Raw genomic sequence first — 55,945 nt, 5'->3', positions numbered from 1 at the left:
CCGGGACAGGAGGGCCGAAATGAAACGATCCGAGATCAACGAGATCCTGCGCGAGGGGGCTGCGTTTATCGCACAGCACGGATTCGTCCTGCCGCCGTTTGCGTTCTGGTCCCCGCAGGAGTTTGCGGCGCACCGCCCGGCCATCGGCCCGCTGCTGGAGGCGCGGCTGGGATGGGACATCACCGATTACGGACAGGGGCGATTTGCCGATCTGGGCCTGTTCCTGTTCACCGTGCGCAACGGGCGGCAGGCCGACCTGAAGGCGGGCGGCGGGATGTGTTATGCGGAAAAGATCATGATCTCGCGCCAGAACCAGATCAGTCCGATGCACCGGCACTACCTGAAGGCCGAGGATATCATCAATCGCGGCGGCGCGACGCTCGCGATCGAGCTCTTCGGCGCGGCGGAGGATGGCAGCTTTGACGCAAACGCGGGCGGCGTCGTGTATTGCGACGGCGTGCGGCGCGCGTTTTCGGCGGGCGAAGTGCTGCACCTGGCCCCCGGAGAAAGCGTGACCCTGATGCCGGGTGACTGGCACGCGTTCTGGGGCGAGGGGGGCGACGTTTTGATCGGCGAGGTGTCGACCGTGAACGATGATGAGACCGACAACTGGTTCCGCGATCCGATCGGCCGCTTCCCGGAGATCGAGGAAGACGAGGCGCCCCTGCACCTGCTGGCGCCAGACTATGCACGGATCGCCTAGCGCGTGCGGTTGGACAAGCAGGTCGACGGGTCAGTGCACGCGCCTTGCTTCGTGCCTGGCCAGAAACCTGCTGGGCAACCCGGAAAAATAGGATAGAGGCTGCAGCGCAAGCCAACGGAGAAGTCGGGACATGTTCAAACGCGCAAAAGCGTCCATTGCGAAACTCAAACAGTCCATGGCGCGACAGGAAGAGCATCTTGCCGCCCAAACTGACGCCCTGCACCGGATTGCCGCCCATCTTGGCGACCCGGCGCTTGGCCCGGGGGGGCATCGCGCAGGCGTACCGGACGATTTTGATCCAGCCATGTATCTTGCGCTGAATAGGGATGTCGCCGCCGCGAAGGTCGATGCGACACACCATTTTCTGAATGTCGGCGAGAACGAAAACCGCCATTACCGCCCGAATTACATGCAGGACGGGTTGATCACGATCCACAACACCAGTTTTCAAGACGACCCGGCCTTTCAGGATGCCTATGCGCGGGGTGTGAAAGCGACTGGCGGGCAAGACTACAATTGGCACTGGCGCGTGCATGTCGGGCTTTGGGCGGCCCGCTGTGCGGTCAAGTTGCCCGGTGATTTCGTCGAGTGTGGCGTGAACAAGGGGTTCTTGAGTTCCTCGATCATGCACGATTTGAAGTGGAACGACCTGGACAGGACGTTCTGGCTGCTCGACACCTTTGCCGGTATCGACACAACCGGGGTCAGTTCAGAGAAGAATGACCCCGGTGCCGAGGATCGAAATCGCAAACACTTTGAAAGCGGCCTGTATACGGACGATGTTAGCGCCGTTCGCGAGAATTTTGCGGAATGGAAGAATGTCCAGATCGTCGTTGGCGCTGTTCCGGGCACACTCGACAAGATTACGAGCGAACAGATCGCCTTTGCCAGTATTGATATGAACACAGCGCCTCCGGAGATTGCGGCGATGGAGTTTCTATGGTCGCGTCTGGTCCCGGGGGCGATGGTCGTTCTGGATGACTTCAACTATCGCGGCTACGAGGCTCAGCACGTCGCGATGACAGATTTCGCCAAGGCGCGGAATACATCCGTTTTGTCGCTTCCGACGGGACAAGGTTTGCTCGTGCGTCCGCCGAATGACTGATCCAGCGCGCGCGGAGGCTGCTACGTGCAGTGGTGGTGCTGCGCGGGATCAGGTTACGGCTTTGCGGCGCCTGTAGGCCGGATCGTCCCAGAGACGGTTCGCGATGATGTGCGCGAAGGCTTCGATGGCGGTGTCAATATCGGCTTGGGTGTTGTAGAGCGGCGCGATGCCGAACCGCAGGATGTCCGGGGCGCGGAAATCGCCGATCACGCCCTGGCTGATCAGGGCCTGTACCAGTGCGTAGCCGTCGGGATGCGTGAATGAAATCTGGCTGCCGCGCGCCTCCGGGGCCCGTGGTGTGAGGCGTCTCAGGTCGGGACAGGCGCGCTGGAACCCCGCGGCCAGGCGGTCCGCCAGCGCGCAGGCCCGCGCGTGGAGGTCGCTGATATCCACAGTGTCGAACACGTCCAACGCAGCCTCCAGCGCGGCCATTTGCAGGACCGGCGGCGTTCCGACGCGGAACCGCGCAACGCCGGGCGCCGGCGCAAAGGCCGGGTCGAACGCGAACGGGGCAGCGTGCCCGAGCCACCCGGCAAGAACTGGTGCAATGTCACCCGAGACATCCGGTCGGGCGTAGAGGAATGCAGGCGCGCCGGGCCCGCCATTGAGGTACTTGTACGTGCAGCCTGCCGCGAACTCTGCACCGCACGCGGTCAGATCGACCGGCACGGCCCCGGTCGAGTGCGCAAGGTCCCATATCACGACCGCGCCCGCATCGTGAGCGGCGCGGGTCAGACGGGCCATATCGTGACGGCGGCCAGTGCGATAATCCACCTCCGTCAACATCAGCACGGCGACATGCGGGCCGAGCGCGGCCTCAACGTCCTGTGGGGCCACCGTGCACAGGGAATGGGGCTGACCCAGCGTGCTGATCAGCCCCTGCGCCACGTAAAGGTCAGATGGAAAGTTCCCCGTATCCGACAGGATCATGTGTCTGTCAGGGCGTAGGCTCAGGGCTGCGGCAAGGCATTGGAACATGCGGATCGACAGCGTTTCGCCCACGACGACGCTGCCCGTGGCCGCACCGATCAGTGGCGCGATCCGGTCGCCGAGACGGGCGGGCTGGTCCATCCATCCGACCTCGTTCCAACCGCCGATCAGCTGCGTGCCCCACTCGTCGGTCACTGTGCGTGCGACGCGGTCACGGGCGGCCTTCGGCAACGGTCCGAGCGAATTGCCGTCCAGATACGTCACCCCGTCGGGCAGATCGAAAAGCGCACGTGTCCTGGTCATGTCCGATGCATCGCGCAGCACGGGGCGGGACGCAAGCGCCTCAGGTCGGGGCGAGCCGCCATTCGGTGCATGCGACCGGAAAGACCCCGCGCCTCGTGGATGTACCGATCAGGCCCGCGGTCCTTGCGCGGTCGAGACAGACGTCTTGAAGGACTTGAAGATCGGTATTGAGCGTGCTGGCGATGACCCGGTGGGTCTGGCCCGCGCGTGTCTTGATCTGCAGGGTCCGCGCGCCGTGGCTGGCGCGCTCGAACCGCAACACCGCGATATCGACCCACGGCAGGAAAACCGGACGCTTGGCAAGGCTGAGAGGCGGGCGGTCCAGCAAGCGGATGCCGCGATCCTCGATCGATAGGGCGGGGCCGGGGTTACGCAGGCGCGCGACCATCCACCCCAAGCCAGCGGCCATGAAAACGCCGAAGATCACCGTCATGGCGAACAGGAAAAGCGCCATAGGCGGCAAGGGGTCTTTGCCGCCCGCGTCGAGCCCGAATACGAAGGTCAGCGCGGCGCCGGCCAGCAGGATCAGGACGACCGGAATGCAGGCAAGCGTCAGCCAGAACAGGTATCTGCGGTCGGGATATATGGTTAACGGGGCCATCATACGCGTCCTCGGTTGGCAGCTTGCCGGGCGAATATGGCGACACGATGGCCGGGCGCGCGATTGAACTGGACATTACATTCAAAAAGAGGAATGTATTGATCAGGAGGAGACATCCATGCGTATTTCCCTTGCGGCACTGATGCTTGCTGCGGTTCCGGCCCTGGCCAGCGAAGACATCCCCGACCAGTACCCCCAAAGTCCGCTTTACTCAAAACCGGTGGAGGTGATCCCGCATGTCTGGTCCGCCATAGGGGCCACCGCGCCGCCGACCTATGAGAATGCAGGTCACAACAACAATCTGAGCTTTCTGGTGACCGGGGCGGGTGTTGTCGTGATCAACGGGGGGGCTTCGGCGCAACTGGCCGAGGCACTCCATGCCGAGATCAAGACCGTGACCGACCAGCCGGTGGTACTGGTGATCAATGAAAACGGGCAGGGCCACGCGATGCTTGGTAATTCGTACTGGGTGGATCAGGGGGTGGAGATTCTGGCTCATGTAGATGCGGCGGCGGAGTTCGCGGAGTATGGCCCGCAGATCCTGGAGGTGATGCGTCGGTATAACCGGGACCGTGCCGAAGGAACGCGGTTGGTCGCCCCCACCCGCACGTTCGAGGAGCGGGAGGTGATCGAACTGGGCGAAATGCGCATCGAGGTGCTGTATCTGGGCCCGGCACACAGCCCGGGCGACACGCAGGTCTGGCTGCCCGAGCAGCAACTGGTGATCGCAGGAGACATGGCGTTTCACGAGCGTATGCCGCCGATCTTCGGCGATACGGTGACCGCCGATTGGGTGGAGACCTGGGAGACCGCATTCGAACCCCTGGGGGCGGTCTACGTGATCCCCGGGCATGGGCATCCGACAAACATGGCGCAGGTGCGGCGCTATACGCATGATTACCTCGTTTACCTGCGCGGCCAGATACGCGCTCATATCGACGCGGGCGGGGATCTGACCGAGGCCTATTACGTGGACCAGAGCCCATACGCGCATCTCGACACGTTCGAGGAATTGGCCACGAAAAACGCGGGCCGGGTCTATGAGGAGATGGAGTGGGAGTGACCCCGAGGCGGTTTTGCCCGGTTTCAGACCGCGAAGACCCATCTTGGCAGGCATGGCAACTGCGCGCATCTTGACGCAGGTACCGCACGGCGCGACGGGGCAGGTGGGGTGCGCGCGACAGTCCTTGCGCTACCGCCGGAGGTCCGGCAGGACTGCGCGGACCCAAGAAGGAGACCGCGAATGCCAAACCCGCGCGGAGGGCTTAGCCTGTTTCAGATGATCGACCTGCCGCCGGTCTGGTTGTTGGCGTTTCTGGGGCTGGGCAAGGCGCAGGCGACGTATTTCGCGATGGGGCCGCTTCCGGGCGGTGTCATTGGGCTGCTGGCTGCGGTCCTGATCGGGGGCGGAGTGATCCTGATCCTGCTTGCGGTCATGGAATTTCGCAGGAATTCCACAACGATAGTGCCGCATCGGGAGGCAGAAGCCTTGATCGTTTCGGGCATTTTCAAGAGGACGAGAAACCCGATCTACCTTGCCGATCTGATGCTTCTGGCCGGGTTTTTGATCCATTGGGGTGCGTGGTTGTCGCTGGCCCTCGTGCCGATCCTGATGTGGGTTCTTGAGCGCCGGTTCATCATTCCCGAGGAAAACCGCCTGCGCCGCAAGTTCCGCGCGGCCTACGCAAAGTACGAACAAAAGACAAGGCGGTGGGTATAGCGACAGAAGTCGCGGTATACGAGCGTATGCAATTTATGCAATGAAAGCTATGCGTTACGCGCAGGGGTGGCATCTTCACCGGTGGCGCTAACACCCGGTTGCGGCAGGCTAAATCCGTCTGTTAAGAGGCGCGGTGAAGGTTAAAGGCCCGCCTGGGCTGACTAGGGGAAAGGACAGCATGTGAAGATCGGGTCACCGAAGGAAGTATTTTCTGGCGAGAACCGGGTCGCGATGACGCCCGAGTCTGCGGTTCAGTTACAGAAGCTTGGCTATGAGTGCGTTATCGAGACCGGGGCCGGCGCGGCTGCCGGGTTTTCGGATGCGGCGTACCAGGAAAAGGGAGTTGAAGTCGTCAAGACGGCAGCGGCCCTGTTCAAGGCGGCGGATATCGTTGCAAAGGTGCGCCCGCCAAGCGAGGCGGAAGCCAAGCGCCTGCGCAGGGGGCAACTGCTGATCAGCTTCTTCTATCCTGCCGCCAACGAGGCGCTGATGGAATTGGCCCGCGACAAGGGCGCCAGCGTGATCGCGATGGACATGGTGCCGCGGATTTCCCGCGCGCAGAAGATGGACGCGCTGAGCTCGATGGCCAATATCGCGGGTTATCGCGCCGTGATCGAGGCGGGCAACAACTTCGGCCGGTTCTTCACCGGTCAGGTGACGGCCGCTGGCAAGGTACCGCCCGCCAAGGTTCTGGTTGTGGGCGCCGGTGTGGCTGGTCTGGCCGCGATCGGGACCTCGACCTCGCTCGGGGCGATCACCTACGCCTTCGACGTGCGCCCGGAAGTGGCCGAACAGGTCGAATCCATGGGTGCCGAGTTCGTCTTCCTCGACTTCGAAGAAGAGCAGCAGGACGGCGCGGCAACCGGGGGCTATGCGGCTGTATCCTCGCCGGAATTTGCGGCGGCCCAGTTGGCCAAGTTCCGCGAGCTGGCTCCCGACATGGACATCGTGATCACCACGGCGCTGATCCCGAACCGCGAAGCGCCGGAGCTTTGGACCAAGGATATGGTCGAAAGCATGAAGCCGGGCTCGGTCATCGTCGACCTCGCGGCTGAGCGGGGCGGCAACTGCAAGCTGACGGTGAAGGACGAGAAGATCGTCACCGACAATGGTGTCACGATCATCGGCTACACGGACTTCCCCAGCCGTATGGCGGCCCAGTCCTCGACGCTTTATTCGACCAACATTCGTCACATGATGACAGACCTGACCCCTGAAAAGGACGGTGTGGTCAATCACAACATGGAAGACGACGTGATCCGCGGGGCGACCATCACCCATGCGGGTGAGATCACCTTCCCGCCGCCGCCGCCAAAGGTGGCTGCGATCGCGGCGCAGAAGAAAGAGCCGATCAAGGAGAAGACCCCCGAAGAGATCCGCGCCGAGGAGGTTGCGGCCTTCAAGGCGCAGACCAAGCAGCAGGTCACACTGCTGGCGATCGGTGCGGCGCTGGTGCTGGGGGTCGGCCTGATTGCGCCGGCCAGCTTCATGCAGCACTTCATCGTGTTCGTGCTGTCGGTGTTCATCGGGTTCCAGGTCATCTGGGGTGTGGCGCACAGTCTGCACACGCCGCTGATGGCGGTGACCAATGCGATCTCGTCGATCATCATCCTGGGCGCGCTGATCCAGATCGGGTCGAGTTCGCTTCTGATCACGTTGCTGGCCGCGGCGGGTATCTTCATGGCGTCGATCAACATCTTCGGCGGCTTCCTCGTGACACGGCGCATGCTCGCCATGTTCCAGAAATCCTAAAGGGGACAGCGAGTTATGGAATTCGGATTTACGATTGCGGCCTATGCGGTTGCAGCAGTTCTGTTCATCCTGTCACTTGGCGGACTGAGCGGACAGGAAAGCGCGAAACGCGCGGTATGGTACGGCATCGTCGGTATGGCCATCGCCGTTCTGGCGACGCTGATCGGCCCCGGGAAGGGGCTTGCGGTTGCGTCCATCGTTCTGATCGCCCTCGGGGCAGCGGTGGGTTACCAACTGGCCACCAAGGTCCAGATGACCCAGATGCCGGAGCTTGTGGCGATCATGCACAGCCTCGTCGGTCTGGCGGCAGTGTTCGTGGGTTTCAACGCAGACCTGATGATCAACCAGATGGCCGCGCTCTACGAGGCGAACGGCCAGGTGCTGGGCGCTGTGGGCCCCGATGGCTACACCGCCATCGGCCTGCCGAAAGAAATCACCGACGGTCTGTCGTCCTTTGGTCAGCTGATCGCCAAGAAATCCGGTGTTGAGATCGGCATCCTGCGGGTCGAACTGGTGCTGGGTATCTGGATCGGGGCTGTGACGTTCACGGGTTCGGTCATCGCGTATGGCAAGCTCGCGGGCAAGGTCGACACCGGGGCCAAGCAGCTTCCGGGTGGGCATATGCTCAACGCGGCGGCGGCGGCGGGCTCGGTCCTGCTGATGATCGCCTACATGAGCGGCGCAGGCAGCTGGACGCTGGTGCTGCTGACGCTTCTGGCATTGTTCATCGGCTATCACCTGATCATGGGCATCGGTGGTGCGGACATGCCTGTCGTTGTCTCGATGCTCAACAGCTACTCGGGCTGGGCGGCGGCGGCGATCGGTTTCAGCCTCGGCAACGATCTGCTGATCGTGGTCGGCGCACTGGTCGGCTCGTCCGGCGCGATCCTGTCCTACATCATGTGCAAGGCGATGAACCGTGCGTTCGTCAGCGTGATCCTTGGCGGCTTCGGCGGCGCATCGGGGCCACAAATGGCGGTCGAGGGCGAGCAGGTGGCGATCGATGCCGACGGCGTCGCATCCGCGCTTAACGAGGCCGATAGCGTCATCATCATTCCGGGCTACGGCATGGCCGTGGCGCAGGCCCAGCAGGCCGTGTCGGAACTGGTGCGCAAGCTGCGTGCCAAGGGCAAGAATGTCCGGTTCGCGATCCATCCGGTTGCCGGGCGCCTGCCTGGCCACATGAACGTGCTGCTGGCAGAGGCCAAGGTGCCGTATGACATCGTGATGGAGATGGACGAGATCAACGAGGACTTCCCGGACACTGACGTGGCCATCGTGATCGGCTCGAACGACATCGTGAACCCCGCCGCGCAAGAGGACCCGAACTCCCCCATTGCGGGGATGCCGGTCCTGGAATGCTGGAAAGCCAAGCAGGTCTTTGTCTCCAAGCGCGGGCAGGGCACGGGGTACTCGGGCATCGAGAACCCGCTTTTCTACAAGGAAAACACCCGCATGTTCTATGGGGACGCAAAAGCAAGCCTCGACGCGCTGCTCCCGAAAATCGACTGATCTGCAGCATATGACATTCAAGAGCCCCGCCTCACCGGCGGGGCTTTTTTTGATGTGTGGCAGTTCGGCACTGGCGCGCGCGCGGGTTCTCGACTATTTTGATCGGGAAATGGAGTCGCGCGCATGACGCTTGTTGCCTTGCATCGGGATCAGGATCTCTCCGAGGTTCGCGGAGGCCCGCGGGAAGTGGCCGGCTATGCTGGCACGCCTGAGCAACTGGGCGTGCTGCGTACCGCGCTGCGTCGGACGCGCGCGGCCTCGGCCATACTTGTCAATGCGCAGGTCATGTCCGACCTCAGCGGGGTGCCGGCGCTGGATGCGCTGTGTATCCGGCTCGGGATGCTTCTGGGACGACCGCTGCGCAGTTTTTCCGCGGGTACCCTCGTTGCGAGTTTCGATGAGGCGTGGTTGCTGAGCCTGTTTGACGCTGCCGCGCGTGATGACGCGATGAGCTACGGATTTCTCTTGAGAACCCGACTAAAACGCTCGGATGCGTCCGAAGTGCACTTTCTGGTTTGCCGGGCGCAATCTGCCCTAGACACGTCGAGTGTAACGCCTAGTCTCTAAGGCCACAGCAAGCCAACGCCAGCTGTCCAACCTTACAATTCAGACAGGAGACGGCGATGACACAACCCGCAGCCGACCTTTCATCCGACGCGCAATCCGCGATCGCTCAGGCGCTGACGCAATCCGTGGCGGAGACCGCGGTGACAACCATGCTTGCGCAAAATTTTCACTGGAACGTCAAGGGCATGGCCTTTGCGCCGCTGCATGAGCTGTTCCAGCAGATTTACGAAGACCATTTTCAGGCTCAGGACGATCTGTCCGAGAGGGTCAAGGCGCTTGGCGCACATGCCGAAGGGCGCCTGGCGGAGATGCTGAAGATGTCCAAGATCGGGGAAAGCGACGGGCATCTGTCGGCAACCGATATGATCAAGGCGATGTTGGCCGCCCAACAGACGCTGGCAGCCACTGTGGCGGGCGCAGGTGCGCTGGCCGCCGAGCACGGCGACACGCTGACAGAGGATCTGTGCATCGCGCGGGGGCAAACCCACGAGAAATTCGCGTGGTTCCTGCAAGCGCATCTGGACTGACGCGCCGCCGCCCGGGGCTTACATCGCGGGCGGTTGCACCCCCTTCTTCTTGCACTTTCTCGCATAGGCCAAGGGCCAGGCGGTGAACTTGCCCATACGGTGCTGCTGCGCGATCAGCAACTCGACAAAAGCCTGCAACTGCGCAGGCTTTTTCGCTTTCTTCATGAGGGATTTTTGCGGTTTGGTCATGGAACACGCAATGCAGTGCCCCTCACGCTTGAATTTGCAGACCCCGATACACGGGGACGGAAGTTTTTTGGCCATGGCTATTTTGTCAGGATCAGCTTGTTGTTGCGGGTGATCTTCAATGTGTAGGTCTGGGTATCCAGAACCAGCAGGGCCTTGCCGTCCGGATCGACCAGGGACCGCGCGTCATACGCCGGGGTGGTCGGCGTGCAGGGGGGCGCAGTTGGCGCGGGCGTGGGCTTGGGTCGAACCGTCATACGCGATTACTGACAAAAACAATCGGAAATAGCAAGCGCTGTCTTGTTGCCCTTGCGGAATTCCACCTGAAAGCTAAGGTTTGCGCGGACCCGGAGATAACCTGGGCGTTTGGGAGGAAAACATGATCAAGACACTAGCACTCGGTGCGGTATTGGCCGCATCGGTTTCCGGGGCAGCCGTTGCGCAGGAGAAAATGCGCATTTCTTTGCAGCTGCCGTTGACGAGCCATCTGGGCGAAAACCTTGTCCTGTTCGAAAAAGAGGTTGAAGAGCGCACTGGCGGCGCGATTGACGTGGAAATCTACGACAGCGCAACGCTCTATCGCGACAAGGAAGTGCCGCAGGCCGTCGGCTCCGGCGCGATCGAGGCGGGCGTCGCCTCATTGACGCGTTACGTGGGCGATGCGCCCGCGGTGGACGTGTTCTACATGCCGTTCCTGTTCAATACCGAGGAAAAGATCCGCGCCGCCGTCGCCGAAGGCAGCCCCGTTCGGACCGCTCTGGAAGAAGAGGTCGCCAAGACAGGGGGACAGATCCTCTACTGGCAAGCCTATGGTGGCGCGATCATGCTGTCGAAGGGCGACCCGATCCGCACCCCCGCGGATCTGGAGGGAAAGAAGGTTCGCGTGTTCGGCAAGACGCTCGGGGATTTTGTGACGGCCGCTGGCGGCGCGCCAACGCTGATTTCCGGATCTGAGCAATACCTCGCCTACCAGCGTGGTACGGTGGATGTGGGCATGACCGGTGTGTCCGGGGTCAAATCCCGCAAACTCTGGGAGGTGATGGATACGATCACTGTCACCAACCATGCCTCGATCGAATTCGTGGTGGTGGTGAACTCCGACTGGTGGGCCGGACTGGACGCCGAAACCCAAGGCCATATCGAGGCCGCCGCGAAAGTCGCACAGGATGATGTCCGCGACCGTATGGCCCAGATCGAAGCGGATGCCTATGCCGCCGCCGAAGAAAACGGCATGACCGTCGTCCAGCTGTACGAAGCGGATCTGGATGCGTGGAAAGCCGTCGCACAGCCGGTCTACGACTCCTACGTCGAGGCAGCAGGCGAAGTGGGTCAGCGCATTCTCGACGCGGTCGGCGACGACTGATCGACGGCAGGCGCGCGCGGCGTGATCCGCGCGCGCTTGTAAGACGGCAGGGCTGCGCGGAACCCCCGCGAGAGGCCACGAGGGGACATCTATGAACGCGATTACAACGCTGTCGCGCTACGCGGGCGTGCTTGCGGCTGTGCTGATGGCTGTGACCGGCGCAATGCTGACCTACGAGGTCATCGCGCGATATTTCTTCATAAAACCAACGATCTGGGCGGCAGAGTTGAGTCAGCTTTGCCTGATCTGGGGGTGCATGCTGGCGATGCCGTATGTGCTGAGCTTGCAGCGTCACATCACGGTGAATGCCGTGACTGCCCTGCTGCCGAAGGGCGCGCAGCGGGTTTGCGCGGCGCTTGCCCTGGTGTTGGTGATCCTCTTCAGCGTCATCGTCGCTTATTGGGGTTGGACGATCTTCTGGGACAGTTTCGAGCGCGGGCGCACCACCGGGTCCATCCTGAACCTGCCTATCGCGATCACCGAGTTTGCCATCCCGTTCGGGTTCGGGCTGCTTGCATTGCAGGCCGGCGTGGAGCTGGCCCGCTTGCGTGACCCGGAGGCCAGCTTCGGCGGGGCGACCCACGAATGAGTGTGTTCCTGATCCTCGGACTTCTGTTCGGTCTGCTTTTGCTGGGTGTGCCGGTGGCCTTCGCGCTCGGCGGGCTCGGTCTGATCATGCTTTACATGGGGGATTTTTCGCCCCTCATGGCGCCGCAGGCCATCCTGTCCACGCTGGACGGGTTCATCCTGCTGGCCGTGCCCTTGTTTCTGTTGATGTCCAACGTTCTGCTGAAGGGGGGCGTCGGGCGTGACCTGTTCAGCGCGGTGCAAGCCTGGGTCGGGCATTGGCCCGGGGGGCTGGCGGTGGCAACGATCCTGAGTTGCGCCCTGTTCGCGGCCATTTCCGGTAGTTCGGTCGCGACGGCGGCGACGATCGGGACCGTGGCGATCCCCGAAATGATCAACCGAGGATACGAGAAAAAATTCGTCTACGGCCTGCTGGCCGCCGGGGGCACCTTGGGCATCCTGATCCCGCCGTCGATCCCGATGATCGTCTACGGCTTCGTGACCGAGCAATCGGTGATCCAGCTGTTCCTGGCCGGGATCGGCCCGGGTCTGGTGCTGGTCACGTTGTTTGTCATCTTCGCCATGCTGCACGCGCGGTTCTGGGGCGGGTTCGAGCCTGTCGCACGGGCCAGCTGGGCAGAGCGGCGCACGGCGTCCTACCGCGCGCTGCCCTCGGTTGCGCTGGCGATGCTGGTAATCGTCGGGCTCTATTCAGGTGTCTTCACCCCGACCGAGGCAGCCGCCATCGGTTTTGCCGCGGCGTTGGCGATCACGACGCTTTGGCTGCGTACGCTCACCTGGACGGGCTTTCGCGAGGCGGTCATGGAATCGGCGATCACCACGGTCGCGATCCTGCTGATCGTTGCGGGGGCCAAGGTGTTCGGCAAGGCAATCGCCCTGTATCGCATCCCTCAGGACATCTCCGCCTTTATCGCGCAGACCATCGACGGGCCGTTGATGTTCATCCTCGTGGTGTCCTGCATCCTGCTGGTGATGGGGCTGGTGTTCGAGGCGCTCTCGATGATCCTGATCATGACGCCCGTGTTGCTTCCGGCGGCGATGGGGCTGGGCTTCGATCCGATCTGGTTCGGCATCTACATGGTGATCATGGTGGAGTGCGCGTTGATCACACCGCCTGTGGGGTTGAACCTCTACGTCATCCAGTCTGTCGCGCGCTCCACCCTCGGGGAGGTGGCGCGCGGTGTCTGGCCCTTCCTCTTGCTGATGATTGTCACAGTCGGGGTTCTTTACACGATCCCGGACCTGGCCCTGTATATCCCGTTCAAATGGTGACCCCATGACTGCCGCTGCCCGCCTCAAGAGCCTGCTGGAGCAGGACCGCTGCCACGTGATGCCGTGCTGTTTCGACGCGCTTTCAGCCAAGCTGATCGCACAAGAAGGGTATGACCTGACCTTCATGTCCGGCTTTGCCGCCTCCGCCAGTCGGATCGGCGCGCCCGATCTGGGCTTGATGAGTTATGGCGAGGTGGTGGATCAGGCTGCCAATATCACTGAAACCCTGTCGATCCCGCTGATCGGAGACGGTGATACAGGCTATGGCAACGCGATGAACGTCCGCCGGACTGTCCATGGGTTCGCACGTGCCGGCTGTGCGGCGGTGATGATCGAGGATCAACTGGCCCCCAAACGCTGCGGCCACACGCCCGGCAAGGCCGTTGTCCACCAGCAGGAGGCGTTCGACCGCATCCGCGCCGCCGTCGATGCGCGCACCGAGATCCGTGCAGCAGGCGGCGATATCCTGATCCTCGCGCGGACGGATGCCCGGCATGAACACGGGCTGACGGAGGCGATCGACCGGGCCGCGCATTTCGCAGTTCTCGGGGCCGACATCCTGTTTGTCGAAGCCCCCAAGACCGAAGCAGAGATGCGTACGGTGTGTGACAACCTGCCGGGCCCGAAGATGGCCAACATCGTGGAGGGCGGAGAGACGCCAGACCTGCCCAACGCCGAGTTGCACGATATCGGGTTTTCGATTGCCGCCTATCCGCTGTCGCTGATGGCGGCGGCGATGCAGGCCATGGTCACGTCGCTGCGCGGGATGCGCGCAGACCAGCGGCCCGGTCAGATGGATTTCGCCGAACTGCGCCGCCGCATCGGTTTTGACACATATTATGAGGTGTCGTCGGGGTATACGTCGTCCCATCGAAGTTGAAGCGGCGCGCGCGGTTGTGCGGCGCGGTATGGAATATAACTCGATTTCGCTTACAAAACCGCTATTTAGACCAGTAGCATAGACCAAGGACACAGTGGTGAACGACGCTTCTCAACGCATGAACGCGGCCGAGCTGGCCTATCGGACGATCCGTGCGCGCATCGTGTCGGGAGAGCTCGCCGAAGGGGAGCGGCTGACGGAAAAGCGTCTGTCCAAGGATCTGAGCCTGAGCCGCACGCCGATCCGCGAGGCCATCGGACGGCTTGTTCTTGAAGGTTTAGTCGAGCGTCAGAGCGGATACACGACCAAGGTGGCCAGCTTCCCCGAGGATGAGGTGGAGCAGATTTTCGAGCTGCGGCGTCTGCTTGAGGCCTATTCCGCCCGTCGCGCGGCGCTGAACGCCTCCAACGAGGATATCGCCATGCTGCGCGATATTCACGCCACGATGCGCGCGCACACGCCGCCGCGCACGGAGGAAGAGTATCAGGTTCTGACAGAGGCGAACGAGCAATTCCACCGGGTCATCCTGCAGGCCGCAGGTGCGCCGCGTCTGACGGCGCTGATGACGTTGGCTTTCGATGTCGGGATGGTGGTGCGGACATACAGGATATTCTCCGACAAGGATCTGCAACGCAGCTTGCAACACCACGCCGAGCTGATCGATGCCCTTGAAGCACACGCCCCCGACTGGGCGGAAAACGTGATGAGCGCGCATATGCTGGCCGGAGCCGCCAAGGTGAACGACTGGCTCGAGGCGAAAAGTGCGGCCGCGCGCGACCTGATCCAGAGCCCGATCTCCGGGGCAGAGTGATGTCGCGCGCCTTGCGATCCTTCTTGTTCGTGCCCGCCAATCGCGCAAGCGTTTTGCCCAAGGCGCTGGCCTCTGGCGCGGACGCGGTTTGCGTCGATCTTGAGGATGCCGTTCCCCCGGATCAGAAACCCGAAGCCCGTGCGCCCGCGCTTGAGTTTCTGGGGAGCGCCTGCGCGCAGGACATGCCGTGGCGCGGCGTTCGGCTCAACGGGTTGCGCACGCCCGACGGTCTGGCGGACATGGCGGCCTTGTGCGCGGTGGCCCCCGCCGCAGGCTTTGTCTTGTTGCCCAAAGTGGACAGCCCGGCAGAGGTCCAGATCGTTGACGACGCCCTGACAGCCTGCGGCAGTGGCACGCGGATCGGTGCCCTGATCGAGAGCGCAGCGGGGCTGGAGGCGGTCCAGGGCATCGCGCGCGCAACGGACCGTTTGGCGTTCCTGCTCTTTGGCGGTGTCGATCTGAGCGCGGAACTTGGTGTGGATGGCTCTGATGCCAGCCTCGCCTATGCGCGCGGGCGGGTCGTGCACGCCGGACGCGGTGCGGGAGTGCCGGTCCTTGATGTGCCCGCGCTGGACTTCCGCGACCTCGGGGCGGTCGGGGAGGCAGCAGGGCGCGCCCTGGCGCATGGGTTTTCGGGCAAGGCGGCAATCCATCCGTCCAACATTGCGCCGATCAACGCGGCCTTCACCCCCGTTGCGGACGAGGTGACCGAGGCGCTGGAGATCGTGCGCGCCTTTGAGCAGGCGCCCTCCGGACTGGTGGTGCGCGACGGCAAGCTGATCGAACGTCCGGTCATCCGTGCCATGGTCGCCAGACTCGACCGGGCGCGTGCGGCGGGTCTGCTGGATGACGCATGATCGCTATGCCTTGGCATTGGCCCTCGATGCGCGGTTTCAATTCCTGGAGGATCCCGGCCAGAGCGTTGCTGTCGATCGTGCGGCAGAGGTGTCTGACGGGCGCTTGTCCGATCTGCTGATCGGGGTAAAGGCAAACATTGCCGTGCGTGGACAGGGACACTCCGCGGGATTGCGCGGCCGCGCAGCTGCAACCGCCCCGGCTGACGCCCGCGTTGTAGCAACCTTGCGAGGGCTGGGCGCACAGATGATGAGCCGCTTGACGATGGATGCGGCCGCCCTCGGGGCTGCGACAGAAGCCAATGGCTGGCGTGTGACGGACAACCCGCGTGCCCCGGGGCACAGCGTGGGGGGGAGTTCGGGCGGGTCTGCGGCGGCGGTGGCCAGCGGTGCAGTCGATGCAGCCCTTGGGACAGACACGCTGGGGTCGGTGCGCATCCCGGCGGCCTATTGCGGTGTTCTGGGGTTGAAGCCCGGACGCGGAGTCGTGCCGCTGGACGGCGTTTTCCCGTTGGCACCTGCACTGGACACGGTCGGGTTCCTGGCGCAGCGGACGGAAGCGTTGCGCGAACTTGTGGCCGTGTTCGGGGCAAAACACACCGACAGGCCTTGGACCGTGCGGCGGCTGGATGATCCCGTCGTCGCGCGGCATGAGGCCGTGGCCGCAGCAGAAGCCGTTCTGGCGCGGCTGGGCATGCGTGGCGCACCGATGCGCATTGCCGGATGGCCGGTTGAGGACCTGCGCAAGGCCGCTTTCGCATGCATGCTACTGGATGCTCGGGAAACGCTTGCGGGTTTGCGCGACCTGCCATCCCCGGTGACCAGAGCCTTGGGCTATGGGGCCAGCCTGAGCCCGGATGATGCTGCCGCCGCGCGCGAGGTCTGTGCCCGTGCGGTGGAGGGGCTGATCGAGGCACTGGAACCAGGCGTCATTCTGCTGACCCCGACAACCCCGGAGCCTGCCTTTGAACGGGGGGCGCGACCGCCCGTATCGCAGGCGGATTTCACAGCGATCGCAAATCTGGCGGGGGTGCCAGCACTCGCGGTGCCTATGGGGTCAGACGGATCAGGTCGTCCCGTGTCGGTGCAGTTGATCGGGGCGCAGGGCAGTGAGCTTGCCCTGCTGGATATCGCCGACACGCTGCTGCGCACGGCTGCCTAGTCCGTGAAGCGAAGCGTGACCAGCATACTGAGCGCACCGCTTTCCGTGCGGGCCCACATGGTCAACCCGCCGTCCTGCCACGCGCCTTCCAGCCAGAACGGGTCGGGGGCGAAAAGCGGGCTGATTGCACGGATCTCTATCGCTGCGAGGGGGCGTTCCTGCGCCTGTTCCATCCCGTAACCGATCAGAAGGGTCGCGGTCAGCGGACCGTGTACGACAAGGCCCGGATACCCTTCGACCCCACGCGTGTAATCGGCGTCATAATGGATGCGGTGGCCATAGAAGATCAGCGCCGAATACCGAAAAAGCAAAATCGGATCAGGATCGATCCGGCGTTGAAACTCGGCGCCTTGTGGCGCGGGGCGGGGCAGGGGTGGGGGCGCGTCGGGCGAGGGGGCCTCGCGGTAGACGATATTCTGAGTTTCGGTAAAACACGAGCCTGCCTCATCCACGAAATCATGGGTGACGGTAACGAACCCCAGTGCGCCAGAGCGGCCCGTCTTGCGGGAGATATCCCGAATGGTTGTGGTCTTGGTGGCCTGCGTGCCGAGGACGAGCGGTCGGTGCCAGTCGAGCCGCCCGCCTGCCCACATACGCCGGGGCAGGCCCAGATCGGGCAGGAACCGGCCAAGGCGTTCATGCCCGTCGGCGGCCAGATCGGACGCGCGGATCTGCGGGTTGAAGTATAGATAGTGCCAGAACGGCGGCAGCGCATCGCCCTCCGCGAAGGAAGGCGCCGCGTCCAGCGTCAGTTGCATGTGCCGTGCCTGGCGCAGATCGATCCGGTCGTGCGCGACCTCTGTACGTCCGATCGCCGGGTGAGGGGCCGTGTCGGTCATATCCTAGGCACCGGTGAACCGGGGCGCGCGCTTTTCGGCAAAGGCGCGCTGACCTTCGACATAATCGGAACTGTCATAGCACGTCCGGACCAGATCGTCGGCATGGCGTGCGGCCCGTGCATCCCCGGGGCGCCCGGCGGCTCTCAGCGACGCCTTGACAGCCCGCAACGTAAGGGGGGCGTTTGCCGCGATGATCCTGCCAACCTCCGACACCGTTTCGTCAAGCGTGTCCGGTTCGGTGATCCGATTGATCAAGCCCCAACGCTCCGCGTGCGCGGCATCGACGGGTTGTGCGGTATAGAGCAGTTCCGCCGTGGCCGTCGGGCCGACGACCCGGTTCAAGGCCGCGACCTCGTCCGGACCGATGGCGAGACCGAGTTTCGCAGGTGTGAAGGCAAAGCGCGCGTCGGACGTGGCGATCCGCAGGTCGCAGCGCAGTGCCAGTTCCAGTCCACCGCCGATACATGCGCCGTGCACTGCCCCGATTACCGGCATCGGCAGGTGCGCAAGCGCGTCGAGCGCGCGCGCGACCGTGCCATTGTAGGCGGCGATCGCGTCCGGCGTGGTGCGCACCTTCGAAAACTCCGAGATATCGGCTCCGGAACAGAAGCCACGAGCACCCGGATCACCGCGCAGCACCACCACACGCGGGAGATCCGTGGCCAGTTGCGCGCAAATATCCCCCAGACGCGCCCACATCGAGAGCCGCATCGCATTCAGGCGCGTTGGATTGCTCAGCGTGATCCGGGCAATGCCGCTTTCGGGAGCGTCCAGCAGAACCGCTGCGTCCGTCATATCCGACCGGTCCATTGCCCACCGCCATCCATATCCACCACCGTCCCGTTCAGGTACGCAACCCGCGGCGAGGCCATCATGGCGCAGAAATCCGCAACCTCCTGCGGGGTCTTCGGGCGGCCAAAGGGGAATTTCGCCGGATCGATCAGCTCCTCCCATCGGGTTTCGTCGCCGAGCTCGGCCTTTGCCTTTCCCTTGAAAAAGGCGCTCATCCGGTCCGTCAACGTAGGCGAGGGGTTAAGGCCCAGCACCCGAACGCCGGAGGCATGTGCCTCCGCCCCGAGCGCCTGCGTGAAGCCGATCAGGGCGGCGTTGCCCGCAGCACCGCAGATGTAGGCAGGACGGACCGCGCGACCGCCCATCCCGATGATGTTCAGGATGACCCCGTGCTCGCGGGCCGCCATATCCGGATAAAAAAGCTGACAGAGGTGAATATAGCCAAACACCTTGAGCTCCCATCCCTCGCGCCAATCGTCCATAGTCAGGTCCGACAGTCCACCGGCCTTGATGGCGCCTGCGTTGTTGACGAGGATATCCGGCGTCTCGACCTGCTCGTGCAGTGTTTCGCGCCCGCGATCCGATCCGAGATCGGCCACTACTGTTTTCGGTGTATGGCCGGTCTTTGTTGCAATCGCATCGCGCGCGCTTGCCAGGGCCTCCGCCGTGCGCGCGACCAACGTGACATGCGCGCCTTCGGCGGCAAAGGCCGTCCCGGTCGCTAGGCCAATCCCCTTGGAGCCTCCGGTAATGAGGACGTTTTTATCGTTTAAGTGCAGGTTCATCCGGCGCACTCTTAAACATAGTACTGAATTTCAAAGAAGACGCAGCCATCGGGAGAGGCGAACGGGCCATGGGGTGTTCCGGGGGGGCGGCACGCATAGCCCGGCGCGCTGTGGCGCGCTCCGCCGGTGCCGTCGGGGTCACAGCCCATGATCAGCGTTCCCTCCATCAGGTACACTTCCTCCCAGTAGTCATGCAGAAACGTATCTGGTGCAATCGTTCCGGGTTGGAACCGGATCAACCGGGTGCGCACGCCGCGCTTGCCTGCCTCGTCCAGCGCGCCGGACAGCAGTTTCTGTTCCACCCCCAGTGCGCCACCGGGAACAGGCACCCACCCTTGGGCGATATCGATGTCGTGGTAAGGCACATCTGGCTTCAGCAGTGTGACGGTCATGCAGAACTCCGTAACTGGGAAAGGGGGGATGAAAGCCGCGAAAGTGCGCCGCGCAAATCGGTCAGGTCTTTCGCCTCGGGCAACTCCAGGATGGCAGTGATCAGTGTTTGCGCCGCCGGTCGCGCGATCCTTGCATAGGCGGCGTTGTTCAGGAACTTGGCGCACAGGTCCGCCTCCGACAAAGGGGCCTCGGGATCGCCGGGGGCGTGCGGTGCATCCGCGCTTAGTGTCTTGCCTGCCATGGTCTGCACCTCCACCCGGGCGGCATAGCGGTCCGGAAAAGCCGCCGTCATGGCCGGGTCGCTGACCAGGGTAATCCGCTGTCGCAGGTGCGCCACGTCTGTTGCATCGCGGCGCGTCGGGTCCTCGAAATCCGCGATCCGAGGCGCCCCTTTGCACAGCGCGATCGCAACAGCCGTTTGCAGGCTGAACCGGGCTTCGTGCGCTGTGTTGGGCGCGGCATTGTTGCAGAAGGTCAGCGCGGCATCGTAAGTGATTATTTTAACATCTGAAATCGTAGAAGCAGATAACCCAGTGTTGCGCAAGGACAAGGCGGCCGCGATGGCTGGATGTGTGTGTCGGCAGGCTGGCCAGGGCTTGAAGCTGACGTCGTGCAGCAGCCACTCGCTGTCTGGATTTTCAAGCACCTCGTCCGGGTCGGCGGCCGGGTAAAAGGTTTCGAAAAAGCCAAGCCGACCTTCGAGAATTTCGCGTGGTCCGCGTGCACCGGCATGTGCGACGCAAGCCGAAGTGACCCCCGCTCTTGCGGCATGCGCCATGGCCAACTGCTTGCCTTCGCCCCCCTCCAGGCGGCATTGCCACAGGCCTGCGGCTTGCATACCCGCATGGCCGAGGGCGTCGGCGGTTTGTGGCAGGGACAGCGCCAGGATCCGGGCGCTCGCTGCGGCAGCTCCGTAGACGCCGCAGGTGCCCGAATTGTACCAGTTGGAGTACCCGCCACGCGCTGCTGCACGCCCGATGCGCAACGCTGTCTCGTACCCCGCCAGCCCGGCGCGCAGCAGCGTTGCTCCGTCGATGTTCCGTCGCGTGGCCAACGCCAGAGCGCTGGCCCACACGGTATCCCCCGCGTGCAGAATGGAGGCGCGATGCAGATCGTCCATCTCCAACAGGTTGCCGAGTGCGCCGAGTTGGAACGCGGCAGCCTCTGGCGTCCCAGTCACACCGAATGCTGTGTCCAGACCCGTTGGGCCACCGGACAGCGCAAGTGCCGCTGCACTGTTGCGCGCGGCCAGAACCGTTCCAAGCCAGTCGAGCAGGTGCAGGGGCGCGCGCGATAGGTCACGGTCTTCCATCGACCTGTGGTTCAGCCCGATCAGTTTTTCTGAGAGTGTATCCACGCAGCCCAACCCGCCTCGATTTCGTATACATTTATATTGCCTAACCCACGAGTTTCGCCAGTGGAATATCGCTTTGAGCACGGCAAATCGGGGCAAAAGTAAAGTTATATTGCAGGGGCATGTTTGACCAAATATCTAATAACAAACGGTTTTTGATACTTCACGGACGTGCGCTGATAACCTTTGTCAGAGAAGTGAATTTTGTCGACCAAAATGACTTTTCTTTTTTCCGGGCAAGCCTAGGTGGTGAGCGGACGCAGTGCGTGATGCGGGAGGGGCCGCGCGCATGCGATTGCAAAGATGATCACGCCGCCTGGGTGCTGCGGCGGGGTCATTTCGGGGCAACACCGCACCTACTCAGTCGTTCAATCGAATTTCGATACCACTCATGCCGTCCGGGAAAACGGTTTCAACAGGAGGTTTACACGAATGGATCAACTCGACTTCAATCGCCGTCAATTCATGGCGACCATGGGCGCCGCTGCCGCCACAACCGCACTGGGCAGCCGCGCGATGGCGTCCGAGGCCTTGAAATTCTGGGCACCGGGCATCGCGCGCGTCGGCAACCAGGACTGGTCCGACATGGAAAGCCAGGCCGGCATCTCTATCGCCAATATCGCCAAGTCCGCCCGCGCGGATGAAGCCATCCAGAAGATGGTCGTCGGCGATGGGAATGCGCTCTATGACGCGATGACGGACAACGGTGGCGGCATGGAAGACGCGTTGGCCTCGCAGAACGCGATTGTCGAGCTGGAACCGAGCCGTATTCCCAATTGGGGCAACCTGCTGGCATCCTATCAGGAGGGCGGCACGTCCTTCGACACGATCCGATACGAGGGCAAGCTGGTCGCGATCCCGTATATCTCGAACGCCGACAGCCTTGCGTTCAACCACGATGTGGTCGGCGAAGAGCTGAACACATGGGAAGCGCTGTTTGATGAGCAGTTCCGCGGCCGCGCGGCTATGCAGAACGATTACGGCCCGACGCTGACCAATACCGCCGTCTACCTCAAGCAGTCGGGCAAGCAGGACATCGAGAACCCGTCCGACATGACCGAGGCCGAGGTCAAGGGTGTCTGCCAGTTCCTGATCGACCTGAAGAAGAAGGGCCATTTCCGCACCTTCTGGGACGGGTTCCAGAACGGCGTGGATCTGCTGGCCTCCGAAGAGGTGCTCGTGTCCTCCTGCTGGGAGCCGATCCAGATCGTGGCGTCGCGCAAGAACGGCGCGGACATCCGGTATGGTACGATGAAAGAAGGCCACCAGAGCTGGAACAACGTCATCATGCTGACCCGCGGCGGTCAGGAGCGGGGGATGGAAGACGCGTTCTACGCGCTCGCGAACCTGTACCTCGATCCGTGGTTCGGTTCTCGTACGCTGGCGGGCCTGGGCTTTACCCCGCAAATGACCGGGGTGAACGACTACATCGAGGCCAACCCGGCAGACTTCGACGACGATACCAAGTCGACATTGGTCGAGCGCTTGGCGCGTAAGGAAGCCCGCATGGCAAACACCGGCAACGCGTGGCAGAACGTGTTCCCGACCAATATCCGGGCCTACCAGGATTGGTGGGCGCAGGTTCAGGCCGCTTAAACGTGGCCACGCTCAGCACGAACTCTCCCGGTCAGGCCGCGCGCCCGGCCGGGGAAACAGCCTCCGTCTGGCGCGCGCGCGCCGGGCGATGGGCGTTTTACGCACCGCTGGCCTTCATGGTCGTCTTCTTTGCGATCCCGATGGCATTGACGGTGGTGTTCTCCGTGTTCGAGCGGACAATGTTCTGGATGGAGCCGGGGTTCACCCTTTTCTCCTACCAGAACTTCTTTTTCTCAGCCCGGCTTGAGAATTTCCTGACCTCGATGAAATACTCCGCCATTGCGGTGGTGATCTGTTTCATCTTCGGCTTTCCGGTTGCTGTATTCATTCGAAAATCCATTCCGCAAGTGGCCCAGCACCGCGTTATTCTGCTGTTCATTCTGCCTTTCATGGTGTCCGAGATCATTCGCGTCTTTGCCCTGCGCCCGGTGTTGCAGCGCAATGGCCTTGTGAACTCCACCCTGATGGACTGGGGCCTGATTGATGAACCGATCACCTCGCTCCTTTACACGCATACGGGCGTGGTGATTGGCGAGGTCCTGAGCTTCCTGCCGTTCATCGTCTTTGCCGGATTCCTCGCGATGGAGGCGGTGCCGAAGTTTATCTTCGAGGTCTGCGATGACCTTGGCGTCGGCTTCCGCCGTCGGTTCACGGATGTGATCCTGCCGCTGGCCGCACCGGGTATTTTCGCCGGGGCCGTGTTCATCTTTGTCAACGGGTTGGGCGTGGCGCTGTTGCCCAATATTCTCGGCGGACCGGGGGCTGTGAATGCGGGTCTGATCGCGACGCAGGCGATCACCGCGCTCGACTTCCCGCTCGCCATGGCGGTGAGCGCGATCATGATGGCGACGTTGATGGGGCTGCTTTATATCGGCCACCGCGTGTTCGACCTCACTAAGATCCTGACACCGCTGAACTGAGGGGCCGCGCATGACCGAAGAATATGCAAATCCGTGGCTCTACCGGTTGAAATGGGCCTACATGCTGCTGCTGGTGGTCACGCTGATGAGCCCGGTGCTCTACGTGATGTACATCTCGTTCAATGCGAACGGGTTCGGGGCGCGGGCCTATGATTTCACGTGGGAATGGTACCGGCTCGTGTTTTCCGACACGCTGCTTCTGAACGCGCTGCGGTGGACGTTTTCACTGGCGATCGTCGTAACTTGCATCACTGTGCCCTTCGCGGTGCTGGCGGCCAAGTACTACAAGACCGCGCAGAACAAACTGCCGATTGTGTTCCTGCTGCTGGCCCCGTTGTTCGTCCCGCCAGATATTCTTGGCTCGGCCCTGCTGGTCTATTTCAAGTCATTGAACGCCACGTTCATCTGGCTGGGGGACCAGTTGGGCACGGCGATGTTTGATGGCTGGTTCCGGCTGAGTTTCTTCACCGCGACGGTCGGTCTGATCATCTACACCATTCCCTATGCCTTCATCGTGGTGCTGATCACGATGGGCCGCTACCGCACGGAGCAGACCGAGGCGGCGCGGGCCTGTGGCGCAGATGGGTGGCGCGCATTCTGGGATATCGAGTTCCCGCAGATCCGCGCCGGAGTATTCAGTGCCTGTTCGTTCTGTATCATCCTGTGTTTCAACGAATACACGCGCACCAGCCTGCTGAAGGGCGGGTTCGACACATTCACCACCGTGCTGATCAGCCAGATGCTCAACACAGGCATGTCGCCGCAAAGCTACGCGATGTCCTCCATGGTGGCCTTCGTGGCCATTGCGATCATCGGCAGCATCATCGTTTTCACCCTGATCCGGTCCGAGAGCCTGACGCGCGTTGCCCGTGCGAAGGCCGAGCCGGTGATGTCGACCTGAGGGGGCCACCCATGTCCGAGATCCAAACACCGGCAGTGGAGGTTAAGAACCTCTCCAAGCATTACGGGCCCGTCAAAGCGTTGCGCGGCGTTGACCTGACAATTGCTGCGGGCGAGTATTTCGTTCTGTTGGGGCCATCGGGTGGCGGCAAGACGACCTTGCTGCGCACTATTGGCGGGTTCCATCGTCCCACTGAGGGGCAGGTGTTGCTTCACGGGCAGGAGATGGGGCATCTTCCCCCCGACAAGCGCCCGACGACGATGGTGTTTCAGGCCTACGCGCTCTTCCCGCATATGACGGTGCTGCAAAACGTGGCGTACGGCCTGAAGGTGGCAGGCGTCGACAAGAAGACCGCGCAGGAAAAGGCCGCTGCAATGATGGATGTGGTTGGACTTGGCGGCTTTGCCGAGCGCAAGCCACATGAGCTGTCTGGGGGCCAGCAACAGCGCGTGCAACTGGCGCGCGCGCTGGTTCTGGACCGTGATATCCTGTTGCTGGACGAGCCCTTGGCAGCCCTCGATGCGCAGTTGCGCAAGGACATGTGTCTTGAGTTGAAACACCTGCAGGAAAAGGTTGGGATCACCTTCATCCACGTCACCCACAACCAGGAAGAGGCGATGACAGTGGCAGATCGTATCGCGCTGGTCGCCGACGGAGAACTGGTGGAGCAGGGCGCCGCACGCGAGATCTACCGCGCGCCCATCAAGAAGTTCACGGCAGGGTTTGTTGGCGAAAACAACTTGCTGTCGGGCAAGGTCTCGCAGGTGAATGGCGTGTCCTGCACGGTTGATGTCGCAGGATCGCAGCTCGTCGTGCAGAAGCGCGGGCAAGAGGTGACCCATGGCCAGCCCGTCGATCTGTCGATCCGGTCCGAGCTCGTGCAACTGAGCCGCGTGAACGGGTCCAACAATGCGGGCGACGGGCATTCGATCCTCGGCAGTTACGACGAGGCCGTGTATCTGGGCCTGACGACATCGCACCTGGTGCGGCTGCCCAACGGCGTTGAAATGATCTCGCGCACGATCTCCGACGCGGTAGATGACCTGCCGACGCCCGGTGATCCGGTGCGGCTGCACTGGCAGCCCGAGGCCATCCGCCTGCACACCAGCTGACGGTGCAGGAAATGTGGTCCAACCCCCGTGTCCCCTATCAGTTCGCCCCCGATCGCGCTCCGCTGCCACCTCTGGCCGGCAAGAAGATGATCGTGCACGTGGCCATGAATATTGAATACTGGCCGTTCGACCGCCCCATGCCGCGTGGCATTATCCCGCCGCCTCACGGTGCGGCGCCGGCCCCGCCCGACGTTCCCAACTATGCCTGGGTGGAATACGGCATGCGCTGTGGCATGCCCCGGATCATGAGCATGCTGGCGGCGCGCGGGATTGCGGCGTCGGCGTTCATCAACGCACAGGTTGCCGACGTCTATCCGTCTTTGATGTCGGCGGTCGTGGACGCAGGCTGGGAACTGGTGGGCCACGGCTGGTTTCAGCAGAGCCTGAAAGCCGTCGAAGACGAGCGCGCGGTGATTGTTCAAAGCCTGGACCGACTGGCGCAGATCACCGGGGCGCGCCCGCGCGCGTGGCTGGGCTGCGGGCTGGGCGAGACAATGGACACGCCGGATATCCTCAAGCAAGAGGGCATCGAGTTCCTTCACGACTGGCCATTGGATGACCTGCCGTTCTGGATGCGCACCGATCATGGGCCGCTTGTCGGGTTGCCCTATACATTCGAGTTGAACGATGTGCCTGTTTACGCGATCCAGAGCGGATCGACGGATGAATACCTCAAGAGGGTGGAGGCAACGCTGAAGGTCTATGAAGCCGAGATTGCGCGCACAGGCCAGCCGCGCATCGTCACGCTGGCCCTGCATCCCCACATCATCGGTGTCCCGCATATCGCGCAGGGCTTTGAACAGGCGCTGGACCTGCTGGCGGCGCGCGACGACACGGTGTTTGTCACCTCCAGCCAGATGGGCGACTGGTTCACCGCCGCCGATGCTGCGGGGGCAGAGGCGGTGATGGCCGCATGACCGAGCGCCCGGTGGCCCTTGCGCACCTCAAGGTGCTGGATCTGACCCGCGTGCGCGCCGGGCCGACCTGTTGTCGCGTGCTCGCGGATTTCGGGGCGGATGTGATCAAGATCGAAGCCCCTCAGGGCGTAGACCCCAATGCGGGCATTTCCGGCGCGCGCCATGGCTACGACATGCTGAACCTGCATCGCAACAAACGGTCGCTGACACTGAACCTGAAGACGCCCGAAGGGCGCGCGGTGTTCCTGAAGATGGTCGAAACGGCGGATGTCGTAGTCGAAAACTTTCGCCCTGACGTCAAGGACCGGCTGCGCATTGCCTATGAAGACCTGCGCGCAGTGAACCCGCGGATCATCCTCGCGTCGATTTCAGGGTTTGGGCAGGACGGGCCCTATGCAAAGCGCGCAGGGTTTGACCAGATCGCGCAGGGGATGGGCGGGATGATGGGCGTTACCGGCACGCCCGGCGCAGGCCCGATGCGCGCGGGGGCTGCCGTGGCAGACAGCACATCCGGGCTTTATGCCGCGACGGGTATTCTGGTGGCTCTGGCCGAACGCGAACGCTCGGGTGAGGGCCAGTGGGTTGCGACGTCTTTGTTGCAGGCGCAGATCGCGTTGATGGATTTTCAGGCTGCGCGCTATCTGGTCGAGGGCGAGGTGCCGAGATCCTCCGGCAACGACCACCCCACCGTGACGCCGATGGGGGTCGTGGCCACGGCCGATGGCCACCTGAACCTTGGCGTTGGCGGGCAGGGCCAATGGGTGGCGTTCTGCGATGTGATCGGCGAGCCTGACCTTGCGCAGCATCCGCAGTACGCCACGCCGGAGGCCCGCACCGCCCATCGTGGCGCGCTTTGGGATCATTTGCGTCCGGTCTTTGCCGCGCGGACAACGGCAGAATGGGTCACGGCGCTGGAAGATCACGGCGTGCCCGCCGGTCCGATCTATGCGATGGACGAGGTGTTCGCCGACCCGCAGGTCCAGCATCTGGGCATGGCGGCGCCGGTGCAGCATCCGGTGCGCGGAGAGACGAAGCTCGTCGCGCAGCCTCTGAACATGTCTCGCACACCGCCGCGCCTGTATGCGAGTGCGCCGGATGCGGGCGAGCATACAAACGACATTCTGGCAGAGCACGGGCTGGGCACTGACGAGATCGCCCGCCTGCGCGCCGCCAATATCATCTGAAAGGACGCGCAACATGAACCAGATCGATCCGGACGCGATCTCGATGCCCGTGAACCCGCAATGGAACGACATCCGGGAGGCGGTCGCCAAGCTGTGCGAGGCGTTTCCGAACGAATACTGGACCAAGCTGGATGCAGAGGATGCCTATCCCACGGACTTCGTGCGCACCCTGACCGAGGCCGGGTTTCTGGGCGCGTTGATCCCGGAAACCTATGGCGGGTCCGGGCTTCCGCTGTCGGCAGCCGGTGCCGTTCTGGAAACGATCCACGAAACCGGGTGCAACGCGGCCGCGTGCCATGCGCAGATGTACACGATGGGCACGGTCCTGAAGCATGGCTCGGATGCCCAGAAAGAGCGGTACCTGCCCGGCCTTGCGTCAGGTGATTTGCGCCTTCAGGCGTTCGGTGTGACCGAACCGACAACAGGGTCGGACACGACACAACTCAAGACCCGGGCCGAGAAAACCGCGCATGGCACATACCTCGTGAACGGGCAGAAGGTCTGGACCTCCCGCGCGATGGAGAGCGACCTGATGCTCTTGCTGGCGCGCACGACCCCGGCTGACCAGTGCAAGAAGCGGTCTGACGGGATGTCGGTGTTCCTGCTGGATATGCGCGATGCGCTCGGCAATGGGCTCGAACTGCGCAAGATCGACGCGATGATCAACCATAACACGTGCGAGGTGTTCATCGACAATCTGGAGATCCCCGCCGATACCCTGATCGGGGAGGAAGGACGCGGGTTCAGGTATATCGTCGACAGCATGAACGCCGAGCGCATCTTGATTGCCTACGAGTGTATTGGCGACGCGAAGTTCTTCATTCGGAAAGCGGTCGATTATGCCAACGATCGAAATGTGTTCGGCAAACCGATCGGCGCCAATCAGGGCCTGCAATTCCCGATCGCGGAGGCGTACGCCAAGATGTGCGCCGCCGAGTTGATGGTGAACAAGGCCGCCGCGTTGTTCGACAGCGGGGCCAAAGCCGCGGAGGAGGCGAACATGGCAAAGCTGCTGGCGGCAGACGCATCCTGGCAGGCGGCCGAGGTTTGCATGCAGGTTTATGGCGGGTTCGCCTTTGCGCGCGAATACGGGATCGAGCGGAAATGGCGGGAGGCGCGGCTTTATCAAACGGCACCGATCTCAAAGAACATGATCTTTGCCTATCTCGGCCAGCACGTGCTTGGCCTGCCGCGCAGCTACTGAGCTTCAGAACCGGCTTTCGAAGCCGAACCTCACTCCGCTTTCGCGGTAGCTGAACGCGTCTATCCCCGATTTCGTGCGGCGTGCTTCCAGCGTGAGAAACGGGGAGAACCCGCCTGCGAAGAACAGGTCGTTCTTCTCAATCCTCAGGGCGGCTTCGATGCTGTCTTCGTCGGGGTTGCCCGTGAGCAGCGGGGACGGGTTCACGAAGCGGCGCTGTTCCAGCAGAAGGCTGGGGCGCAGGGTAAATCCACCGCGAACGTCAAGCGATGCGAAAGCGCGCAGGCCGTAGCGGCGCGTATCTTCCAGCGGATTGTCGACGTTCTGACGCTCCGCCAGTATTTCCGCCCCAATGCTGCCCCGGCTCGAAAACGGGCGTTGCGTGCCCAGAACAGCGAAGACCAACGTGCCGTCGAGACTGTTGTCGCGCTGGTGCGAAATCTCTGACCCGCGCAGCACACCGAACACTGTTTGACCTGTCGCAAACCGGCGCTCCGCCTGCACGGAGATACCAAGGCGGTTTTCTGTATGACGGCCCGCGTTGAAGCGGCTGAAACCTTCGAGTGCGGCGCCATAAGTCACTTGAGGTGCGGCGCGCAAGATGCCGGTTCTAAACCCTAAAATGGTTTCATCCAGTTCACTGCCCGACGCCTCCACCCCGTTGAGCGACAGCGTTCCGAACAGTGATCCGAGCGCGGTGTCCGGGCGGAATGTACCACGCGGCGCCCGCATGGTGGCCTCCAGCGCGTATTCGAGGCCCGGACGCGTGGTGTCGTCGCGGTTCAATGTGAAAGGCAGCGGCCCGAACCCGAAGTCGAGGTCGAGCGTGTCGCTCTCAAAGTCCCTGCTTTCGCCAACCTCTGTCAGGGCAATCTCGGCGGCCCATTCAAAACCGCGCCGTGCGTCGATTTCGCGGATGAAGCCCAGCACGTTTTGCCGGACAGGTGCGGGCAGGTCGCCCGACAGCGCGACAAGGAACTCCGCGCGGGCACGCCCGTACTCTCCTGCCGCCAGGTAGGCGCGCCCGAGTTCCAGCCGCACGCGCGTCAGGCTGGGGTCACGGGCAAGAATGGCAGTGAAGTATTGAACCGCCGCCGCGCTGTTTCCGGCGTTCAGGGCTGACAAACCGGCCCGGAAAACCTGTTCGATCTGAGCAGGGTCGTTCAGGTCCGGCGCAAGGCTTTGCCCGTGCACGGGAGCGGCCAGCAGAAGAACGGCGGCAATCGCCGCGCGTGCGCGCCGTCTCAGCCCCGCCAGGTTCACTGATTGGCGCCGAACGCGCCGAAATAGTTTATGCCTGATCCTGTTGCCCGAAAGGTGCCACCGACCTCCTCGGCGTCAGGTCCGTAGAATCGGCCATCGACAGATCCGGTCAAGCCGGTCGTGTTGATGGTGGTTTGGAACCCGTTGCCGGAAATCGTGCCCGTTGACCCGAAATCAAGACTAGAAGACAGGTCCACAGCGCCGCTACTGCCAGCGTTCAACGGACTTCCGATCGTTCCGGTGCTGACCATTGTGACCGACTTGAAATCGGGCGTGTTGACCTGAACGCCGGATTCGGTGGCGAAGCTGGTGCCGCCAACCTCCGCAAATCCGAGGGACAGACCCGAGTAACTGGCGCTGGTTCCTTCTGCCGGAATACTGGCCGACGGTGTCGTGTCGCCGTAAGATGCCACACCGAGGGTCCCGTTGGACACGGCGATGGTGTTGCCCCACGCGCCGAGTGACTGGTGTTCGAAACCGACGGCCTCGGGGTTCACGATCACGGCAAATTCCCTGCCATCCTGACTGCGGAACGTGGTGGTCAGTGGTCCGACCTGCACCGTGTCTCCCTGGGCGACATCAAAGCGTACGACGGAGGACGGGTTGTTGGACGAGGCATCGATTTCGAGTGCCACCGGTCTTCCGTCGTCTGTTGACAGGGAGACCGTCACCGGATTGCTGCTGGACGGAGACCCGATGCTCAGATTTCCGCTGCTGTCGACGACCGTCGCTGTCGTGACCGCACGCCCGCCGAGCGGGGATCCGAAATCCGCGCCGCCGGATCCATCGCATGCCATGAGCAAGCCGGTTGCGGCCAATGCTGCGAATGTCTTCAGTCCGTGTGTCACTGCCGTATCCCTCGATCCTGCGCGCACGAGCGTTTGTCCGCTTCTGGCGTGTCGTTGCCTCTGCACAAAACATTAATGAAGGCTGTTCAGGGGATCAACGCTGTGCGGATTATGCACCGGTTTGAAATCCAAAACCGTGGTAATTCGGGCTCAATCCCCTGTTTCCCGGCGCTTTTTGAACTCTGTCGCGCCACCCCTAGCGCCGCGCGCCGAACGCACCGAGGTAGTTGATGCCGCCGCCGGTCGCGCTGAAGGTGCCGCCCACCTCGGCCGCGCCGGGGCCAAAGAACTGGCCATCCGCGGCGCCGGAGATTGCGCTGGTCGTGCCCGAAATCGGCGCGGAGAAGCCAATGCCAGCGACCGCACCGCTGCCGGTGAAATCCAGCTCCGGCAAAGGCGTCTGGCCTGCGGCTGCGGGGCCGATGTCGAACCCGCCGGTATTTGTGCTTGTGATCGTCATGGTGTCGAAATCGGTCGTCACGCCAAGGTCGGAAACGGTGACATATGCCGTACCGCCCGGGACGCTCGCCGTGCCAATCGAAAACCCGTTATACGTGGCCGTGGTGCTGCCGGCTGCGGGGATGTCCGATGCCTGTGACCGGGCACCATAGCTGCCCGCTCCGACCGTTCCGGCGTTTGCGTTCAGACCGTCAAACCATGCGCCGAATGTCTGATATTGATACCCGTAAGAGGCCGGGTCGATCACGAGAACCTCGCTGTTGCCGCTGGCAGAGACGAACAACACCGTGCCGGCCATGTGGCTGATGCTGCCGCCCGTGCGTTCTTCGATGATAATGTTGAGGCCGGGCCGGTCCAACTGGAGTGCGACCTGATCGCCGGCTTCGAACTCCAAGATGGTATCGCTCAGCGCAGAACCGGACGGTGCGCTGATCGTGACATTGCCGGTCACGCTGTCGACGCTGTAGGTTGCGTCGATCGCCTCTCCGTTCAGTTGGACCTGTCCCGTGCCGGGCACATCCGCAAAGATTGTGAATTGCAAAACACCGCCGAAGCCCGTTCCGCTGCCACTGCCCCCCCGCCACAGGCGGCCAGCGACAACGCGCTGCACACCGCAAGCCCGACCCTGATACTCGCCATCACGCCACCCTCGTTCACCGCACGTGATCCGTGCCGTGGCGAGGTTAGGCCCAGGGCATGAAACATGCACGGCTCGAAAGCGCGCTAGTTCAGGTAGTCAAGGGGGTCAACGCTCTCAATTCCTTCACGAATTTCGAAGTGCAGGAACGCCGGGTCACCCGGTGCAATGGCGGCGATTTGTTCGCCGCGGGAAACCTTGTCACCCTTTTCAACCTGAATGTCGCCGACATTTGCATAAACAGTCAGCAGGTTGTCCGGGTGGCGCAGCACGAGGATCGGCACCTGGTCGGTATCGCGGGTGATGGCTGCCACCTCGCCGCCACTGGCGGCCCGAACCGGCGTACCCGCGTTGGCGGCAATGCCGATGCCATCGTTTCGGCCCTTGTCATAGCTGCGGATGATCGACCCTGTCACGGGCATCGCGAAGCTGGACGTGTCTGAGGCCGCGGTCTGGAACTGGTCCATCTCGGGCGAGGCGGGGGCGACGGCGGCTGGTTCCGGTCGGGGCAGGGGTTGCGAGGCCGAGGGCGGGACCGGCGTAGCAGACCCTTCGCCGGGAGCTGTTGGCGCAACCGCCGCTGTGCGCGTGTCCTCTTCGGGGGCCGCGGTGGTCACCGGGATCATCAGAACCTGGTCGTCGCGTACCGCCAGATCGGGCCCAAGCGCGTTCCAGTCAGCCAGGGCGCGCACGGACACCCCGTAGAGACGCGCGATGGAGTAGGCGGTCTCCCCCGGCTGGACCCGGTGTTGGAGGGGTTGTGTTCCTTCTTCAAGTCGCGTCACCCGTACATCTGATTGACCGGCTGCCGGAAGCTCTGAGCGTTCGATCGCGCCGCCCGCGATGGCCGCAATGTCGGTCGTACCACCCACCGGCGCTGCCGGATCGGCCTCGACCCGGGTGGGCAGGGCCAGCAATTCGCCGGGCCTCAAGGGAACATCCGGTTGCAAGCCGTTGAAGCGCGCAAGCTCCGTGCCCGAAATGCCCAGCCGGTTGCCGACGCTCAGCGCCGTGTCGCCCGACTGCGCCACGACGACCTGATAATCGTCATAGGAAATCACGCCGCGCGCGTCCGGTTCCGGGCGCGGTGCGGTCGGAATGGCCCCGGTGGAGGTGGAAAACGACCCAAAGAGGTCGTCTCGCATGTCATAATCGATTCCCGCCGTGTCGCAGCCCGCGATCGCCAGAACAGCGACCAGCGAAGCAGCCCCGAACCGGCGTCTGCGTGTGCGTTCGAACCCTTTGCCGGGCCCGGTGTTCGATGTGGTGTGCATTGCTCTGCCTCTGCTCTCGTCCACCTGCGGAGGTGGTGCCCATCTTAACTTGGCCTGCTAAGCCGTGCCTGTGTCGTCCTTTTTCCACGAGCATCGGCGTTCTAACGTGCCGTAAGTCCGTGGTGCCGGAGATCAGCGGTCGGTGGCGAGGCCCTCCACGAGGGGGACGAAACGAACGCTTCGCAGTTCCTCGTAATCGTAGCCCGTTTCTGTGCGCGTGACCTTGATCAGGCTTTGCACAGCGTCCGACTGCCCTACCGGCACAACCATGATACCGCCGATCCGCAATTGCGCCAAGAGCGGACCGGGCGGATCTTCTGCGGCGGCGGTTACGAGGATACGGTCGAAGGGGGCCTGATCCGGTAGTCCGAAGGATCCGTCGCCCGGCATGACGGTGATGTTGGTCAACCCCAGTTCCGCAAAGCGGTCCTCTGCGCGGCGCGCGAGTTTGCGGTGCCGGTCCACTGTCCAGACCCGGCGGGCCAGTTGGCTGAGGATCGCGGCCTGATAGCCGGAGCCCGTGCCGACCTCCAGCACATGATCGCGCGGACTGATCTGCGCGGCCTGCGTCATCAGGCCAACGATCGAGGGCTGGCTGATCGTTTGCCCGCAGGCGATGGGCAGCGGAACATCCTCGTAGGCACGGCTGGCAAAAACCCCATCCACGAAGAGGCCACGGTCGATCTTTTCCATGGCCTTGAGCACTTCGGCATCCCGCACGCCCTTGGACCTGAGGGCGAAGACGAATTGCATGATCTGCTCCGCAGAGGGCATCAGTCAAACGCGGCCTGAAGCGCAGGCAGAAGGTCATGCGCGGTCAGGTCGGCGCGCATGGGCGTGACCGAGATGTACCCGTCCATATTGACCGCGACGTCGGTGTCCGGCGCGGCTGCCAGATGCTGCGGGCTGCCCTTGACCCAAAGGAACCGCCGACCTGCCGGGGAGGCGTGCGCCTCCACCGAGAAATGCGCGCCGTGTCGCGCGCCCTGGGGTACGATGCGCGTGCCTTTGACATCGGCGGCGGGAAAAGGCGGGAAGTTCACATTGTAGAACGTGCGGTAGCTGTCACCGGACCAGTCACCCTTGGCCAGCAAGGTGCGGATGACCTGCGCGCCGTGCATGCGGGCGGCTTCGAACGGGTCGGCGGCACGCGCAATCTCGGGGCCATAGTATTGCGACAACGCAATTGCCTTGTGCCCCTGAAGCGCGCCTTCCATGGCCCCGCCAAGCGTGCCGGAATAAAGCGCGTTCTCGCCCGAATTGTTGCCGCGGTTCACGCCGGACAGGATTAGATCCGGTGCCGCGTCGGTCATGACGTCATAGAGGCCCGCCATCACGCAGTCCGCCGGGCTGCCTTCGGCCGCGAAACGGCGCGGGTCGAGTTCCGCGATCATTGTCGGGTGCGTGTAGCTTATGCAATGGGCAACGCCCGATTGCTCGAAGGCCGGAGCTACGATCCAGACCTCGCCGTCGGGGCCTGCGATGTCCTGCGCGATCGCTTCGAGTACCGCGAGGCCGGGCGCATTGATGCCATCATCATTGGTGACCAGAATGCGCATGTGTGCCCCGTTGGTAACGTTGTTGCTGTTGGATTCCTGTTAGCGACAGCCAGCGCGGGCGGCAAGGGGGCGTGCCAGCCTTGACGCACCATATGTGACATCTGCCGGATTGCCGCCGGCGGGAACACGTACGGACGTGACCGGGGCGGCGGTCAGTCTGCGAGGACAACAAGCGCGTGGCGTTTCTTGCCCGCGCTCAGTTTGATCGGGGTCGCCAGGGCGGCAGCGTCGATCATGGTGCCCGCGTTGGTCAGCGGTTCGTCGTTCATCCGTGCGCCGTTTTCCGCAATCAGCCGTTTGGCTTCCTTGCCTGTCTTGGCAAGCCCTGACCGGGTGATCAGTTGCACGATGGAGATCCCGTCGCCCAAGTCTTCTGCCGTCAACGTAAGCGTCGGCAGGTCGCCACCCGCGCCCCCCTTTTCGAACACCTCGCGGGCGGTGGCCTCGGCGGCGGCGGCCGCATCCGCGCCATGCAGCAGGGTTGTGACCTCGTTTGCGAGGATGATCTTGGCGGCGTTGATCTCGGATCCCTCCAGCGCGCCGAGGCGGTCGCACTCCGCGACCGGCAATTCGGTGTAGAGCTTCAGGAACCGGCCCACATCGGCATCGGTCGTGTTGCGCCAGAACTGCCAGAACTCATAGGGGCTGAGCATATCGCCATTCAGCCAGACCGCGCCGCCCTGGGATTTGCCCATCTTGCGGCCATCCGACGTGGTCAGCAACGGAGTGGTCAGCCCGTAGATCTCCGTCTCCAGCACGCGTCGGGTCAGGTCGATCCCGTTGACGATGTTGCCCCACTGGTCCGAGCCGCCCATCTGCAGCAGGCAGCCTTGACGCCGGTTGAGTTCAAGAAAGTCGTAGGCCTGCAGGATCATGTAGTTGAATTCGAGAAAGCTGAGCGACTGTTCGCGGTCGAGCCGGGACTTGACGGACTCGAAAGACAGCATCCGGTTGACTGAGAAATGCCGCCCGATATCGCGCAGGAAGTCGAGGTAATTCAGCCCGTCGAGCCACTCGGCATTGTTCAGCATCAGCCCGCCTGTGGGACTGTCACCATAGTCGAGATAGCGCGCGAACACCTGTTTCATCGCTGCGATGTTCGCGTCGATCTGCTCTGGCCCCAGCAAGGGGCGTTCATCGGACCGAAAGCTCGGGTCACCGACCTTGGTGGTGCCCCCGCCCATCAGCGTGATCGGGCGATTGCCGGTTTTCTGCCACCAGCGCAGCAGCATGATGTTCAGCAAATGCCCAACATGCAGCGACTGCGCCGTTGCGTCATACCCGATATACGCCGTCACCGGGCCCTTCAGCAGGTCCTCGTCAAGGCTCTGCAAATCGGTGCAGTCGGCCAGAAAACCGCGCGCGATGATGGTGCGCAGAAACTCGGATTTGGGCTGGTAGGTCATCGCCATCTCGGGTCATTGTGGTGCTGGCAGGGTCTATATCGGGGAGCGGCATGAAGGGAAAGCGACTTTGGGCGCTGGGGGCGATGTCCGGCACCTCGCTGGACGGGGTCGATGCGGCGATGGTGCTGACCGATGGGCGCGCCGTGTTCGAGACTGGCGCGCAGGGCTACCGCCCGTATACCGACCCGGAACGCGCCGTGCTACGCAGCGCGCTTGGCGTGTGGGACGGACCCGAACCGGGCGCAGCCGCTCCCGTGGTGTTGGAGGCGCATGTGGCCTTGCTGTCCGGGTTCGAACGGGCGGAAATTGTCGGATTTCATGGCCAGACCCTTGCCCATGATCCGGGTGGGCGCGGAACACTGCAGGTCGGCGATGGCGCGCGCCTCGCCGAACGCCTGGGCCTGCCGGTGATCTGGGATTTTCGCAGCGCGGATGTCGGTATGGGCGGGCAGGGCGCACCGCTTGCGCCGTTCTACCACCACGCCATAGCGCGGCATGCCGGGCTGACCGCGCCCGTGGCGTTCGTCAACCTTGGCGGGGTTGGGAACCTGACCTGGGTTGATCCGACCAAGGAGGATCCGGCGGACACCGGCGCGGTTCTGGCCTTTGACACTGGTCCTGCCAACGCGCCGATCAACGACCTGATGCGGGCAAGGCGCGGTCAGGACCACGACCGGGACGGGCTGCTTGCCGCGGACGGGCGGGTCGATCAGGACATCGTCAGCGCGTTTCTGGAGCGGCCCTGGTTTTACAAACTTCCGCCGAAGTCTCTGGACAGGAACGACTTTCATGACCTTTTGGACAAGGTGTCAGGTCTGAACGACCCAGATGCCGCCGCTACGCTGACGGCCTGTGCCGCCGCGGCCGTCGCGGCGGGGCTGGCCCTGTGCGAGATCAAGCCGGAGCGTGTCTTCCTGTGCGGCGGCGGGCGCAAGAACCCGGTGCTGAAGGAGATGATCACGCTCTATGCTGGGGCGCCGGTAGAGGATGTCGAAACGCTCGGCTTCGATGGTGACATGATCGAGGCGCAGGCGTTCGGGTATCTGGCCGTTCGCGTTTTGAATGGTTTGCCCACATCGGTCCCGGGCACTACCGGCGTGCGTGCGGCGGTCGGCGGCGGTGTGGTCAGCCAGCCCTGACTTGCGTGTACATAGGGCCTAAAGCCCACACCGGCTGTTTGGCAGGCGCTGCACCCGTTCGCCCGCGAATACGGGGTGATTGAGGCGCTGCACGCAAAGCGTGGCCCCGTCTTGCAGTCCCATGATCGGACGCGCACGCATCACCGTGATCCTGCCCGAAGGCAATGCGATCCTGTAGTCGATCGTGACGCTGTCGTCGCTCGCCGATTGGCTGTGCGACAGGATGGTTGCGCGTTCCGGCCCGAGAGGGCGCCACTCCACGACAAAGAACAGCACCAGCAGCGCCATGATACACAAGCCTGCGCCGCCCCATTTGAGCGATGCCTTCCGACGCTCGCGCCGCAGCAGGCGGTCCAATCGCTCTTCCGGCGTTTCTTTGTCTTCGGTCATCGCGGGATATCGAAGCCCGGATCCGCGAGGGTAAAGCCGGCAAAATCAAACCCCGGCGCGACGATACACGTAACCAGCGTGTACGCGCCGGTCGTGGCTGCGGCTTGCCACTGGTTGGCGGGCACAAGAATCTGTGGTCTTCCAGTCGACAAATCCCCGCTTAGTACGTGATCTTTTGCGGGCCCGGCCTCTGTTGGCGCGAGTGAGAGGGTCAGCGGCGCTCCGGCGTGCCAGAGCCAGATCTCGTCGGCGTCCACCTTGTGCCAGTGCGAGGACGTCCCGGCCTGAAGCAGGAAGTGGATCGCTGTTGCGCAGGGGCGTGCGCCCCTTTTGGCCGGGGCGCGGTAGGTTTCACGATACCAGCCGCCCTCCGGATGGGGGGCAAGGTTGAGATGGGCAATGATCTGATCAGCGGTCATCTTGCCGTTATACCGCAGGAGGGGCGGCGCGTAAGGTCCGGCCTTCGCGCCAGATAACGTAGAGGCCCGCCGCGATCGTGACCGCAATGCCGAGCGTTGCGAGCGGCCCGGGCAGGTCGTTGAAAATCAGCCAGCCGAAAAAGGTTGCGATCGGAATTTCGAGGTATTGCATCGGCGCAAGGGTCGCGGATGGCGCGTAGCGCAGGCTCCAGGTCATGAGCAGGTGCGCGACAGTGCCCACAAGACCCAGCAGCAGAAGCAAGCCCCAGATCCGAGCGCCGAAGGTCGGCAGCGCGGTCCAGGACCCGTCGAGTGCCACGAGGCCCATCAGCAGCCCACCCGCGATCAAACCGCTGAACGCTTGCAGCGGTACCGCATCGATGTGTTTCGCGACACGACGCGTGACCAGCATGAACAAGGCGAAGGCGAGGGCCACACCAAGCGGTAACAAGGCGGCTGCGCCAACCTCCGCAAAACTGGGTTGGATCACCATGAGCGCCCCCGAAAAGCCCACTGCGCAGGCGATCAGGCGGCGCGGTCCGACCTCTTCCCCCAGGAACAGGCTGCCGAGCAGCAGGAGAATGAACGGCATTACGAAGGCGATGGCGACAGCCTCTGCCAGCGGCAGGAAGAGAAGCGACGTGAACATCAATCCGACCCCCAGAATGTGCAGCGCAGCCCGCAGGATGACGAGCCCCAGCAACGCGCGGGGTGGTCTGATCGCGACGCCGCGCGCACGGCACATCGGCCAAAGCACCAAGGCTTGCACCCAGAAGCGGATCAGCATCAGAAGCGCAAGCGGCACGACCGGCCCCAAGATCTTTGCGATACTGTCCCCCAACGGCGCCAGGACGCAAAACCCGAGCATCAGCAGGATACCGAAAAGGGGACGATCAGGTGTCATAGGGGCTTGGGCACGGTGGCCCTCCGTTGGGGTCGGGATGAACGGCGTCGGACAGACGCGCGGTCGCGTCGGCCCCGCAGGCTTACCCGGTCGCCATGCGCCACCGCAACAGCAATGGGACGCGCGCCTTTCTTTCCCCACCAGCCCGGACATGCGCGCCTTGAGCGCCCAATAAACGGGCAGCTCACGGTGGATCACGGCAAAATAGAATTAACGTTACATGAATAAAAACAGTGGCTTAACCTTATGTCGCGCGAGCGTGAACGGCCGTTGGATTGTTGCATGGGCCGGTCTGCTTCGGGATGCGCACGACATCCCGTGAGAGGGTGTCGATTTCAACGGAGAGCAAAAATATGAACGTCTTTAGCAAGACACTTATTTCAGGGATGGCCCTTGGACTGACTGCAGGGGCCGCGCAGGCCAGAACAATAGAGGTCACCATCGAAAACCTGAGCGGGACGAACGGGTTGTACCTGACGCCGTTTCTGGCCGTGTTTCACGACGGGACCTATACCGGGTTCCAGGTCGGCACCGCCGCATCCCCGGAGCTGGAGGACATCGCCGAGGAAGGGATCGTTGGTGGCGAGGTGGCGCGGATCGACACCCTTGGTATCGGCGCCAGGACCGCCGTGGCCACGGGGCAGCAGGGGTTCGGGTCCGTGGCGGGGCAACCGCCCGTTCTCGATGCCGGAGAGGCTACCTCGTTCCTGATCGACCTCGACCCGATGGCGAATAGCTATTTTTCCTTCCTGTCGATGGTGATCCCCTCCAACGATACGTTCGTCGGCAATGCAAACCCGCTTGCCTACGAGTTGTTCGACGCCAACGGGGAATTCACGAACCTCGCGACCATTCTCGTGGATGGTGACGATGTCTGGGATGGCGGGACCGAGGAAAACGACGGTCTTGGGGCTGCATTCTCAGCCGTCGGTGGAACGGCCACCGACACGGTCGGCGGTGTCGTGACGTCCAGCCCGTTGGATTTCCTGTTCGGGCAACCGACCGTGGCCGGGTTCACTGTTGACGGTGCGGATGTTGGTCCGGCGTTGGCTGCGATCAGCTTCAACGAGGTGGTCGCGCCAGTGCCGTTGCCCGCCGGCATGGCGCTCATGCTGGGCGGTCTGGGGGTTCTGGGCTTTGCAGGGCGCCGCAGCCAGCGCGCGCCAATGGCCTGACGTCCGCGCAGCGCGCCAAACCGCCCGCCGGCGGAGCGCTGAAAAGTCAAGATGCCCTCGGCTCCGAGGGCATCTTGTTGCTATGGGCTTCGTTTCCGAACCGCTCAGCCGCCAATGACATAGGGTTGCGATCTGCTGCCATCGCGCCGGTTGAAAACAACCGCACCGTCCGACATCGTGGGCGTGCTGCAGAATTCGCGGCCCGTCAGTCGGTCCGGTGCGGTATAGGTACTGCATATTTCCGTCGCGCTGGCCTCGTATGTACCTGCAATGGCCTCTCCGCCAAGAGTGCCCCCCACGGTGCCATCCGCGTTGAAGAGGAACGTTGTTCCATCCGCGCCGACGAGGCTCTTGCCTACCAACGGGTCGGCTGCCGTCGGTTCCGACGGCCCGGGAGTGTCGCACGCGCTCAAGACCAGCGCGCCCGCGAAAATCAGTGCAAATTTCTTCATGACCATTCCCCTTTTATCCAAAGTCCCGCGCGCGTGGTTGCCCCACGCACGCGAGCGGAAACGATAAAGGTGCAAGCGTTTCTTGCGCAAGTCATTGTCGTAAAATGATTTTTTCTGCGCTGCCGCGCGAAGCGCTTTGGATCCATGAAAAAAGAGGCCTCTCGGCCCCTTTCTTCGCAGGTCACGACTTGTTTCAGCGCAGGATGGACGATCCGGCGTAAACTGCGGCTTCGCCAAGCTCTTCTTCGATCCGGATCAACTGGTTGTACTTTGCCAGCCGATCAGAGCGCGCCAGCGACCCCGTCTTGATCTGTCCGCAGTTTGTAGCCACCGCCAGATCGGCGATTGTGGCATCCTCGGTCTCGCCCGAGCGGTGAGACATGACGCAGGTCATCTTGTTGCGATGGGCCAGATCGACCGCCGCCAGCGTCTCGGTCAGGGATCCAATCTGGTTGACCTTGACCAACAACGAGTTGCCGCAGCCTTTCTTGATGCCTTCGGCAAGCCGCTCGGGGTTGGTCACGAACAGATCGTCTCCGACCAGTTGCACCTCAGCCCCCAGCGCATCGGTCAGCAGTTTCCAGCCTTCCCAATCATCTTCGGAACACCCGTCCTCGATGGAGATGATCGGGTAATCATCCACCAATCCGGCCAGGTATTCTACATTCTCCGCTGACGTCAGCGATTTGCCTTCGCCTGCAAACTCGTACTTGCCATCCTTGAAGTACTCCGTGGCCGCACAGTCGAGTGCGAGGTAAATGTCTTCACCCGGTGTGTAGCCTGCCTTTTCGATGGCCTTCAGGATGAAGTCGAGCGCTTCGCGGGTGGAACTCAGGTTCGGGGCGAAGCCGCCTTCGTCGCCGATCCCCGTGCTCAAGCCCGCGGCGGAAAGCTCTTTCTTCAGAGTATGGAAGATCTCGGACCCCATGCGCACAGCTTCGGCAATCGAGGTCGCGGCGACCGGCATGATCATGAATTCCTGGATGTCGATCGGGTTGTCCGCATGCTCGCCGCCGTTGATGATGTTCATCATCGGAACGGGCAGGGTACGTGCCGAGGTACCGCCCACATAGCGATAGAGCGGCTGACCGGTCGCCTCTGCCGCGGCTTTTGCGGCGGCCAGCGACACGCCCAGGATTGCGTTCGCGCCCAGGCGTGCCTTGTTGGGGGTGCCGTCCAGTTCGATCATCGTGGCGTCGAGACCGACCTGATCGGTCACGTCTGCGCCCACAAGGGCTTCGGCAATCTCGCCGTTTACAAACGCCACGGCCTTGCGGACGCCCTTGCCGGAATACCGCGCCGCATCGCCATCGCGCAGCTCGACCGCCTCGTACGCCCCCGTGGACGCGCCCGAGGGTACTGCGGCCCGGCCTATGGTGCCGTCCTCCAGTGTGACGTCGACCTCAACCGTGGGGTTGCCACGGCTGTCCAGGATTTCGCGGGCAAAAACATCGATGATGAGGGACATGGGACGCGGTCCTTTCCAAAGCAATTTGCGCGCTCCATAACAGGGGCGCGAACGGGATTGAACCGCTTTCGCTCGGTTCCGCGAACGATCAGTCGAAATGAGAGGTGGATATGACGGTGCTCTGCGATCTGCGGTCCGATACGGTGACACGACCTTGTGCTGGAATGCGGGCTGCAATGGCAGCAGCAGAGGTCGGCGACGACGTATATGGCGAAGATCCCACGGTCGCGCATCTGGAGGCGCGATTGTCCGAAATGCTGGGCAAGGAAGCGGGTCTGTTTCTACCGTCCGGCTCCATGAGCAACCTGTGCGCCCTGATGGCGCTAGGCGGGCGTGGGGACGCGGTGATCACCGGCAAACCCTACCACGTAAACGCGTGGGAGGCAGGATCGGCAAGCGTGCTGGGCGGCATGATGATCGTGCCGCTGGCACCAGGACCGGATGCGGCGCTTGAGCCCGAGGATGTCGCAGCTGCGATTTTCGAGGATGATCCACATTTCGCCCGGACGCGCATTCTGTCGATCGAGAACACGGTCAGCGGGCAGGCTGTATCCTTGGCGCGCATGGATGCCGCGATTGCCCCGGCGCGGGCGGCGGGACTGTCTGTCCATCTGGATGGCGCGAGGTTGTTCAACGCATCGGTCGCGTTGGGAGTGGAGGCGCGGGAGCTTGCGGCGCGCGCGGATACGGTATCGGTGTGTTTGTCCAAGGGCCTTGGCGCGCCCGTCGGAACGGTTCTGGTCGGGCCTCGGGAGGTCATCCATCACGCGCGCCGCGCGCGCAAACTGCTTGGTGGCGCCATGCGGCAGGCTGGCGTGCTTGCAGCGGCGGCCTTGTGGGCGCTGGATCATGTCCTGCCGCGCCTTTCGGACGATCACGCGCGGGCGACCGCGCTGGCCGAAGGTTTGTCCGGCCTTGACATCGGGGCGGTGCGGGCAAGAACCAACATGGTTCACCTACGTCCCCATGCACAGCTGGGCGATCTAAGGGGCGCTCTGGCCGCCAAGGGTATCCTTGTCGGTACGCCCGATCCCGAAAGCCGGATGGTGCTGCACCGCGATGTTGACGACCAGAGCCTGGCGGCTGCCCTGACAGTCTTCCGTAACGTCAGCACTGGCAAACCGCCCGTGGCGATGCCTTAGTCCTGCCACATTCCCTGCCCAGACTCGGCCTCCAGCCAAAGGGCGCGCGTGCATGGGGATGACAACGCGCAGAACAGCCCTAGGTTGTCACGCCCGGGGTGCCACTCTCGCTCCGGTTCATGCAAAAAAACGAGGAGCTGCGGTGGTCCGTTTAGTGCCTCTCTTGATCTGGTTTTTGGGTGTGCTGACACCTGCTGCGGCGTCGCCGCCTTCAGGGTGTGTGTCGACGGGAACTTTCGTCGAAGATCTGATTTGCAACGACCCGGTGATTTTCGAACTCGACCAACGGGTCCAGACCCGGTTTGAAGACGCTTTGCTGGCGGCCGAGGGGCTGGAAACCGGTGCGGAGAAGGCCGTGCTTGCCCTGCGGGACGAACAAGAGCTGTTCTTGATGCTGCGCGCAGGCTGCCTGAATACCATGAACCCGCGCGGCTGCGTGTTTGGCCGCTACGAACGGCGTGAAGCCTATCTCGTGGCCCGCTGGACATTGGAGGAGCCCGTTGCCCGTACGCGCTGGGAATGCGATGGCGCCGACATAGACGCCTTCAGCACGGTCGCCTTCGAAACGCGCGCAAGAAGCATCCGGTTCGAAGATGGCGACACTGTCTCTATCGGTTTTCGCAGGCTCTCCAGCAAGGGCCAGTGGTATGTCGGAGAACGGGGCCGTTCCATCGTGATCCGGGGGGAGCGGGCAACCTACACCCGGCCTTTCCCAAAGCAGACAGAGTACGTGTGCCGCGTTGCGCAGACGAACTGAGCCCTGACCGGATCGCAAACCGCGTCATTCTGAGTGCGGAGAGGGCAGATAGGTTTTTCTCGCCTGCGCGTCAGAGTCGTGCGCCGGTTCCCTGAAGGACGCCATGCTCCAATGCGTAGCGTGTCAGCCCCGCCGTGGACGAGATGCCAAGCTTGCGCTTGATGTTCTTGCGGTGGGTTTCGACGGTGCGCACTGAGATGTCGAGGGTCAGCGCGACCTCCTTGTTGGACTTGCCGGAGGCGAGTTGCAGCAGGATCGTTTGCTCGCGCTGCGTCAGCGGTTCGCGCCCATCCGCCGTGCTGGGCTTCAGCGACGCCGTTGCGCCGGTGCACAGGTAGGTCTGACCGGCCATCACCGCGGTGATCGCGGTTCGGATTTCTTCGGTCGGCACGTCCTTGAGGATATATCCCCGCGCGCCATGGCTCAGCGCGGTCGAGATGTATTCCGGGCTGTCATGCATCGACAGGATCACGATGCGCATCTCTGGCGTGCGCTCCAGCACCATTTCTGTCGCTGACAAGCCCCCTATGTCAGGCATGTTCAGGTCGAGCAGCACCACATCCGGGTTGAAATCGGCCAGTTTTTCGATGAGTTCGCGGCCGGAGGACAAGGTACCGACAACCTGCAGGTCTTCGTAGCTTTCGAGGATCGCCTCGATCCCCTCGGCGACCATCGGATGGTCATCGACAATCAGCACCCGGATACGTGGCTGGTCATTCATGCACTTTTCCTTCGAATGTCTTCCGGCGCTGCGACGCGTTCGTCCGGGTCTGGAGGCAGGATGTGGCTCAGGGGAACGGTTGCCTCGATCTGCGTGCCGCTGTCGCTGGACAAGACCCGCAAGGTTCCGTCGAGTTGTTCCATGCGCTCGGCCATGTTGCGCAGTCCAAGGCCGGGGGCTACGGCAGAGGCGTCTTCCATCCCGCAGCCATTGTCCGATACTCGCAGTGTCGCTCCGCGCTTATGCCCGAACAACTCAAGCTTCACCTTGCCCGCCTCGGCGTGCCGTTCGATGTTGGTCAGGGCTTCCTGCGCGATACGGTAGAGGGCGATCTTGGCATCCTTGTCCAGCCGATTGCGAAAGACCACGGTTTTCACGTCTGTCTCGATCCCGGTCCGGGTGCTGAACTCCTCGGCGAGTGACTGGATCGCGGGGCCGAGGCCAAGATCGTCCAGCTGCCCCGGCCGCAAGTCCCGCGAAATCCGACGGACTTCGTGAATGGCCTCGTTAAGCCCGTCAATGCCGCGCTCGATATTCGCGCTGGCGCGGGCATCTCCGTTGTCGACCCTGCGTCGGGCCAGTTCCAAGGCATAGCGGATGCCGACCAGCAGCTGGCTGATACTGTCATGCAGTTCCCGCGCGACGCGGCCGCGTTCCTCCTCCTGCGTGTCCAGTACCCTTTGGGTAAGGGCCTTCAGCTTGGTATCGGCAACGCGCCGCTCGCGCTGCGTCAACGCCAGCCCGGTTGCAAAAACTGCAAGTAACGCCAGCAGGGTCACTGCGCTGATCCACAAGAAGGTCCTGTCGAGGCGGGCTTCGGTCGTGGCCCGGGCTGCGGCCACCGATGCCAAGACGTCGTCGATGAAAACGCCGGTTCCGATGGCCCACTGCCAGTCCTGCAAGCCGATCACATAGGCAATCATGCGTCCCGGTTCGCCCGAGGACGGGCGCGTCCACTCGAACTCGTGGTAGCCGGCGCCGGACCGCGCCCGGGCAATCAGTTCATCGACGATCGGTGTGCCGGACGGGTCGGTCAGCCCCGCCCAGTTGCGTTGGATCAGCTCCGTCTGACGGGGGGCGACAAGGTTCGTGCCATCGTAATCGAAGACGAAGAAGTACCCTTCGCGCCCGTAGATCAGGGCGGAAAGAATTTGAGTCACACGCAATTTCGCTGCCGCATCGTTCGGGCCTGCACGCCCGTAGACCGGGTTGATTGCAGTGCGCGCAATTGCAATGTAGTTGCGCAGTTCCTGGCGCTTCGCTTCCAGAAGTTCTTGTTCCAGAACACGGATTTCTTCCTCCGCCAGAACGCGTGCCTGATTGGTCACGACCATCGCGACGCCTGCCATTGCAAGGACCAGCGGGATCGTTGCCAGCAGGAACAGCCGCTGGCCATAGTCGATCCGAAAGAGCGCCCTGAGCGCTTGCATGTGAGCTACTCCGTCAACGCCCGGCGCCAGTGTCCCAGACCGTGGAGACACCGTCAATTCAGGCGTATTGTTCGCAAAAAGCCCAAAAATCCAGCAAAAACTGCCGTTCTAAGTAGTTGTAGGTATTTTCCTTGGGCAGTTCCTGTGCGACGCCTACATCCGCAATGACGAGAGCCTTGGAGCCGACGCAACGATCGGGCGGGCCAAATCGGGAGGAACCAATCATGGATCGTCGTAAATTCTTCAAAACAGCAGCGCTTGGCGGCGCATCCGCGACCGCGCTGGCCGCACCGGCGCTGAGCCAGGGGCGAGAGCAACTGACCATGGTGACCAGCTGGCCACGTGGCCTCGCAGGGGTCTGGGACTCAGTGGAGCGTGTGGTCAACAACGTGGCCGACATCACCGACGGCACCCTGACCATTGATGCGAAAGCATCGGGCGAGCTTGTGGGTGGCTTGCAGGTATTTGACGCGGTATCCGCCGGTCAGGCTGACATGTACCACGCCGCCGACTACTACTTCCTCGGCCAGTCCAAGGCGCTAGCCTTCTTCAGCGCGGTGCCCTTTGGTATGACCGTGTCGGAATACATGGTGTGGTACTACGCACAGGACGGCATGAAGCTGCACCACGAACTGACCGAGATTTTCGGTCTGCGCAACTTCTCGGCCGGCAACACCGGCGCGCAGGGTGGCGGCTGGTTCCGCAACCCCATCAACAGCGCGCAGGACTTTCAGGGCCTCAAGTTCCGCATGCCGGGCCTTGGTGGCGAGGTTGTCGCCAAACTTGGTGCCTCGGTTCAGGTTCTGCCTGCCTCCGAGATCTACCAGGCGCTGTCCACCGGTGCGATCGACGGCACGGAATGGATCGGCCCATGGTCGGATGAGAAGCTGGGGCTTCAGGAAGTGGCCAAGCACTACTACCCGGCTGGGTTCCATGAGCCCGCGACCGGTCTGCAGGTGTCCGTCAACCTTGACCGTTTCAACAGCCTGAGCCGCGCGCACCAACGCGCGATCGAAGTTGCCGCCGCCGAAGCGCACCAGCACAACTACTCGCTGTTCGTTGCCAACAACGGCCCGGCGCTACAGCGTCTGGTGGCAGCAGGCGTGCAGACCCATGAGTTCACCGAGGACGTCTGGGATGCGTACGGTGCGGCCACCGCAGAGGTCATGGAAGAGAACCGCAGCGACGAGTTCTTTGCCCAGATCCATGACTCGGTGCTCAAGTCGATGAAAGACACCTCCAACTGGGTGTCGAAGTCCGACGGCGTCTACACCGCGCAGCGCGACCGCGTGCTCGCAAGTCTTTGATGCACGATCAGGGGGCGCGCAGGTCGCGCCCCCGCTTCATTCGAAAGCTGACGCATGATCCTTGATGGCCTTTTCTGGGTGATCACGCAAATGTACCTCGGCCTTGCCGGCGTCGTGCATGTGCTGCTGAATGCTGGCACGTATTTCGACTATTCAGACAAGACCAACCTGATGCGCCTCGTGCACTACGGCGCGTCGACTGAACTGTTCTTTGCGCTTTTCAACGTGGCCCTTCTTGTCTGGATCATCGGCTGGGTCCGGCGTGATTTCCTTTGGGGTGTCGTGTGTGGGATGGAAGGGTTCGCAAACACGGTGGGGCGTATCGCCGCCTGGGCGGGCCTGTTGATGGTGTTGCAACAGATCATGGTCGTCTTTCTGCAATCCATCTTCCGGATTGGCGAGATTTCCATCGGTCCGTTCGGGGTCGGGATGACGGAATCCGTCGGATGGTGGGGCGACAGCCTGAAACTCTGGAACGCGGTCGTCGTTTGCCTGTGCTGCGCCTGGACATTTACCCAGCGTGGCCATGTTCGGGTTGATCTGGTCTATGCCAATGTCAGCCATCGCACAAAACGCCTGATCGACATGGGCGGCGCGCTGTTCTTCATGATCCCGGCGCTGGTGCTGACATATTTCTACGCATGGTTCTTCCTGTGGCGGCATCTGATCAATCCCAAGGTGAACGCCTCTGACACGCTGGAACGGACGCTGATGAAGGCGCGCGCTGTGAAATGGAACGTGGAAACCATCGGGTTCAGTCCGAATGGCTTTGACGGCTACATCCTGTTCAAATTCCTGCTCCTTGGCTTCTGCGTGATGATGATCATTCAGGCCGTGGCGTTCTTCTATCGATCCTTCCTCGAATATGTCGAGGGCGAGGACAGCGCCGACAAATTCCACGACCCGGACAAGCTGGGTGACGAGACCGCCGAACGCGCGGCGGAAATTCACTAGGGGCGCGCGGGTATGCTGTTTGGTCTGGACGGGATCGAAATCGGTCTTATCATCGTCTTTCTGACTCTGTTCTCGGCGATTATGTCTGGCTTTCCGGTGGCCTTTGCCATCGGCGGAGCAGGCATCATAAGTTTTGCGATCATCGCCGCGCTCGACAGTGCGGGCATACTGATCCACCAGGCGATCGATACGCGTTCTGCCGAATATGCGGCCCTGATTGCCGAAGGCGTGGCACGAGATGCGATCAGCGTCTTCCGTTACCCGGATCTTCCAAGGGTGGAAGAGGCCCTGTTTCCAGGCGGTTGGGAGCAGGCCCTCAACCGAAACCTGAGTTTCATTGTCAACCGGATGGACGAACGTGTCATCGCGGGTCAAAGCATTGAAACGCTTCTGGCTGTGCTGATGTTCGTGATGATGGGCATCACGCTGGAACGCTCCAAGATCGCGAACGACCTGCTGACAACGATGGCACGGGTGTTCGGCCCCCTGCCGGGCGGACTGGCGGTATCGATTGTTGTCGTCGGGGCGTTCCTCGCGGCCTCCACCGGGATTGTCGGGGCAACCGTGGTGACAATGGGGCTGCTCGCACTGCCCACGATGTTACGCAACGGATATGCCCCGGAGCTTGCCACGGGTGTTATTGCGGCCTCGGGGACGCTGGGGCAGATCATTCCGCCCTCCATCGTGATCGTTCTGCTGGGAACGCTGGCGGGTGACATGTACGCCACAGGGCAGGAAACACGCGCCCAGCTTGCGGGATGTACCGATGCGCTGACGTTCCTTGGCGAGCCTGCGGTCCTGTCGGTCGGCACGCTGTTTCAGGCAGCCTTGCTTCCCGGCATTTTGCTGGCCTTCCTCTATGCGGCCTATGCCTTTGGCTACGCGGCTTTCAATCCGGCGAAGGCACCGCCTGTCCAGATGGGCGAAACCAATGTGGAACCAATCACAAAAGGGGAAGCCCTGACATGGTTCCTTGGTGTGCCCGGCACGCTTATCGTGCTGGTACTGGCTTTCGGGCAGGCAGGTATTGTCGGCTCACAAGACCTTACCGTGTCCGGTATGACCGAGCAGGGGCAGGGTGCGGAACTGCGCACCAACGTCTCGCCGCAGTGTCAGGCATCGATGATCGCGTTGCACGGGCAGGAGAAATGGGACCGCGCCGTCGCCCAGACACAGGCGATTGCCGACGGGGCGTCAGGCGGGGAACAGGCCCGGGAGCGCACGGCCGAAGAGATTGAAGCGGCCATTTCCGTGCGGCTCGCAGATGCGGCCCCGATCGGCACGGGGGTGGCGACGATTTTCCTGTTGCTGTCGCTTGTCTTGGCTGTGGCGAGAGGTGTCGCGCCGACCCAGGATTCAACGCCGCTGATCGTGGGGGCGCTTGGTGTTGGGCTGGCTGTCTTGATTGACATCCTGTTGATCTCGCCGCTGTCCGGGCCGGGGTGGACCTTTATGGTGCTCGCGATCCCGTTCGCACTGACCGTCTACGGATGCCGGACCGCAGTGGTCCGGCTGGCCGGAAACGACCTGATCCGCGTTGTATTCCCGCCGCTGATCCTGATCGTTGCGGTACTGGGGTCGATCCTTGGCGGCATAACAAACCCCACGCCTGCCGCCGGGCTCGGGGCTGGGGGCGCCATCATGCTCGCGGCCTATCGCAAGCTGCGGGAGGATGAACGCTCTGCCAAGCTGATCCTTGCGGCGGCCTTTGGCATCCTGCTCATGATCATCATCGGTATGAACTTTGATCTGCGGACCGGGCGTGACGGGATCACCATCGCGGACTGGATCGCGATCTTCGCCGCGCAGGGCGCATACCATATTGCGATGATTGGGTTGCTCTACGCATGCTGGGTGCTGTGGCGGCGCAGCGTTCTGGCGCCAGTCGTGCGCGAGACGGCCAAGGTCACCTCTATGGTGTTCACGATCCTGATCGGCAGCCAGATCCTGAACCTCGTGGTCATCTCATTCGGGGGCGAACATTACATCCAGCAGTTCCTGCGCGCCTTCGACAACGAGATCGTCGTGTTTCTGATCGTGATGGCGGTGCTCTTCGTTCTTGGCTTCGTGCTCGACTTTCTGGAGATCATCTACATCGTCATCCCGATTGTAGGGCCCGTGATCTATGGCGGCACGCTTGATCCGGCCTGGGTGACGATCATGATCGCAGTGAACCTGCAAACCTCGTTCCTGACCCCGCCATTCGGCTTTGCCCTGTTCTACCTGCGCGGGGTAGCGCCGGCGCAGGTGACCACCGCGCATATCTATCGCGGCGTGATCCCGTTTGTGGTGATCCAGGTCTGCGCTCTCGGTCTGTTGTGGCTTTTCCCGGGCGTTGTCACGATCGTTCCCGATCTGCTCGGTGGCTGATTTCCCGCCCCGGTTGTGGGGCGGATAAAATCAATCGTTGTAATTCACGGCAAGCTTCCCTTATCTAGGGGGACGGACGCGCGCCCACCGTCGGGCGCTGTCGTTCGGTTTTCAGGTTTACCTGCAATCGCCCGCCGCCGCGGAACGTCCGTCGGACATGCGGCATTGCAGAGTTTCAGGGTTTGGCGAGAACGGCCCGGCATCCGGGCGCTCGGACCAGCCCAGCTCATCCCATGCCTTTTGCGGGTATGGATCTAGACAGGCGCCGGTACGACCGGCACCGGAGAAACGCGATGCGACGCGACGAGGCAGGCAGGGCTGAGGAGGCGGGACAGGGTCCCGTCCAGCCACTGTGCCGCGCGGTCGGCATTGCTCAAAACACCACAACCCTCTCGCCACGGGGCCTTGCGCCACCAGGGTTCGGTCGGTTGTGCAGAAAGACACAATGGCAAAGAAGATGCTTATCGATGCCACCCACGCGGAGGAAACCCGCGTCGTGGTGGTGGACGGAACCAAGGTTGAGGAGTTCGACTTTGAGTCCGTGTCCAAACGGCAGATCGCCGGCAATATCTATCTCGCAAAGGTAACCCGGGTCGAGCCGTCGTTGCAGGCGGCCTTCGTGGACTATGGCGGCAACCGCCACGGGTTTCTGGCGTTCTCGGAAATCCACCCGGATTACTACCAGATTCCGGTTGCTGATCGCGAGGCGATCCTGGCAGAAGAGCTGGCCTATGCGGAAGCTGAGGCCGAGGATGACGAGCCAAAGCCGAAAAAGCGGCGCTCGCGTCGCAAGAAGAAGCCCGAGACAACCCAGTCGGAAGAGCAGGCAGTCGAGTCTGCCGAAGCGCAGACCGATCAGCCAGTAGCGGAGGCCACGAAAGCGGCTGACCCGGCGGAGCCACCTGCCGAGGATCCCAGTGCAGAGGGTGCTCCCGAGGTGGCCGAAGTGTCGGACGTCGAGCCGACCGATGGCCCCGGCGCTGAGACCGGAGACGACGAGGACAAGGGGCCGTCAACGATGGCGCACGCGATCGAGGGCGACGATCCGACCGTGACGTCCGAGGATGCAGCACCCGTTCCGGACGAGGCCGAGGCGGCACCAGTTGAAGGGGACAAGAAAATCCCCGGCATGGATGTGGTCGAGGCCAGCGGCGAGGACGGGCCACTTGCGGTCATTGACGATGCGGATACCTCCGCCGAGGCCGAAACACCCGGGGAGCAGGACGCGCCCGCAACGGAGCCCGAGGCCGAAGCTCCGGTTGAGAAACCCAAGCGCCGGCGCTCACGTCGCCGCAAGAAAGACGAAGAGCAACCGGCAGAGACCCCTGCGGAGGCTACAGAAGAAGACAGCCCCGCCGCAACCGAGATCGAAGATGTGGCCGACACGGACGTCACGGACGAGATCGTGCGCCCGCGCAAACCGGTGCGCCGTTACAAGATCCAGGAAGTGGTCAAGGTCCGCCAGGTTATGCTGGTACAGGTCGTCAAGGAAGAACGTGGCAACAAGGGTGCGGCGCTGACCACCTATCTGAGCCTGGCGGGGCGGTACTGTGTCCTGATGCCCAACACTGCGCGCGGTGGCGGCATCTCCCGCAAGATCACCAATGCAGCCGATCGCAAGAAGCTCAAGGAAATCGCTGGCGAGATCGACGTGCCCAAGGGTGCTGGTCTGATCATCCGCACGGCAGGGGCAAAACGGACAAAGACCGAGATCAAGCGCGATTACGAGTATCTCAAGCGTCTTTGGGAGCAAATTCGCGACCTGACGCTGAAATCGTCGGCACCCGCGCAGATCTACGAGGAAGGCAACCTGATCAAACGCTCGATCCGCGATCTTTACAGCCGCGATATCGATGAGGTGCTGGTTGAGGGCGAGGAAGGGTACCGTCTTGCCAAGGACTTCATGAAGATGCTCATGCCGTCCCACGCCAAGAACGTGAAGCTTTACACCGACGCGCTGCCGCTCTTCGCGCGGTTCCAGGTCGAAAGCTACCTGGCGGGCATGTTCAACCCGACCGTGCAGCTGAAATCCGGTGGCTATCTGGTGATCGGTATCACCGAAGCGCTGGTGGCGATCGACGTGAACTCGGGTCGGGCCACCAAGGAAGGGTCGATCGAGGAAACCGCACTCAAGACCAACCTTGAGGCAGCAGAGGAAGTTGCCCGCCAGGTACGTCTGCGCGACTTGGCCGGTCTGATCGTGATCGACTTCATCGACATGGAGGAGCGGCGCAACAACAACGCGGTCGAGAAGCGCCTGAAAGACAAGCTCAAGACCGACCGGGCCCGCATTCAGGTCGGCCGCATTTCGGGCTTTGGCCTTCTGGAAATGTCGCGTCAGCGTCTTCGTCCGGGCATGCTGGAGATCACGACGCAGCCCTGTAATCATTGTCACGGCACGGGCCTTATCCGCTCGGACAACTCTTTGGCGCTCTCCATCGTGCGCGCGCTTGAAGAGGAAGGCATGCGCCGCCGCGCAAAAGAGGTTCTGGTGCGCGCGCCTGTGGACGTGATCAACTACCTCTTCAACGAAAAGCGCGAGCACATTGCGCTGATCGAGGGGCGGCATGGTTTGTCGGTGCGCATGGAAGCCGACGGATCGATGACCGGGGCTGATTTCAACATCGAACGGTTCAAGACCGCGACACGTGTTGTGGCGGAAGCGGTCAGCCCGGTGATATCCGGTGATCTGGCGGTGGTTGAGGAGGCGGATATCGAGGAAGACGACGCCTCTGAAACCGGCGCGGATGCAGAGGCCGCAGTGTCCACCGAGGACGACGATAAGCCGAAGAAGCGTCGCCGGCGTCGGCGTCGGCGTCGCGGCGGTGGGAATGGCGATGCCAGTGGCGAGACCAATGGCGACACACAGTCGAGCGATGGAGAGCCGGTATCCGCGCAGAGCGAGACGGATACTTCCGAAGTGCAAGGCGCCGAAACTTCAGCTGAACCGGATGCGCCCGAACAGTCCGACGACGCAAGCGCCGAGAAGCCCAAGCGTCGTCGCCGCCGCCGCAAGAAATCTGATGATGCGTTGGCAGCAGACGTCACCGCCGTTGCGCCGGAAGAGCAGGCAGATACGCCTGTGGCCGAGGTACCAGCGGACGCTCTGGCTGAGGAACCGGTCCCGGAGCCTGAGCCTGTTGCGGAAGTCGCACAAGAGCCCGAGCCTGAGCCCCAGCCTGAACCAGAAGCCGAGAAAGCAGAGGACGTGGCGGTTGTTGCGGCCGAGCCAGAACCTGCGGCAGCACCCGAGCAGACAGCTGAGCCAGATCCAGAGGCGGGCAAGAAACCCAAGCGCCGCGGATGGTGGTCCATGGCGCGCTAAGCGACAAATATCTCACAATTTCAAGAAGGCGGGCCTTGGCTCGCCTTTTTTGCAGCACAAAACCCTCGGCTTGTCTTAACCTTTGCGAATAACATAAAGACGCGCCGCGTCATCCGCGTCCCTTTGAGAGAGCAATTCATGCCCGCTTTCGGCGCAAAAGTGAGGCACATCAACAATAGCGGCCGGATCATCGGCAAGAAGATGCAGTTCCTCCCCCTGCGCTAGCGACTTGAGACGCTTGCGCGCTTTCAAGACCGGCAGGGGGCAAAGCAGCCCTCGGGCATCAAGTTCGTATTTCGCGCTCATGTCTCCGTTCTAGCGCACCACGCCCGGGGTACAATCCGCAATCGGCTTCCAAGGAGTGCGTAATGCGCCAGGGCGAGCAGACGCAGTACATTACGGGACAGAACCGCGTGACAGGCGAAGGTCAACAGCAGGGTGTGCGCAAACGAAAGGTGTTCTACCTGCCGGGGTACGATCCGTTTCCGAGCCGCCGCTACCGCGAAATGTATCGTCGCGAAGCACTCTTGCAGGCCAAGATATCAAATTACCGGATCTCTGTCACCGGCGGGCCGGGGGGCGCCACATGGACTGCCGAAGCGGACATGGACGGTGCACATACCGACGCGGAGATTGAGGTTCTGGAATGGTCCGACCTTGTTCGCGCGTCGATGCCGGGAACGATTTCTTCGGTTTACGGAGCACTCTTCCGAACGTCCTGGACGTATCTCCGGTCCGGGGTGTTGTCTGAATTGCTGGCACTGCGCAAGGGCCCCGTCCTCGCCGCGCTCTATCCCGTGGCCATGCTGGTGTTCCAGTTGGTCATCGCGCTGGCCGCCGCCTATAGCTATTTCACGATCGGGTCGATGTTCGGCGAGGTGGGCACCGTGATGGGGGCGCTGATCGGTGCTGCGGTTGTCTGGGTCGGCCTGCGCCTGTTCCGGAAACTGGATCGCGTGTTTCTGGCCGACTACCTGATGGAAGACTACGCCTACGCCGCCCAGGCAGACGGCGCATACCCGCCCGAGCTTGACGTGCGGCTGGATACTTTCGCCGAACGGATCGAGAAGGCGCTGGACAGTGACGCGGACGAAATTCTGCTGGTGGGGCACTCCTCGGGTGCCTACCTCGCGGTATCGGTGCTCGCGCGTGTCGTGCGTGCCGGCAAGAGCGACCGACGCCTCGGGTTGATGACCCTCGGTCATGTCGTGCCGATGATCTCGCTTTTGCCGAATGCCACCGCGTTGCGCGCGGACCTCAAACTCATGGGCGAGCAGGACGACATCTTCTGGCTGGACGTGTCCGCCCCGGGCGATGGATGTGCGTTTGCCTTGTGCCATCCGGTTGGCGTCAGTGGCGTGTCCACCCTTGCCACGAAGTGGCCGCTGGTGATTTCGGCACGGTTTTCGGAAACCCTGCGCCCCGAGACGTGGCGCAAGTTGCGCCGACGGTTCTTTCGCCTGCATTTCCAGTACCTGCACGCTTTCGATCAGCCGGGCGATTATGATTACTTCGCGATCACCGCAGGCCCCCAACGATTGTCCGAACGCTTCGAGGGGCGCGCGCCATCCCCAAGCGTCAAGGGACGCAATGCACCCAACCCTCGTGTGCCCAAGCCCAAGCCGCGCCCGGACTGGGTCCCGTTCTGGCGATATCTCAAGCTGTTCCGTGCAGATATCCTGTCCGCCCAGCCGGAACGGCTTTACGCGGCATGGA

56 protein-coding genes (1 of these 56 only partly in view) are annotated in these 55,945 nt (G+C 62.7%); 31 read left to right on the top strand and 25 right to left on the bottom strand.

The genetic code is table 11. From position 1 onward, the window contains the following. Positions 1–19: 19 nt before the first annotated feature. Together ACP15N_RS15960 and ACP15N_RS15955 are read left to right on the top strand one after the other, a co-directional pair. Entirely contained in the window at positions 20–703 is a 684-nt protein-coding gene (locus ACP15N_RS15960) for a D-lyxose/D-mannose family sugar isomerase (RefSeq protein ID WP_425093324.1), read from the top strand. Positions 704–833: 130 nt separating this feature from the next. Further along, positions 834–1,808, top strand: coding sequence for a TylF/MycF/NovP-related O-methyltransferase (locus ACP15N_RS15955; protein ID WP_425093323.1), 975 nt, complete (start codon positions 834–836; stop codon positions 1,806–1,808). Between the two features lie 48 nt (positions 1,809–1,856). Here ACP15N_RS15955 and kynU read toward each other — a convergent pair whose 3' ends face one another. Together kynU and ACP15N_RS15945 are read right to left on the bottom strand one after the other, a co-directional pair. After that, on the bottom strand, positions 1,857–3,041 hold the full coding sequence (gene kynU / locus ACP15N_RS15950; RefSeq protein ID WP_425093322.1) for a kynureninase: 1,185 nt from the start codon (positions 3,039–3,041) through the stop codon (positions 1,857–1,859). Positions 3,042–3,081: 40 nt separating this feature from the next. Continuing rightward, positions 3,082–3,642 (bottom strand): hypothetical protein, encoded by a 561-nt coding sequence (locus tag ACP15N_RS15945; protein WP_425093321.1) that lies wholly within the window; start codon positions 3,640–3,642, stop codon positions 3,082–3,084. Between the two features lie 118 nt (positions 3,643–3,760). Here ACP15N_RS15945 and ACP15N_RS15940 point away from each other — a divergent pair, with 118 nt between their 5' ends. The 6 genes from ACP15N_RS15940 to ACP15N_RS15915 all read left to right on the top strand — a co-directional run bounded on the left by ACP15N_RS15940 (position 3,761) and on the right by ACP15N_RS15915 (position 9,720). Beyond that, entirely contained in the window at positions 3,761–4,705 is a 945-nt protein-coding gene (locus tag ACP15N_RS15940; RefSeq protein ID WP_425093320.1) for an MBL fold metallo-hydrolase, read from the top strand. A gap of 180 nt (positions 4,706–4,885) precedes the next feature. After that, the gene (locus ACP15N_RS15935; protein WP_425093319.1) at positions 4,886–5,362 is read left to right on the top strand and encodes a methyltransferase family protein; all 477 of its coding nucleotides are present in this window, start codon (positions 4,886–4,888) and stop codon (positions 5,360–5,362) included. A 180-nt stretch (positions 5,363–5,542) separates the two neighbouring features. Further along, positions 5,543–7,114 (top strand): Re/Si-specific NAD(P)(+) transhydrogenase subunit alpha, encoded by a 1,572-nt coding sequence (locus ACP15N_RS15930; protein WP_425093318.1) that lies wholly within the window; start codon positions 5,543–5,545, stop codon positions 7,112–7,114. A gap of 15 nt (positions 7,115–7,129) precedes the next feature. Then, a complete protein-coding gene (locus ACP15N_RS15925; protein WP_425093317.1) occupies positions 7,130–8,626 on the top strand; it encodes an NAD(P)(+) transhydrogenase (Re/Si-specific) subunit beta in 1,497 nt (498 codons plus the stop codon). Between the two features lie 123 nt (positions 8,627–8,749). After that, a complete protein-coding gene (locus ACP15N_RS15920) occupies positions 8,750–9,193 on the top strand; it encodes a hypothetical protein (RefSeq protein ID WP_425093316.1) in 444 nt (147 codons plus the stop codon). A 56-nt stretch (positions 9,194–9,249) separates the two neighbouring features. After that, positions 9,250–9,720 carry a Dps family protein gene (locus tag ACP15N_RS15915; RefSeq protein ID WP_425093315.1) on the top strand — a complete coding sequence of 157 codons (471 nt, stop codon included), beginning with the start codon at positions 9,250–9,252 and terminating at the stop codon, positions 9,718–9,720. Between the two features lie 18 nt (positions 9,721–9,738). Here the strand turns inward: ACP15N_RS15915 and ACP15N_RS15910 are convergent, their stop codons facing one another. Further along, positions 9,739–9,984: a DUF1289 domain-containing protein gene (locus tag ACP15N_RS15910; RefSeq protein WP_425093314.1), complete on the bottom strand. Its 246-nt coding sequence runs from the start codon at positions 9,982–9,984 to the stop codon at positions 9,739–9,741. Positions 9,985–9,986: 2 nt separating this feature from the next. Further along, complete coding sequence (gene hemP / locus ACP15N_RS15905) at positions 9,987–10,163, bottom strand: hemin uptake protein HemP (RefSeq protein ID WP_425093313.1); 177 nt, start codon at positions 10,161–10,163, stop codon at positions 9,987–9,989. A 122-nt stretch (positions 10,164–10,285) separates the two neighbouring features. On the opposite strand from hemP, the gene dctP reads away from it, so the two are divergent. The 7 genes from dctP (at position 10,286) to ACP15N_RS15870 (ending at position 16,836) form a co-directional block, all read left to right on the top strand. Further along, positions 10,286–11,269, top strand: coding sequence for a TRAP transporter substrate-binding protein DctP (gene dctP / locus ACP15N_RS15900; RefSeq protein ID WP_425093312.1), 984 nt, complete (start codon positions 10,286–10,288; stop codon positions 11,267–11,269). 91 nt (positions 11,270–11,360) lie between these two features. After that, complete coding sequence (locus tag ACP15N_RS15895; RefSeq protein WP_425093311.1) at positions 11,361–11,858, top strand: TRAP transporter small permease; 498 nt, start codon at positions 11,361–11,363, stop codon at positions 11,856–11,858. After that, positions 11,855–13,129 (top strand): TRAP transporter large permease, encoded by a 1,275-nt coding sequence (locus ACP15N_RS15890; RefSeq protein WP_425093310.1) that lies wholly within the window; start codon positions 11,855–11,857, stop codon positions 13,127–13,129. The genes ACP15N_RS15895 and ACP15N_RS15890 overlap by 4 nt, the downstream gene beginning before the upstream one ends. Before the next feature lie 4 nt (positions 13,130–13,133). Continuing rightward, on the top strand, positions 13,134–14,009 hold the full coding sequence (locus ACP15N_RS15885) for an isocitrate lyase/PEP mutase family protein (protein WP_425093309.1): 876 nt from the start codon (positions 13,134–13,136) through the stop codon (positions 14,007–14,009). Between the two features lie 97 nt (positions 14,010–14,106). Then, the gene (locus ACP15N_RS15880) at positions 14,107–14,820 is read left to right on the top strand and encodes a GntR family transcriptional regulator (protein WP_425093308.1); all 714 of its coding nucleotides are present in this window, start codon (positions 14,107–14,109) and stop codon (positions 14,818–14,820) included. Beyond that, positions 14,820–15,677 (top strand): HpcH/HpaI aldolase/citrate lyase family protein, encoded by an 858-nt coding sequence (locus ACP15N_RS15875; protein ID WP_425093307.1) that lies wholly within the window; start codon positions 14,820–14,822, stop codon positions 15,675–15,677. Before ACP15N_RS15880 ends, ACP15N_RS15875 begins: the two co-directional genes overlap by 1 nt. Continuing rightward, positions 15,667–16,836: an amidase family protein gene (locus ACP15N_RS15870; protein WP_425093306.1), complete on the top strand. Its 1,170-nt coding sequence runs from the start codon at positions 15,667–15,669 to the stop codon at positions 16,834–16,836. Before ACP15N_RS15875 ends, ACP15N_RS15870 begins: the two co-directional genes overlap by 11 nt. On the opposite strand, the gene ACP15N_RS15865 is transcribed toward ACP15N_RS15870, so the two are convergent. Genes ACP15N_RS15865 through ACP15N_RS15845 form a run of 5 tightly spaced genes read right to left on the bottom strand, consistent with a single transcriptional unit; the run spans position 16,833 to position 21,002 of the window. Next, positions 16,833–17,675, bottom strand: coding sequence for an FAS1-like dehydratase domain-containing protein (locus tag ACP15N_RS15865; protein WP_425093305.1), 843 nt, complete (start codon positions 17,673–17,675; stop codon positions 16,833–16,835). The two genes, ACP15N_RS15870 and ACP15N_RS15865, sit on opposite strands and share 4 nt — an antisense overlap. Positions 17,676–17,678: 3 nt before the next feature. Then, positions 17,679–18,485, bottom strand: coding sequence for an enoyl-CoA hydratase-related protein (locus ACP15N_RS15860; protein ID WP_425093304.1), 807 nt, complete (start codon positions 18,483–18,485; stop codon positions 17,679–17,681). Continuing rightward, complete coding sequence (locus ACP15N_RS15855; RefSeq protein WP_425093303.1) at positions 18,467–19,252, bottom strand: SDR family oxidoreductase; 786 nt, start codon at positions 19,250–19,252, stop codon at positions 18,467–18,469. The genes ACP15N_RS15860 and ACP15N_RS15855 overlap by 19 nt, the downstream gene beginning before the upstream one ends. 11 nt (positions 19,253–19,263) lie before the next feature. Next, positions 19,264–19,644, bottom strand: a complete 381-nt coding sequence (locus ACP15N_RS15850) for a cupin domain-containing protein (RefSeq protein WP_425093302.1) — start codon at positions 19,642–19,644, stop codon at positions 19,264–19,266. Then, positions 19,641–21,002 (bottom strand): MmgE/PrpD family protein, encoded by a 1,362-nt coding sequence (locus ACP15N_RS15845; protein WP_425093301.1) that lies wholly within the window; start codon positions 21,000–21,002, stop codon positions 19,641–19,643. The genes ACP15N_RS15850 and ACP15N_RS15845 overlap by 4 nt, the downstream gene beginning before the upstream one ends. 429 nt (positions 21,003–21,431) lie before the next feature. On the opposite strand from ACP15N_RS15845, the gene ACP15N_RS15840 reads away from it, so the two are divergent. From ACP15N_RS15840 to ACP15N_RS15810, 7 genes are read left to right on the top strand one after another with little or no spacing between them, the layout of a single operon-like run. Further along, positions 21,432–22,595 (top strand): ABC transporter substrate-binding protein, encoded by a 1,164-nt coding sequence (locus tag ACP15N_RS15840; protein WP_425093300.1) that lies wholly within the window; start codon positions 21,432–21,434, stop codon positions 22,593–22,595. A gap of 2 nt (positions 22,596–22,597) precedes the next feature. Next, positions 22,598–23,515 carry an ABC transporter permease gene (locus ACP15N_RS15835; protein WP_425093299.1) on the top strand — a complete coding sequence of 306 codons (918 nt, stop codon included), beginning with the start codon at positions 22,598–22,600 and terminating at the stop codon, positions 23,513–23,515. 10 nt (positions 23,516–23,525) lie between these two features. After that, the gene (locus ACP15N_RS15830) at positions 23,526–24,416 is read left to right on the top strand and encodes an ABC transporter permease (protein WP_425093298.1); all 891 of its coding nucleotides are present in this window, start codon (positions 23,526–23,528) and stop codon (positions 24,414–24,416) included. Between the two features lie 11 nt (positions 24,417–24,427). Further along, positions 24,428–25,528, top strand: a complete 1,101-nt coding sequence (locus tag ACP15N_RS15825; RefSeq protein WP_425093297.1) for an ABC transporter ATP-binding protein — start codon at positions 24,428–24,430, stop codon at positions 25,526–25,528. A gap of 11 nt (positions 25,529–25,539) precedes the next feature. After that, positions 25,540–26,445, top strand: a complete 906-nt coding sequence (locus ACP15N_RS15820) for a polysaccharide deacetylase family protein (protein WP_425093296.1) — start codon at positions 25,540–25,542, stop codon at positions 26,443–26,445. Next, complete coding sequence (locus tag ACP15N_RS15815; RefSeq protein WP_425093295.1) at positions 26,442–27,629, top strand: CaiB/BaiF CoA transferase family protein; 1,188 nt, start codon at positions 26,442–26,444, stop codon at positions 27,627–27,629. Before ACP15N_RS15820 ends, ACP15N_RS15815 begins: the two co-directional genes overlap by 4 nt. Before the next feature lie 13 nt (positions 27,630–27,642). Next, entirely contained in the window at positions 27,643–28,833 is a 1,191-nt protein-coding gene (locus ACP15N_RS15810) for an acyl-CoA dehydrogenase family protein (RefSeq protein WP_425093294.1), read from the top strand. 3 nt (positions 28,834–28,836) lie between these two features. Here the strand turns inward: ACP15N_RS15810 and ACP15N_RS15805 are convergent, their stop codons facing one another. The 7 genes from ACP15N_RS15805 to tyrS all read right to left on the bottom strand — a co-directional run bounded on the left by ACP15N_RS15805 (position 28,837) and on the right by tyrS (position 36,276). Then, positions 28,837–30,093: a tetratricopeptide repeat protein gene (locus ACP15N_RS15805; RefSeq protein WP_425093293.1), complete on the bottom strand. Its 1,257-nt coding sequence runs from the start codon at positions 30,091–30,093 to the stop codon at positions 28,837–28,839. Continuing rightward, a complete protein-coding gene (locus ACP15N_RS15800) occupies positions 30,090–30,941 on the bottom strand; it encodes a transferrin-binding protein-like solute binding protein (protein ID WP_425093292.1) in 852 nt (283 codons plus the stop codon). The genes ACP15N_RS15805 and ACP15N_RS15800 overlap by 4 nt, the downstream gene beginning before the upstream one ends. A 196-nt stretch (positions 30,942–31,137) precedes the next feature. After that, entirely contained in the window at positions 31,138–31,941 is an 804-nt protein-coding gene (locus ACP15N_RS15795) for a transferrin-binding protein-like solute binding protein (protein ID WP_425093291.1), read from the bottom strand. Between the two features lie 182 nt (positions 31,942–32,123). Next, positions 32,124–33,311: a peptidoglycan DD-metalloendopeptidase family protein gene (locus ACP15N_RS15790; protein WP_425093290.1), complete on the bottom strand. Its 1,188-nt coding sequence runs from the start codon at positions 33,309–33,311 to the stop codon at positions 32,124–32,126. 132 nt (positions 33,312–33,443) lie between these two features. Continuing rightward, complete coding sequence (locus ACP15N_RS15785) at positions 33,444–34,085, bottom strand: protein-L-isoaspartate(D-aspartate) O-methyltransferase (protein ID WP_425093289.1); 642 nt, start codon at positions 34,083–34,085, stop codon at positions 33,444–33,446. After that, positions 34,085–34,870 (bottom strand): 5'/3'-nucleotidase SurE, encoded by a 786-nt coding sequence (gene surE, locus ACP15N_RS15780; protein ID WP_425093288.1) that lies wholly within the window; start codon positions 34,868–34,870, stop codon positions 34,085–34,087. The genes ACP15N_RS15785 and surE overlap by 1 nt, the downstream gene beginning before the upstream one ends. Positions 34,871–35,022: 152 nt before the next feature. Then, positions 35,023–36,276 carry a tyrosine--tRNA ligase gene (gene tyrS / locus ACP15N_RS15775; RefSeq protein ID WP_425093447.1) on the bottom strand — a complete coding sequence of 418 codons (1,254 nt, stop codon included), beginning with the start codon at positions 36,274–36,276 and terminating at the stop codon, positions 35,023–35,025. Positions 36,277–36,326: 50 nt separating this feature from the next. On the opposite strand from tyrS, the gene ACP15N_RS15770 reads away from it, so the two are divergent. Then, positions 36,327–37,415 carry an anhydro-N-acetylmuramic acid kinase gene (locus tag ACP15N_RS15770; protein WP_425093287.1) on the top strand — a complete coding sequence of 363 codons (1,089 nt, stop codon included), beginning with the start codon at positions 36,327–36,329 and terminating at the stop codon, positions 37,413–37,415. Between the two features lie 18 nt (positions 37,416–37,433). Here the strand turns inward: ACP15N_RS15770 and ACP15N_RS15765 are convergent, their stop codons facing one another. The 3 genes from ACP15N_RS15765 to ACP15N_RS15755 are packed head-to-tail and all read right to left on the bottom strand — an operon-like array spanning position 37,434 to position 39,128. Beyond that, positions 37,434–37,805, bottom strand: coding sequence for a hypothetical protein (locus tag ACP15N_RS15765; protein WP_425093286.1), 372 nt, complete (start codon positions 37,803–37,805; stop codon positions 37,434–37,436). Beyond that, positions 37,802–38,224 (bottom strand): cupin domain-containing protein, encoded by a 423-nt coding sequence (locus tag ACP15N_RS15760; RefSeq protein WP_425093285.1) that lies wholly within the window; start codon positions 38,222–38,224, stop codon positions 37,802–37,804. The genes ACP15N_RS15765 and ACP15N_RS15760 overlap by 4 nt, the downstream gene beginning before the upstream one ends. Positions 38,225–38,231: 7 nt before the next feature. Next, on the bottom strand, positions 38,232–39,128 hold the full coding sequence (locus ACP15N_RS15755; protein WP_425093284.1) for a DMT family transporter: 897 nt from the start codon (positions 39,126–39,128) through the stop codon (positions 38,232–38,234). 353 nt (positions 39,129–39,481) lie between these two features. On the opposite strand from ACP15N_RS15755, the gene ACP15N_RS15750 reads away from it, so the two are divergent. Then, positions 39,482–40,303 carry a spondin domain-containing protein gene (locus ACP15N_RS15750; protein ID WP_425093283.1) on the top strand — a complete coding sequence of 274 codons (822 nt, stop codon included), beginning with the start codon at positions 39,482–39,484 and terminating at the stop codon, positions 40,301–40,303. A 104-nt stretch (positions 40,304–40,407) separates the two neighbouring features. Here ACP15N_RS15750 and ACP15N_RS15745 read toward each other — a convergent pair whose 3' ends face one another. Both ACP15N_RS15745 and eno read right to left on the bottom strand, forming a co-directional pair. Beyond that, positions 40,408–40,755 carry a hypothetical protein gene (locus tag ACP15N_RS15745; protein WP_425093282.1) on the bottom strand — a complete coding sequence of 116 codons (348 nt, stop codon included), beginning with the start codon at positions 40,753–40,755 and terminating at the stop codon, positions 40,408–40,410. Positions 40,756–40,948: 193 nt separating this feature from the next. Then, positions 40,949–42,223, bottom strand: a complete 1,275-nt coding sequence (gene eno / locus ACP15N_RS15740) for a phosphopyruvate hydratase (protein ID WP_425093281.1) — start codon at positions 42,221–42,223, stop codon at positions 40,949–40,951. A gap of 110 nt (positions 42,224–42,333) precedes the next feature. Between eno and ltaE the strand changes: the two genes are divergently transcribed. Then, positions 42,334–43,365 (top strand): low-specificity L-threonine aldolase, encoded by a 1,032-nt coding sequence (ltaE, locus tag ACP15N_RS15735; protein ID WP_425093280.1) that lies wholly within the window; start codon positions 42,334–42,336, stop codon positions 43,363–43,365. A gap of 220 nt (positions 43,366–43,585) precedes the next feature. Further along, positions 43,586–44,122 carry a hypothetical protein gene (locus ACP15N_RS15730; RefSeq protein ID WP_425093279.1) on the top strand — a complete coding sequence of 179 codons (537 nt, stop codon included), beginning with the start codon at positions 43,586–43,588 and terminating at the stop codon, positions 44,120–44,122. A 70-nt stretch (positions 44,123–44,192) separates the two neighbouring features. Here ACP15N_RS15730 and ACP15N_RS15725 read toward each other — a convergent pair whose 3' ends face one another. From ACP15N_RS15725 to ACP15N_RS15715, 3 genes are read right to left on the bottom strand one after another with little or no spacing between them, the layout of a single operon-like run. Continuing rightward, on the bottom strand, positions 44,193–44,843 hold the full coding sequence (locus ACP15N_RS15725) for a response regulator (RefSeq protein ID WP_425093278.1): 651 nt from the start codon (positions 44,841–44,843) through the stop codon (positions 44,193–44,195). Then, on the bottom strand, positions 44,840–46,273 hold the full coding sequence (locus ACP15N_RS15720; RefSeq protein ID WP_425093277.1) for a cache domain-containing protein: 1,434 nt from the start codon (positions 46,271–46,273) through the stop codon (positions 44,840–44,842). The genes ACP15N_RS15725 and ACP15N_RS15720 overlap by 4 nt, the downstream gene beginning before the upstream one ends. A 58-nt stretch (positions 46,274–46,331) precedes the next feature. Continuing rightward, complete coding sequence (locus tag ACP15N_RS15715) at positions 46,332–46,499, bottom strand: hypothetical protein (protein ID WP_425093276.1); 168 nt, start codon at positions 46,497–46,499, stop codon at positions 46,332–46,334. Here ACP15N_RS15715 and ACP15N_RS15710 point away from each other — a divergent pair. From ACP15N_RS15710 to ACP15N_RS15695, 4 genes are all read left to right on the top strand, one after another. Next, positions 46,498–47,580: a TRAP transporter substrate-binding protein gene (locus ACP15N_RS15710; RefSeq protein ID WP_425093275.1), complete on the top strand. Its 1,083-nt coding sequence runs from the start codon at positions 46,498–46,500 to the stop codon at positions 47,578–47,580. The two genes, ACP15N_RS15715 and ACP15N_RS15710, sit on opposite strands and share 2 nt — an antisense overlap. Positions 47,581–47,634: 54 nt before the next feature. Next, positions 47,635–48,534: a TRAP transporter small permease subunit gene (locus ACP15N_RS15705; RefSeq protein ID WP_425093274.1), complete on the top strand. Its 900-nt coding sequence runs from the start codon at positions 47,635–47,637 to the stop codon at positions 48,532–48,534. Between the two features lie 12 nt (positions 48,535–48,546). Beyond that, on the top strand, positions 48,547–50,904 hold the full coding sequence (locus tag ACP15N_RS15700) for a TRAP transporter large permease subunit (protein ID WP_425093273.1): 2,358 nt from the start codon (positions 48,547–48,549) through the stop codon (positions 50,902–50,904). A gap of 445 nt (positions 50,905–51,349) precedes the next feature. Beyond that, positions 51,350–54,229: an Rne/Rng family ribonuclease gene (locus tag ACP15N_RS15695; protein WP_425093272.1), complete on the top strand. Its 2,880-nt coding sequence runs from the start codon at positions 51,350–51,352 to the stop codon at positions 54,227–54,229. A 75-nt stretch (positions 54,230–54,304) separates the two neighbouring features. On the opposite strand, the gene ACP15N_RS15690 is transcribed toward ACP15N_RS15695, so the two are convergent. Then, positions 54,305–54,535 carry a sulfurtransferase TusA family protein gene (locus ACP15N_RS15690; RefSeq protein ID WP_425093271.1) on the bottom strand — a complete coding sequence of 77 codons (231 nt, stop codon included), beginning with the start codon at positions 54,533–54,535 and terminating at the stop codon, positions 54,305–54,307. Positions 54,536–55,836: 1,301 nt separating this feature from the next. Between ACP15N_RS15690 and ACP15N_RS15685 the strand changes: the two genes are divergently transcribed. Beyond that, positions 55,837–55,945, top strand: the start of a protein-coding gene (locus tag ACP15N_RS15685) for a cytochrome P450 (RefSeq protein WP_425093446.1). Its footprint extends 1,259 nt past the window's final position; only the first 109 of its 1,368 coding nucleotides appear in the window; its start codon is at positions 55,837–55,839; the stop codon falls past the right edge of the window.

Origin of the sequence: Tropicimonas sp. S265A, assembly GCF_049800835.1 — a bacterium.
Classification (GTDB): domain Bacteria; phylum Pseudomonadota; class Alphaproteobacteria; order Rhodobacterales; family Rhodobacteraceae; genus Dinoroseobacter.
Note: the sequence above shows the minus strand (reverse complement) of the source record. Positions and strands in the feature narration are given on the sequence as shown.

Coding starts and splice junctions, on each gene's coding strand:
- ACP15N_RS15890 (WP_425093310.1), top strand. CDS start 11,855: ATGAGTGTGTTCCTGATCCTCGGACTTCTGTTCGGTCTGCTTTTGCTG.
- ACP15N_RS15910 (WP_425093314.1), bottom strand. CDS start 9,984: ATGGCCAAAAAACTTCCGTCCCCGTGTATCGGGGTCTGCAAATTCAAG.
- ACP15N_RS15815 (WP_425093295.1), top strand. CDS start 26,442: ATGACCGAGCGCCCGGTGGCCCTTGCGCACCTCAAGGTGCTGGATCTG.
- ACP15N_RS15865 (WP_425093305.1), bottom strand. CDS start 17,675: ATGACCGACACGGCCCCTCACCCGGCGATCGGACGTACAGAGGTCGCG.
- ACP15N_RS15700 (WP_425093273.1), top strand. CDS start 48,547: ATGCTGTTTGGTCTGGACGGGATCGAAATCGGTCTTATCATCGTCTTT.
- kynU (WP_425093322.1), bottom strand. CDS start 3,041: ATGACCAGGACACGTGCGCTTTTCGATCTGCCCGACGGGGTGACGTAT.
- ACP15N_RS15850 (WP_425093302.1), bottom strand. CDS start 19,644: ATGACCGTCACACTGCTGAAGCCAGATGTGCCTTACCACGACATCGAT.
- ACP15N_RS15855 (WP_425093303.1), bottom strand. CDS start 19,252: ATGAACCTGCACTTAAACGATAAAAACGTCCTCATTACCGGAGGCTCC.
- ACP15N_RS15895 (WP_425093311.1), top strand. CDS start 11,361: ATGAACGCGATTACAACGCTGTCGCGCTACGCGGGCGTGCTTGCGGCT.
- ACP15N_RS15915 (WP_425093315.1), top strand. CDS start 9,250: ATGACACAACCCGCAGCCGACCTTTCATCCGACGCGCAATCCGCGATC.
- ACP15N_RS15960 (WP_425093324.1), top strand. CDS start 20: ATGAAACGATCCGAGATCAACGAGATCCTGCGCGAGGGGGCTGCGTTT.
- ACP15N_RS15955 (WP_425093323.1), top strand. CDS start 834: ATGTTCAAACGCGCAAAAGCGTCCATTGCGAAACTCAAACAGTCCATG.
- ACP15N_RS15715 (WP_425093276.1), bottom strand. CDS start 46,499: ATGATTGGTTCCTCCCGATTTGGCCCGCCCGATCGTTGCGTCGGCTCC.
- ACP15N_RS15755 (WP_425093284.1), bottom strand. CDS start 39,128: ATGACACCTGATCGTCCCCTTTTCGGTATCCTGCTGATGCTCGGGTTT.
- ACP15N_RS15920 (WP_425093316.1), top strand. CDS start 8,750: ATGACGCTTGTTGCCTTGCATCGGGATCAGGATCTCTCCGAGGTTCGC.
- ACP15N_RS15870 (WP_425093306.1), top strand. CDS start 15,667: ATGACGCATGATCGCTATGCCTTGGCATTGGCCCTCGATGCGCGGTTT.
- ACP15N_RS15860 (WP_425093304.1), bottom strand. CDS start 18,485: ATGGACCGGTCGGATATGACGGACGCAGCGGTTCTGCTGGACGCTCCC.
- ACP15N_RS15940 (WP_425093320.1), top strand. CDS start 3,761: ATGCGTATTTCCCTTGCGGCACTGATGCTTGCTGCGGTTCCGGCCCTG.
- ACP15N_RS15840 (WP_425093300.1), top strand. CDS start 21,432: ATGGATCAACTCGACTTCAATCGCCGTCAATTCATGGCGACCATGGGC.
- ACP15N_RS15810 (WP_425093294.1), top strand. CDS start 27,643: ATGAACCAGATCGATCCGGACGCGATCTCGATGCCCGTGAACCCGCAA.
- ACP15N_RS15830 (WP_425093298.1), top strand. CDS start 23,526: ATGACCGAAGAATATGCAAATCCGTGGCTCTACCGGTTGAAATGGGCC.
- ACP15N_RS15820 (WP_425093296.1), top strand. CDS start 25,540: ATGTGGTCCAACCCCCGTGTCCCCTATCAGTTCGCCCCCGATCGCGCT.
- ACP15N_RS15710 (WP_425093275.1), top strand. CDS start 46,498: ATGGATCGTCGTAAATTCTTCAAAACAGCAGCGCTTGGCGGCGCATCC.
- ACP15N_RS15725 (WP_425093278.1), bottom strand. CDS start 44,843: ATGAATGACCAGCCACGTATCCGGGTGCTGATTGTCGATGACCATCCG.
- ACP15N_RS15720 (WP_425093277.1), bottom strand. CDS start 46,273: ATGCAAGCGCTCAGGGCGCTCTTTCGGATCGACTATGGCCAGCGGCTG.
- ACP15N_RS15690 (WP_425093271.1), bottom strand. CDS start 54,535: ATGAGCGCGAAATACGAACTTGATGCCCGAGGGCTGCTTTGCCCCCTG.
- dctP (WP_425093312.1), top strand. CDS start 10,286: ATGATCAAGACACTAGCACTCGGTGCGGTATTGGCCGCATCGGTTTCC.
- ACP15N_RS15770 (WP_425093287.1), top strand. CDS start 36,327: ATGAAGGGAAAGCGACTTTGGGCGCTGGGGGCGATGTCCGGCACCTCG.
- ACP15N_RS15945 (WP_425093321.1), bottom strand. CDS start 3,642: ATGGCCCCGTTAACCATATATCCCGACCGCAGATACCTGTTCTGGCTG.
- hemP (WP_425093313.1), bottom strand. CDS start 10,163: ATGACGGTTCGACCCAAGCCCACGCCCGCGCCAACTGCGCCCCCCTGC.
- ACP15N_RS15825 (WP_425093297.1), top strand. CDS start 24,428: ATGTCCGAGATCCAAACACCGGCAGTGGAGGTTAAGAACCTCTCCAAG.
- ACP15N_RS15745 (WP_425093282.1), bottom strand. CDS start 40,755: ATGAAGAAATTTGCACTGATTTTCGCGGGCGCGCTGGTCTTGAGCGCG.
- ACP15N_RS15885 (WP_425093309.1), top strand. CDS start 13,134: ATGACTGCCGCTGCCCGCCTCAAGAGCCTGCTGGAGCAGGACCGCTGC.
- ACP15N_RS15765 (WP_425093286.1), bottom strand. CDS start 37,805: ATGACCGAAGACAAAGAAACGCCGGAAGAGCGATTGGACCGCCTGCTG.
- ACP15N_RS15790 (WP_425093290.1), bottom strand. CDS start 33,311: ATGCACACCACATCGAACACCGGGCCCGGCAAAGGGTTCGAACGCACA.
- ltaE (WP_425093280.1), top strand. CDS start 42,334: ATGACGGTGCTCTGCGATCTGCGGTCCGATACGGTGACACGACCTTGT.
- ACP15N_RS15760 (WP_425093285.1), bottom strand. CDS start 38,224: ATGACCGCTGATCAGATCATTGCCCATCTCAACCTTGCCCCCCATCCG.
- ACP15N_RS15705 (WP_425093274.1), top strand. CDS start 47,635: ATGATCCTTGATGGCCTTTTCTGGGTGATCACGCAAATGTACCTCGGC.
- eno (WP_425093281.1), bottom strand. CDS start 42,223: ATGTCCCTCATCATCGATGTTTTTGCCCGCGAAATCCTGGACAGCCGT.
- ACP15N_RS15750 (WP_425093283.1), top strand. CDS start 39,482: ATGAACGTCTTTAGCAAGACACTTATTTCAGGGATGGCCCTTGGACTG.
- ACP15N_RS15785 (WP_425093289.1), bottom strand. CDS start 34,085: ATGCCCTCTGCGGAGCAGATCATGCAATTCGTCTTCGCCCTCAGGTCC.
- surE (WP_425093288.1), bottom strand. CDS start 34,870: ATGCGCATTCTGGTCACCAATGATGATGGCATCAATGCGCCCGGCCTC.
- ACP15N_RS15925 (WP_425093317.1), top strand. CDS start 7,130: ATGGAATTCGGATTTACGATTGCGGCCTATGCGGTTGCAGCAGTTCTG.
- tyrS (WP_425093447.1), bottom strand. CDS start 36,276: ATGACCTACCAGCCCAAATCCGAGTTTCTGCGCACCATCATCGCGCGC.
- ACP15N_RS15875 (WP_425093307.1), top strand. CDS start 14,820: ATGTCGCGCGCCTTGCGATCCTTCTTGTTCGTGCCCGCCAATCGCGCA.
- ACP15N_RS15695 (WP_425093272.1), top strand. CDS start 51,350: ATGGCAAAGAAGATGCTTATCGATGCCACCCACGCGGAGGAAACCCGC.
- ACP15N_RS15935 (WP_425093319.1), top strand. CDS start 4,886: ATGCCAAACCCGCGCGGAGGGCTTAGCCTGTTTCAGATGATCGACCTG.